The 57,671-nt window shown below is 34.8% G+C and carries 52 protein-coding genes (1 of these 52 running past the window's edge); 27 read left to right on the top strand and 25 right to left on the bottom strand.

The window, feature by feature from the left end:
* The 8 genes from GJV76_RS09090 to nhaC form a co-directional block, all read right to left on the bottom strand.
* Window positions 1–1,171, bottom strand: the 5' portion of a protein-coding gene (locus GJV76_RS09090; RefSeq protein WP_317162599.1) for an LptF/LptG family permease. Its footprint begins 383 nt before the window's first position; only the first 1,171 of its 1,554 coding nucleotides appear in the window; it begins with the start codon at window positions 1,169–1,171; its stop codon lies beyond the left edge, outside the window.
* An 11-nt stretch (window positions 1,172–1,182) separates the two neighbouring features.
* Entirely contained in the window at window positions 1,183–1,833 is a 651-nt protein-coding gene (locus tag GJV76_RS09085; RefSeq protein WP_155092311.1) for a LolA family protein, read from the bottom strand.
* A 22-nt stretch (window positions 1,834–1,855) separates the two neighbouring features.
* Window positions 1,856–4,387 (bottom strand): FtsK/SpoIIIE family DNA translocase, encoded by a 2,532-nt coding sequence (locus GJV76_RS09080; protein ID WP_155092310.1) that lies wholly within the window; start codon window positions 4,385–4,387, stop codon window positions 1,856–1,858.
* 138 nt (window positions 4,388–4,525) lie between these two features.
* Window positions 4,526–5,026 (bottom strand): thiol peroxidase, encoded by a 501-nt coding sequence (tpx, locus tag GJV76_RS09075; protein ID WP_155092309.1) that lies wholly within the window; start codon window positions 5,024–5,026, stop codon window positions 4,526–4,528.
* Window positions 5,027–5,192: 166 nt separating this feature from the next.
* Complete coding sequence (locus GJV76_RS09070; RefSeq protein ID WP_155092308.1) at window positions 5,193–5,450, bottom strand: DUF6952 family protein; 258 nt, start codon at window positions 5,448–5,450, stop codon at window positions 5,193–5,195.
* Between the two features lie 21 nt (window positions 5,451–5,471).
* Entirely contained in the window at window positions 5,472–5,780 is a 309-nt protein-coding gene (locus GJV76_RS09065; RefSeq protein WP_155092307.1) for a thioredoxin family protein, read from the bottom strand.
* 46 nt (window positions 5,781–5,826) lie between these two features.
* The gene (locus tag GJV76_RS09060; protein ID WP_155092306.1) at window positions 5,827–6,465 is read right to left on the bottom strand and encodes a peroxiredoxin; all 639 of its coding nucleotides are present in this window, start codon (window positions 6,463–6,465) and stop codon (window positions 5,827–5,829) included.
* A 579-nt stretch (window positions 6,466–7,044) separates the two neighbouring features.
* Entirely contained in the window at window positions 7,045–8,523 is a 1,479-nt protein-coding gene (gene nhaC, locus GJV76_RS09055) for a Na+/H+ antiporter NhaC (RefSeq protein WP_155092305.1), read from the bottom strand.
* A 508-nt stretch (window positions 8,524–9,031) separates the two neighbouring features.
* Here nhaC and GJV76_RS09050 point away from each other — a divergent pair.
* Window positions 9,032–9,958 carry a bestrophin family protein gene (locus tag GJV76_RS09050; RefSeq protein ID WP_155092304.1) on the top strand — a complete coding sequence of 309 codons (927 nt, stop codon included), beginning with the start codon at window positions 9,032–9,034 and terminating at the stop codon, window positions 9,956–9,958.
* Between the two features lie 131 nt (window positions 9,959–10,089).
* Here GJV76_RS09050 and GJV76_RS09045 read toward each other — a convergent pair whose 3' ends face one another.
* A complete protein-coding gene (locus GJV76_RS09045; protein WP_155092303.1) occupies window positions 10,090–10,980 on the bottom strand; it encodes a DMT family transporter in 891 nt (296 codons plus the stop codon).
* 94 nt (window positions 10,981–11,074) lie between these two features.
* Between GJV76_RS09045 and GJV76_RS09040 the strand changes: the two genes are divergently transcribed.
* The 6 genes from GJV76_RS09040 to GJV76_RS09015 all read left to right on the top strand — a co-directional run bounded on the left by GJV76_RS09040 (window position 11,075) and on the right by GJV76_RS09015 (window position 18,320).
* Window positions 11,075–12,502, top strand: a complete 1,428-nt coding sequence (locus GJV76_RS09040; RefSeq protein ID WP_155092302.1) for an aminotransferase-like domain-containing protein — start codon at window positions 11,075–11,077, stop codon at window positions 12,500–12,502.
* 310 nt (window positions 12,503–12,812) lie between these two features.
* Window positions 12,813–13,034 (top strand): DUF6140 family protein, encoded by a 222-nt coding sequence (locus GJV76_RS09035; RefSeq protein WP_155092301.1) that lies wholly within the window; start codon window positions 12,813–12,815, stop codon window positions 13,032–13,034.
* A gap of 100 nt (window positions 13,035–13,134) precedes the next feature.
* Complete coding sequence (locus GJV76_RS09030) at window positions 13,135–15,258, top strand: hypothetical protein (RefSeq protein ID WP_155092300.1); 2,124 nt, start codon at window positions 13,135–13,137, stop codon at window positions 15,256–15,258.
* An 8-nt stretch (window positions 15,259–15,266) separates the two neighbouring features.
* Window positions 15,267–15,842, top strand: a complete 576-nt coding sequence (locus GJV76_RS09025; RefSeq protein WP_155092299.1) for a DUF4112 domain-containing protein — start codon at window positions 15,267–15,269, stop codon at window positions 15,840–15,842.
* Between the two features lie 336 nt (window positions 15,843–16,178).
* Entirely contained in the window at window positions 16,179–17,114 is a 936-nt protein-coding gene (locus tag GJV76_RS09020) for an XAC2610-related protein (protein WP_155092298.1), read from the top strand.
* Window positions 17,115–17,756: 642 nt separating this feature from the next.
* A complete protein-coding gene (locus GJV76_RS09015; protein ID WP_155092297.1) occupies window positions 17,757–18,320 on the top strand; it encodes an NADAR family protein in 564 nt (187 codons plus the stop codon).
* 110 nt (window positions 18,321–18,430) lie between these two features.
* On the opposite strand, the gene GJV76_RS09010 is transcribed toward GJV76_RS09015, so the two are convergent.
* On the bottom strand, window positions 18,431–20,113 hold the full coding sequence (locus GJV76_RS09010; RefSeq protein ID WP_230381528.1) for a PepSY-associated TM helix domain-containing protein: 1,683 nt from the start codon (window positions 20,111–20,113) through the stop codon (window positions 18,431–18,433).
* Between the two features lie 230 nt (window positions 20,114–20,343).
* A complete protein-coding gene (locus tag GJV76_RS09005; RefSeq protein WP_230381527.1) occupies window positions 20,344–20,676 on the bottom strand; it encodes a hypothetical protein in 333 nt (110 codons plus the stop codon).
* Window positions 20,677–20,900: 224 nt separating this feature from the next.
* Between GJV76_RS09005 and GJV76_RS09000 the strand changes: the two genes are divergently transcribed.
* Window positions 20,901–21,527: a 2OG-Fe(II) oxygenase gene (locus GJV76_RS09000; protein WP_155092295.1), complete on the top strand. Its 627-nt coding sequence runs from the start codon at window positions 20,901–20,903 to the stop codon at window positions 21,525–21,527.
* 51 nt (window positions 21,528–21,578) lie between these two features.
* Here the strand turns inward: GJV76_RS09000 and GJV76_RS08995 are convergent, their stop codons facing one another.
* On the bottom strand, window positions 21,579–21,776 hold the full coding sequence (locus GJV76_RS08995; protein ID WP_155092294.1) for a heavy-metal-associated domain-containing protein: 198 nt from the start codon (window positions 21,774–21,776) through the stop codon (window positions 21,579–21,581).
* 128 nt (window positions 21,777–21,904) lie between these two features.
* On the opposite strand from GJV76_RS08995, the gene GJV76_RS08990 reads away from it, so the two are divergent.
* Together GJV76_RS08990 and GJV76_RS08985 are read left to right on the top strand one after the other, a co-directional pair.
* Window positions 21,905–22,801 (top strand): LysR family transcriptional regulator, encoded by an 897-nt coding sequence (locus tag GJV76_RS08990; protein WP_155092293.1) that lies wholly within the window; start codon window positions 21,905–21,907, stop codon window positions 22,799–22,801.
* A gap of 69 nt (window positions 22,802–22,870) precedes the next feature.
* Entirely contained in the window at window positions 22,871–23,815 is a 945-nt protein-coding gene (locus GJV76_RS08985) for a YeiH family protein (RefSeq protein ID WP_155092292.1), read from the top strand.
* Window positions 23,816–24,007: 192 nt separating this feature from the next.
* Here the strand turns inward: GJV76_RS08985 and GJV76_RS08980 are convergent, their stop codons facing one another.
* The gene (locus GJV76_RS08980) at window positions 24,008–25,636 is read right to left on the bottom strand and encodes an acyl-CoA carboxylase subunit beta (RefSeq protein ID WP_155092291.1); all 1,629 of its coding nucleotides are present in this window, start codon (window positions 25,634–25,636) and stop codon (window positions 24,008–24,010) included.
* A 177-nt stretch (window positions 25,637–25,813) separates the two neighbouring features.
* On the opposite strand from GJV76_RS08980, the gene GJV76_RS08975 reads away from it, so the two are divergent.
* Window positions 25,814–26,458, top strand: coding sequence for a DUF47 domain-containing protein (locus tag GJV76_RS08975; protein ID WP_155092290.1), 645 nt, complete (start codon window positions 25,814–25,816; stop codon window positions 26,456–26,458).
* 18 nt (window positions 26,459–26,476) lie between these two features.
* Window positions 26,477–27,574, top strand: coding sequence for an inorganic phosphate transporter (locus GJV76_RS08970; protein WP_155092289.1), 1,098 nt, complete (start codon window positions 26,477–26,479; stop codon window positions 27,572–27,574).
* A gap of 246 nt (window positions 27,575–27,820) precedes the next feature.
* On the opposite strand, the gene prfB is transcribed toward GJV76_RS08970, so the two are convergent.
* A protein-coding gene (gene prfB / locus GJV76_RS08965; RefSeq protein ID WP_155092288.1) for a peptide chain release factor 2 occupies window positions 27,821–28,919 on the bottom strand; the annotation gives its coding sequence in 2 pieces (ribosomal slippage) (window positions 27,821–28,855 and window positions 28,857–28,919; 1,098 coding nt in all).
* 46 nt (window positions 28,920–28,965) lie between these two features.
* On the opposite strand from prfB, the gene GJV76_RS08960 reads away from it, so the two are divergent.
* Window positions 28,966–29,991, top strand: coding sequence for a threonine aldolase family protein (locus tag GJV76_RS08960; RefSeq protein ID WP_155092287.1), 1,026 nt, complete (start codon window positions 28,966–28,968; stop codon window positions 29,989–29,991).
* Between the two features lie 372 nt (window positions 29,992–30,363).
* Window positions 30,364–30,690, top strand: a complete 327-nt coding sequence (locus GJV76_RS08955; protein ID WP_155092286.1) for a DUF6787 family protein — start codon at window positions 30,364–30,366, stop codon at window positions 30,688–30,690.
* Window positions 30,691–30,797: 107 nt separating this feature from the next.
* On the opposite strand, the gene GJV76_RS08950 is transcribed toward GJV76_RS08955, so the two are convergent.
* The 3 genes from GJV76_RS08950 to dnaA all read right to left on the bottom strand — a co-directional run bounded on the left by GJV76_RS08950 (window position 30,798) and on the right by dnaA (window position 33,507).
* Entirely contained in the window at window positions 30,798–31,523 is a 726-nt protein-coding gene (locus GJV76_RS08950; RefSeq protein ID WP_155092285.1) for an SAM-dependent methyltransferase, read from the bottom strand.
* Between the two features lie 83 nt (window positions 31,524–31,606).
* The gene (locus GJV76_RS08945) at window positions 31,607–32,065 is read right to left on the bottom strand and encodes a low molecular weight protein-tyrosine-phosphatase (RefSeq protein WP_155092284.1); all 459 of its coding nucleotides are present in this window, start codon (window positions 32,063–32,065) and stop codon (window positions 31,607–31,609) included.
* The gene (dnaA, locus tag GJV76_RS08940; RefSeq protein WP_155092283.1) at window positions 32,065–33,507 is read right to left on the bottom strand and encodes a chromosomal replication initiator protein DnaA; all 1,443 of its coding nucleotides are present in this window, start codon (window positions 33,505–33,507) and stop codon (window positions 32,065–32,067) included. Before dnaA ends, GJV76_RS08945 begins: the two co-directional genes overlap by 1 nt.
* A 185-nt stretch (window positions 33,508–33,692) precedes the next feature.
* Here dnaA and GJV76_RS08935 point away from each other — a divergent pair, with 185 nt between their 5' ends.
* Together GJV76_RS08935 and GJV76_RS08930 are read left to right on the top strand one after the other, a co-directional pair.
* On the top strand, window positions 33,693–34,094 hold the full coding sequence (locus GJV76_RS08935; RefSeq protein ID WP_155092282.1) for an acyl-CoA thioesterase: 402 nt from the start codon (window positions 33,693–33,695) through the stop codon (window positions 34,092–34,094).
* Window positions 34,095–34,169: 75 nt separating this feature from the next.
* Window positions 34,170–34,910 carry a hypothetical protein gene (locus GJV76_RS08930; protein ID WP_155092281.1) on the top strand — a complete coding sequence of 247 codons (741 nt, stop codon included), beginning with the start codon at window positions 34,170–34,172 and terminating at the stop codon, window positions 34,908–34,910.
* An 80-nt stretch (window positions 34,911–34,990) separates the two neighbouring features.
* Here GJV76_RS08930 and GJV76_RS08925 read toward each other — a convergent pair whose 3' ends face one another.
* The gene (locus GJV76_RS08925; RefSeq protein ID WP_155092280.1) at window positions 34,991–35,563 is read right to left on the bottom strand and encodes a GNAT family N-acetyltransferase; all 573 of its coding nucleotides are present in this window, start codon (window positions 35,561–35,563) and stop codon (window positions 34,991–34,993) included.
* A gap of 378 nt (window positions 35,564–35,941) precedes the next feature.
* Here GJV76_RS08925 and GJV76_RS08920 point away from each other — a divergent pair, with 378 nt between their 5' ends.
* Window positions 35,942–36,415 carry a DUF7832 domain-containing protein gene (locus GJV76_RS08920; protein WP_155092279.1) on the top strand — a complete coding sequence of 158 codons (474 nt, stop codon included), beginning with the start codon at window positions 35,942–35,944 and terminating at the stop codon, window positions 36,413–36,415.
* 75 nt (window positions 36,416–36,490) lie between these two features.
* On the opposite strand, the gene GJV76_RS08915 is transcribed toward GJV76_RS08920, so the two are convergent.
* Complete coding sequence (locus GJV76_RS08915) at window positions 36,491–37,117, bottom strand: IMPACT family protein (RefSeq protein WP_155092278.1); 627 nt, start codon at window positions 37,115–37,117, stop codon at window positions 36,491–36,493.
* A gap of 1 nt (window position 37,118) precedes the next feature.
* Window positions 37,119–38,186: a bifunctional diaminohydroxyphosphoribosylaminopyrimidine deaminase/5-amino-6-(5-phosphoribosylamino)uracil reductase RibD gene (gene ribD / locus GJV76_RS08910; RefSeq protein ID WP_155092277.1), complete on the bottom strand. Its 1,068-nt coding sequence runs from the start codon at window positions 38,184–38,186 to the stop codon at window positions 37,119–37,121.
* Between the two features lie 45 nt (window positions 38,187–38,231).
* Here ribD and prmC point away from each other — a divergent pair, with 45 nt between their 5' ends.
* Both prmC and GJV76_RS08900 read left to right on the top strand, forming a co-directional pair.
* On the top strand, window positions 38,232–39,074 hold the full coding sequence (prmC, locus tag GJV76_RS08905) for a peptide chain release factor N(5)-glutamine methyltransferase (protein WP_155092276.1): 843 nt from the start codon (window positions 38,232–38,234) through the stop codon (window positions 39,072–39,074).
* Window positions 39,075–39,216: 142 nt separating this feature from the next.
* Window positions 39,217–39,711 (top strand): hypothetical protein, encoded by a 495-nt coding sequence (locus GJV76_RS08900; protein WP_155092275.1) that lies wholly within the window; start codon window positions 39,217–39,219, stop codon window positions 39,709–39,711.
* A 52-nt stretch (window positions 39,712–39,763) separates the two neighbouring features.
* Here GJV76_RS08900 and GJV76_RS08895 read toward each other — a convergent pair whose 3' ends face one another.
* The 3 genes from GJV76_RS08895 to GJV76_RS08885 all read right to left on the bottom strand — a co-directional run bounded on the left by GJV76_RS08895 (window position 39,764) and on the right by GJV76_RS08885 (window position 45,747).
* Window positions 39,764–40,963 carry an efflux RND transporter periplasmic adaptor subunit gene (locus tag GJV76_RS08895; RefSeq protein ID WP_155092274.1) on the bottom strand — a complete coding sequence of 400 codons (1,200 nt, stop codon included), beginning with the start codon at window positions 40,961–40,963 and terminating at the stop codon, window positions 39,764–39,766.
* Window positions 40,964–40,979: 16 nt separating this feature from the next.
* A complete protein-coding gene (locus GJV76_RS08890; RefSeq protein ID WP_155092273.1) occupies window positions 40,980–45,323 on the bottom strand; it encodes a CusA/CzcA family heavy metal efflux RND transporter in 4,344 nt (1,447 codons plus the stop codon).
* Between the two features lie 82 nt (window positions 45,324–45,405).
* The gene (locus GJV76_RS08885) at window positions 45,406–45,747 is read right to left on the bottom strand and encodes a DUF6660 family protein (RefSeq protein WP_155092272.1); all 342 of its coding nucleotides are present in this window, start codon (window positions 45,745–45,747) and stop codon (window positions 45,406–45,408) included.
* 225 nt (window positions 45,748–45,972) lie between these two features.
* On the opposite strand from GJV76_RS08885, the gene GJV76_RS08880 reads away from it, so the two are divergent.
* The 7 genes from GJV76_RS08880 to GJV76_RS08850 all read left to right on the top strand — a co-directional run bounded on the left by GJV76_RS08880 (window position 45,973) and on the right by GJV76_RS08850 (window position 53,146).
* Complete coding sequence (locus GJV76_RS08880; protein ID WP_155092271.1) at window positions 45,973–47,373, top strand: NAD-dependent succinate-semialdehyde dehydrogenase; 1,401 nt, start codon at window positions 45,973–45,975, stop codon at window positions 47,371–47,373.
* Window positions 47,374–49,289: 1,916 nt separating this feature from the next.
* A complete protein-coding gene (locus tag GJV76_RS08875; protein ID WP_155092270.1) occupies window positions 49,290–50,087 on the top strand; it encodes a class I SAM-dependent methyltransferase in 798 nt (265 codons plus the stop codon).
* 290 nt (window positions 50,088–50,377) lie between these two features.
* Window positions 50,378–50,932, top strand: a complete 555-nt coding sequence (locus tag GJV76_RS08870; protein ID WP_155092269.1) for an AAA family ATPase — start codon at window positions 50,378–50,380, stop codon at window positions 50,930–50,932.
* A complete protein-coding gene (locus GJV76_RS08865; protein ID WP_155092268.1) occupies window positions 50,922–51,443 on the top strand; it encodes a GNAT family N-acetyltransferase in 522 nt (173 codons plus the stop codon). The genes GJV76_RS08870 and GJV76_RS08865 overlap by 11 nt, the downstream gene beginning before the upstream one ends.
* Window positions 51,444–51,465: 22 nt before the next feature.
* Entirely contained in the window at window positions 51,466–52,026 is a 561-nt protein-coding gene (locus GJV76_RS08860) for a Crp/Fnr family transcriptional regulator (protein WP_155092267.1), read from the top strand.
* A gap of 131 nt (window positions 52,027–52,157) precedes the next feature.
* Complete coding sequence (locus GJV76_RS08855) at window positions 52,158–52,490, top strand: DMT family transporter (RefSeq protein ID WP_155092266.1); 333 nt, start codon at window positions 52,158–52,160, stop codon at window positions 52,488–52,490.
* 128 nt (window positions 52,491–52,618) lie between these two features.
* A complete protein-coding gene (locus GJV76_RS08850) occupies window positions 52,619–53,146 on the top strand; it encodes a DUF4269 domain-containing protein (RefSeq protein ID WP_155092265.1) in 528 nt (175 codons plus the stop codon).
* A 257-nt stretch (window positions 53,147–53,403) separates the two neighbouring features.
* Here GJV76_RS08850 and GJV76_RS08845 read toward each other — a convergent pair whose 3' ends face one another.
* Together GJV76_RS08845 and GJV76_RS08840 are read right to left on the bottom strand one after the other, a co-directional pair.
* A complete protein-coding gene (locus GJV76_RS08845; RefSeq protein ID WP_155092264.1) occupies window positions 53,404–54,132 on the bottom strand; it encodes an FAD-binding oxidoreductase in 729 nt (242 codons plus the stop codon).
* A gap of 542 nt (window positions 54,133–54,674) precedes the next feature.
* Window positions 54,675–55,529 (bottom strand): helix-turn-helix domain-containing protein, encoded by an 855-nt coding sequence (locus GJV76_RS08840; RefSeq protein WP_155092263.1) that lies wholly within the window; start codon window positions 55,527–55,529, stop codon window positions 54,675–54,677.
* Window positions 55,530–55,847: 318 nt separating this feature from the next.
* Between GJV76_RS08840 and GJV76_RS08835 the strand changes: the two genes are divergently transcribed.
* Window positions 55,848–57,356 (top strand): WG repeat-containing protein, encoded by a 1,509-nt coding sequence (locus GJV76_RS08835; protein WP_155092262.1) that lies wholly within the window; start codon window positions 55,848–55,850, stop codon window positions 57,354–57,356.
* Window positions 57,357–57,671: the final 315 nt, after the last annotated feature.

Below are 57,671 nucleotides of genomic sequence, written 5' to 3'. Positions count from 1 at the left end.
CAAACTTTTCGTTTAGTGCCAAGTAATGGTCGTTAATCTTTTTCATTTGATTTAATACCGTCGCATCATTGGTTTCGGTATTAAACATAAGATTACTTACATATTCATTGGCAGTGGTCAATATTCTTGTTTTTTCCGTTTTATTGAACTGCTCAAGTATTTTTTCTGGTGCAACCTCTAAGTATGCGGTTTTAGACTTTGTTGAATCTATAGAAACCTCTTGCGAGTGATTGTCATCTTGATCTGTAGTATCAGCGGCTTTATTACTATCATACAGTGATTTTAATCTCAAGGTAAGGTTATCAGAATTAGATATTTTACTTGCGACTACTTCATTGTTTAACGAATCTAAGGTATAGCTTAATTGGCTAATATTAAGCATGTGATAAGTATTCGTTACTCTCTCAGGATCTTCCGTTTTGTTCAGTTCAGCCATATCCATATTGACAGTGTATTTGTCAAATTTTACCTTCATAAAAGGCATTTTATTGGCATCTTGATATGTCTTATGTGGAATATCTCTGTAGTAATTTCCGTCAAATAGTTGTAACTGTAATAAGTTGGTGGTCTCGGAAGTGGCCAATTCACCATTGACAGAGCGAATCACTACTTCGTTTTTATAACCGCCGTTTCCGCGAATATGCATGGTAACATTATCGAGATATTGTCCTTTGTCTCCTGTTTTTTTGTCTACTTTAATATTTGATGTTCCCAAGTCAGTAAACTGTCCAGGTGCAATTGCCATAGCTGGTTTTACCGCTACAATTTCTCGGCGCAAGTTAATAAACTCATATTCCGCTTTTGGAATCACGTTATTTGCAAACCAAAAAGATAATAAGGCTAACGCACTGATAAATATCGAGAGTGGTCTTAAAGCGCGACCAAGAGATATTCCTGAGGCTTTCATTGCAGCAAATTCGTAATTCTCAGCCAAGCTACCAAAGGTCATAATTGAGGATAATAATACCGATAAGGGCAATACCAGTGGCACCATCTTTGGCGAGTAGAGCAATAAGAATTTGATAATAACAAATACATCAAGGTCTTTACCTGCTAATTCAGTGATAAATAACCAAACTGCTTGTAGAATAAATATGAAGTACAGAATAGCAAACACTGTAGTTAGTGTTGTTACAAAGCTCTTTAAAATATATCGATCTATTATTTTCACAGAAAGAAAAACTAATCTATTTTATTAATATAATAATTTGGGTACTGAGACTCGGTAAAGGTAAAATGATTTTTTGATATACTCTGATTAGTTTTAAAAGAATTAACCGTTAAGATAGTTTTTGTACCATTTTTATTGGTTTGTACCTTAGTGTAGATGTCTTTGCTTTGGTCATCTACACCCAGTAAGACTTCTTTTATACTTGAGGACTCATCAATTGGAAATAGCTTAATGTATTGAATTTGACGCCCCTTTACACTAGCTAATATATCCCATTGGTAAGTAAATCCTTCTTGAAAGAAAGTAAGTAGGTGAGAAGGTAAGATACCATCGCTTTTTTCTTTGTTGAATTTCGAAATAGTTACCTCTTCATCCTCAGATGAAATCGTATAGATCTTCTTTCCGTCATATATTTTTTTAATTCCCATAAACTCCAGTAGATACAAATCTCCTTGTATATCTACATGTCCTTTAGTGTCTTGGTTTAACTGCTCATCTTTGTCATTGCGTGAACTATATGAAAAATCAATAGACACGTTTTTGTAATTTGAGAGTCGCTTGCTTACTTCATTTAGATAGTTTTTCGCACGTTGGCTTGATTGGCCGTAGGTGTTACTAAGTGAAATGGCAATTATAAATAATAAACTAATTAACTTTTTCATAAAAAATACCTTGTTTTAGGTTTTACATATTTTCTTCTTCAGCTCTAAAGAATTGCTCTAAGGCTAAAATATCTGGAATAAGTACGCTTCTGGCCTTACTTCCTTCAAACGGACCTACTATTCCTGCGGCTTCTAATTGGTCAATAAGTCTTCCTGCTCTATTGTAACCCAATTTGAGTTTTCGCTGTAATAAAGATGCAGACCCTTGTTGTGCAATGACAATTACTTCAGCAGCTTGCTTGAATAAGGCATCTCTTTCACTAATATCCACATCAAGATTACTTGCACCACCATCTTCTCCTACGTATTCTGGTAGTAGATATGCACTTGGATAAGCTTTTTGAGATCCAATATACTCAGTTAGCTTCTCAACCTCTGGTGTATCAACAAAGGCACACTGTACCCGTACAAGGTCATTACCTTGTGTATATAGCATATCTCCTCTACCAATTAGCTGGTCTGCTCCTTGACCATCTAAGATTGTACGCGAGTCAATTTTAGAAGTTACTCTAAAGGCCACACGCGCAGGGAAGTTAGCTTTAATAATCCCGGTAATAACGTTTACAGAAGGTCTTTGCGTTGCGATAATTAAGTGAATTCCAATTGCACGGGCAAGCTGAGCTAAACGAGCAATAGGAGTTTCTACTTCTTTACCTGCTGTCATAATTAAATCTGCAAACTCATCTATCACAAGGACAATATAAGGCAAAAAGCGATGTCCTTGTTCAGGATTTAACTTGCGTTGTTTAAACTTCTCGTTGTATTCTTTGATGTTTCTCACCATAGCGTCTTTTAACAAGCTATAGCGGTTATCCATCTCTATACACAAGGAGTTGAGTGTATTAATAACCTTTGTATTATCAGTGATGATTGCATCTTCTGAATCAGGCAATTTAGCTAAATAATGGCGTTCTATTTTATTAAATAACGTTAATTCTACTTTTTTAGGGTCAACTAACACAAATTTAACTTCTGCAGGGTGCTTTTTGTACAGTAGGGAAGTTAAAAGGGCGTTTAATCCCACAGATTTACCTTGTCCTGTGGCTCCTGCCATAAGTAAGTGAGGCATTTTCGCCAAGTCTACCACAAATGTTTCATTAGAAATGGTCTTACCTAAAGCAACAGGGAGTTCCATTTCTGCATTTTGAAACTTAGGTGAGGCAATAACGCTTTTCATTGATACAATTGAAGGCTTGGTGTTTGGTACCTCAATACCAATGGTACCTCTACCAGGAATAGGAGCAATGATACGAATACCTAAAGCAGCCAGTGATAAGGCAATATCATCTTCAAGATTCTTAATCTTCGATATTCTAACTCCTGCCTCTGGTATTATTTCATATAAAGTAACTGTTGGTCCAACAGTAGCTTTAATTTGCGCAATGTCAATTTTGTAGTTCTTTAAGGTCTCTACAATATTGTTTTTGTTTTCTTCCAGTTCTTCTTGGTCAATTGTAATTCCAGAGTTTCCATACTCTTTTAAGATATCAATAGAAGGAAATTGATATTTTGAAAGTTCAAGTGTTGGGTCAAATTCCCCAAAGTCTTGTACCAGTTTAGCGGCTAAGTTTTCCTCTAATACCTCTTCATCTTTAGCTGCTTCAATAACAAAATTGTCATTTGGAGTGTCTAAAATCATTCCTTCAAACGAATCTTCCTCTTGCTTTTTGTTTTTTAATGATAACTCTGAGCTGTGTTCTATAGTTGGTTTTACAGCTTTTGGATCCATTGTAAAAGAGTGCTTTGGCGCAGTTTCACCTTGGCTTTCTGGCTGTGATTGAGTCTCAGTTGCGTTTTCTATAATTAAATTATCAGTGATTAGTTTCTCTAAATTATCAGTGTGTTCTTCTTTTACTGGAGTGGAGTTTTCTGGACTCTTTGTTGGTACACTCTCTGGAGTATCAATATTAAAGTCAGTAATTTCCTTTTTGCTCTTTTCAATTGTCTTGTTTACGCTGTTTTTAATGCTCTCCAGATTTGCTTTAATTTTTTCAGGAGAAGGTTTAAATCTAAATACGATAAAGACAATAACTAAGAAGATAATAAGTAAAATAGTACCTACAGTACCAATGTAATCAACAAAGTACAGATTCATTTCATAGCCAACTATACCTCCTAAAATCAGGTTTTTGGATCCAAGGAAACCCAATGTAAGCGATAAAAGAACCATTGAGGTTAGATCCCAGAATATGACGTTTTTAATTCGAGTTCTATTAATTCCAAAAAGTCCATAGATTCCTGCGTGTATTAGAATCTTACATAAAAATAAAGCGGAAACTCCAAAACCACTGTAAATGAGTAGGTGGCCAAAGTAGGCGCCTATCTTACCCGTAGTATTTGCTACAGCAGCTGTTCGATCTCCCAGAGCATCTAAGTTACTTTGATCCTCTACACCTGTGAATAAATATGAAAACAATCCTATTGTTAAAGCAATACCTGCGATAACCACAAGTATTAGAAATAGGAATTTGATATTAAATAATGGGTTAGCGGATTTATTTGTTTTGTCGGATTGTGTAGTAGTAGTCTTTTTGGTTTTACTTTCTTTTTTCATCGCAAAATATATTGACAATATGGCTAATTGTAATCTTCGTGTTTTGTGTTAAAATACAAAAAACTGCTATTGGTTATAAAATAGCTCTTGAGAGTTATGGTACAACCAATAACAGAAATATGTTTTTTTAGTGATGTTTTATTTCAATGCAGCCAAAGCTTTTTCATAGTTTGGTTCATTTGTAGTCTCGGCTACTTGCTCTGTGTAAACTACTTTTCCTTGTGGGTCAATGATTACTACTGCGCGAGATAAAAGACCTTTTAAAGGACCGTCTGTAAATAAAACGCCATAGTCTTTTCCAAATTGTCCTTCTCTAAAATCAGATAACATCTCTACGTTTTTAATTCCTTCAGCCCCACAGAAACGATCTTGAGCGAAAGGTAAATCTCTTGATATACAAAGTACAACTGCATTGTCTAATTTAGCAGCAGATTCGTTGAAATGTCTTACTGACATTGCGCATGTACCTGTATCTACACTTGGAAAGATATTGAGTATTACTCTTTTTCCTTTGTAATCAGATAGTGATTTATCAGCTAATCCAGCACCTACTAAGTTAAATGCTGGAGCTATAGCGTTTATAGCGGGAAGTTCACCTATAGTGTGTACTTCGTTGTTCTTTAAAGTTACTTTTGCCATATTATTTTAATTTTTAGTACTACACAAAAATATATAAAATATATCAATGTAAACTTGTTTTTATTGTGAGAAATCATCGCAATAGTGAAAGTTTTACTTATTTGTGTTCCATAAAAAAAGGGTTCAACGTAAAATGTTGAACCCTTGTGTATTTGGTATTGATAAATTATTTGTCAATTGATCCTAATACTCTTTTCATAAACCCGTTAAGAGCTTCTTTTTGAGTAGCACCTTCTTTGATCAGTTTTTGAACCTCTAAGGCACCGTACATATTAGAAATTAATTCCCCGATAACATCTAATTCTTCGTCTTTCAATGAAGGAACTTCAGTTAGGTTTTCTAATACTTCGATAGTTTCAATGATATAATCTTGGTCATTGTCCTCAATGAATTGAGTCAAATGTTTGATAACAGGTAATTTCATTCTAATTGTGTTTTTCTGAAATTATGCAATTTCGTTTACTAAATCGTTTAAAACCTCTGCTTTGTTTGTTTGAGCTTGGTTTACTAATTTTCCGTTAACGAATGTAGCGAATGTAGGTAAATTACTTACGTCGGCTAATTGTCTTGACTCAGGGAAGTTCTCAGCATCTGCAATTACAAATGTCATGTTCTGTTTCTCACCAGCCAATTTTTTAAACTTCGGTTTCATAATTCTACAGTTACCACACCAAGATGCAGCGTATTGAACTACTACTTTATCGTTTGAATTTACAATTTCTTGTAAATTGTCTTTATCTAATTCTAAAAGCATTTTATTTTTATTTAATCGTTTATACTCTGTGATGTAATCTTACAGATTAGTTTTTGCTTAAGTACTCAGCAACACCTTTTCTGTCAGCGTTCATCGCTTGTTTACCTTCTTCCCAGTTTGCAGGACATACCTCTCCGTGAGTTTGAACGTGTGTATAAGCGTCGATTAATCTGATGTATTCGTTTACGTTTCTACCAAGTGGCATATCGTTTACTGATTCGTGGAAGATTTTTCCAGTCTCATCTACAAGGTAAGTAGCTCTGAAAGTTACGTTAGAACCTGCAATTTGAACTGCATCATACTCCTCGCTGTAAACTTCTTCTTCTACGTCTAAAATTCCTAATACTGAAGATAAGTTTCTTTGTGTATCAGCTAAGATTGGGTAAGTTACACCTTCGATACCACCGTTGTCTTTTGCTGTGTTTAACCATGCAAAGTGTACTTCGTTTGTATCACAAGAAGCTCCAATTACCATAGTGTTTCTTTTTTCGAACTCAGGTAATGCTGCTTGGAAAGCGTGTAATTCTGTAGGACATACAAAAGTAAAGTCTTTTGGGTACCAGAATAATAATACTTTTTTATTGTTTTTTGTTGCTTCCTCAAAAATGTTGATTCTTAAATCATCTCCCATTTCAGACATTGCATCAACTGTGATATTTGGAAATTTTTTACCTACTAAAGACATAATAATTATTTTTTAAAGTTAATATTGATTTCTCTTATTTTTCTATTGCAAATGTAGAACACATTTTAGGTTATATCTATTAAGTTTGATTATTGTTTTTTATCATACTATAATAAATATCTATTTTACCCTTGTCTAAATATTTTTTTACTGTATTCTGTTTTGACTTTTTAAATATATAAAGAAATTGCGATTTTACAAACTAACTAAGTGTTATATAAATGCTAATTATTAGTTATCGTTACTTTTATGGCCTCATTGTTAGCTTTTTAGTAAATTATCAAAAATCTGACTTTAAGCTAAGGTTGTCATTCTTGTTGAGCCTTTTTTAAAGTGATAAGGCCAGCTGGTTTGTCTATAGGTAAGGTGATTGCTCTGGCAGAAGGCAAAGAGCGTGTTTAGCGGTAGTAGATCCATAATACAAAAGCCCAAGCATTTGCTTGGGCTTTTGTATTATATAATTTAGTTGCTATAAGCAAGTATAGATTAACAGTGATCATGTAGCTTAGTTAGCGTAACCTCAACCTTGCATTTGGGTGTAGGTACGTGCTTATACAGATATATTACCTTTGTTCTTGTCTACTTATCTGCGCTAATTAGCTTGTTATCTGCGCTAATTAGCTTGCGAATTTTAAAGTTCAGTGCCGCGTATAAGAGTGTTACAAACGGGCTTAGGTAGTTAAAGAATGCATAGGGTAGGTAAGTCATAGTTGGAATACCTAATACTCCTGCGTGATAGGCTCCACAAGTGTTCCATGGGATCAGTACTGAAGTTACTGTTCCAGAATCTTCAAGTGTTCTACTTAAGTTCTCTGGCGCCAATCCTTTTGTCTTGTAAGCATCCGCAAACATCTTTCCAGGTACAACAATCGATAAATATTGGTCTGAAGTCATGACGTTAATTGCTAAACAACTTGCTACAGTGCTGGCGAATAACCCAAATATATTATTTGCAATATTAAGTAGTGCTTGTGATATTTTTTGCAGTGCGCCTATCGCTTCCATAGCTCCTCCAAATAACATAGCACAAAGAATAAGCCATACGGTATTTAGCATACTGGCCATTCCTCCAGCCTCGAATAAGGCATTGAGACTTTCTAATGGGGAAATAATCTTAATATCTGTGGTAAGGGCTAACATAACTCCCTTGTATGCATTGTAGAAGTTAAATGTTTCTGCTCCAGATACTGCTACGACGATATCTGGTTGGAATATCAAAGCAAATACTGCACCTAACAATACTCCGATTAAAAGGGCTGCGATTGATTGTACTTTTTTGATAATTAGTAGAATTACAACAACGGGTACGATAAATAACCACGGTGTAATGTGGAAGGTATCTGCAATGGCAGCTAAGGTCTCTGCAGTGTCTATATTACCTTCAGTTCCATAGACTAACCCCAATACAACAAACAAGCCTAAAGTGACTATGTAAGTAGGTACAGTGGTATATAACATGTATTTAATGTGGGTAAACAGATCTGTTCCAGCCATAACTGGCGCCAAGTTGGTCGTGTCTGATAAAGGAGAGAGTTTATCTCCAAAATAAGCTCCTGATACAATTGCCCCTCCAATAACTCCTAATGGCATGCCTAATGCATTTCCTATACCGACTAAGGCAATTCCCACTGTAGCAGAAGTTGTCCAAGAACTTCCAGTTGCAATGGAAATAATCGAGGTGATAATCACACAAGCTGGCAAGAAAATAGCAGGATGTAAGATGTTTAATCCATAGTAAATCATACTGGGAATGATCCCACTTAGTAGCCATGTACCCGATAGCGCTCCTACTAATAATAATATAAAAATGGCGTTACTGGTATCTCTGATATTGTGTGTGACTTGTTTTAGTATCTTGTCATAAGACACATTATTGTACACGCCAATAACAGTTGCAATAGCCCCCCCTATGATTAAAATAAACTGATTGGTTCCCGACAAGGCGTCATCCCGGAATACAAATACATTCACAGCTAACATAGCTACTAAGATAACTACGGGGATTAGCGATTGAAACAATGTAATTTGTCTTTCCTTTTTGTCTTGTGCGTTTTCCATTTATTTTAAAAATTGTTAGTATATATTGGTTGCGAAATTAAGCAATAATCATTAAAATATTGTTTTTAAAAGTAAAATGGAAAGATAAAAGGTTGTTATTTATTCTGATTTAAAGTAGGTGAAGTTAATGTGTAGCTTAGGTGATGTATTCACATAGCTTGAATTAAAGGCTGTGTCTTGTGACAAATGGCGACCTTGCTTTTTAGGGATATTTAAAATATTGATACTTATTTGTTTACTCTTTTTTTGTTGAAAAAAGCAAATGATTAAGCAACAAATAGTGTGAAAATCAAATTATTTTAATATATTTACTAAAATAAACTTTTTATAACAAGTAAAAGTGAACGCCGTATTTTATAATCCTGTATAAAATAGGGTTATGAAGTATATGATAAATTATTGTTGTTAGATGTTTTTAGAGGCATCAATTAGAGCTACTTATCCAACAAATAAGTAGCTTTTTTTATGTTTTCGCTTTACCTTTGTGGTACTTAAAACTCAAACCAATATGATTGTTAGAAACAAAAAGCATATCCTTCAAATGCTTTTTACCTGGAAAGGGTCAGTCCTAAAAAAAATATACCCCACTTTACTTTTTATCTTTGGATTTTCTTGGATTGTATATTTTGCGAGGTATTATTTTCCTGAGATCATCATTCCTTTAAATGTTGGAGCATTTGCTTTAGTGGGTATTTCATTAGCTATTTTCTTAGGTTTTTGTAACAATGCTGCTTACGATCGCTTTTGGGAAGGTAGAAAACAGTGGGGGAGTTTGGTAATCCATACCCGCTCATTAGCATTTCAAATACAGAATTACATTGCTGAATCAAACTCTTTTACCAAAGAGGACAAGAAAGAGGGCATTAAACTTATCATAGCATTTTGTTATGCCTTGAATAAACAATTAAGAGGCAAGACAGATTATGAAACACTCCAAAAGTACTTAACACCACAGGTGTATCAGACGATGCTAACAAAGCGCTTCAAACCTGCTTATTTATTACATGAGCTTACAAGTTGGATTGCGGCTCAACAAAGAGCAGGACGCTTAGATACGATTACTCAAGCTCGTATTGATCAGAATATAGATCAACTTTCAATCGTTCTTGGTGCATGTGAACGCATTGTTCATACTAAGATACCGTTTGTTTACTTTGTAATTTTGCATCGAACAGTTTATATCTATTGTTTTATTCTGCCTTTTGGTTTAATTGACTCTATTGTCTGGGTCATGCCTTTCTTCGTCACTTTTGTCGCTTATACTTTTATTGTACTTGATGCAGTAGTGGAAGAAATATCTGAGCCTTTCGGAATGGAGGAAAACGATTTAGCTTTGGATCAGATGTGTGCTAATATTGAGTATTCTCTAAGCGAGCTGTCTGAGATGCCACTGCCTATTATTTTATTGCCAAACCAGGATTACGTGGTTACTTAATAAAGGGCAAATAATTTTAGAATCCTTGTTTGTAGAACTTATATTCAGAAAAAGTAAAAAGGCACTGCTTAAAATAAGCAGTGCCTTTTTGGTTAGTAAAGTGTATATAATAATTGAAGAGAAAAATTAATCTATTTGGCAAATTTCTTACTCGCAGCCACACATAGAATGACTCCAAAGGTAATATAGAGCATTTCTGAACTTACTTTTTCGTGTAAAACACTAGCGGCTAATATCATTCCCAGTAGCGGCTGAAGCAGTTGGATTTGTCCAACTGTAGCTATTCCTCCTTGAGCCAAACCTTTGTACCAAAATATATAGGCTAAGAACATACTGATTACTGAAATGTAGAAAAGGCCAAACCAAGATTCTCCACCCACGCTTGCTAACTCAGTAGGCAAAGTGTAAATCATTATGGGAATAGTCAAGGGAAGGGAAATAATACAAGCCCATGATATGACTTGATACCCCCCTAAGGTTTTCGATAATTTCGCTCCTTCGGCATAGCTTTGCCCACATAGAATAATGGCTAAGATCATCAAAATATCCCCTACAGGATTTGCGCTTACTCCTTGCGAAAAGGCAAATCCAATTACTAAGGCACTTCCAAGTAAAGAAAATAACCAAAAGATTGGCTTAGGTTTTTCTTTGCCAATAAACACTGCAAATACTGCAGTTGATAAAGGTAGCATTCCCATAAATACCAATGAATGAGCAGAACTGATGTATTGCAGTGCCATAGCTGTTAGCAGAGGAAAACCAATCACTCCACCGATTGCTACTTTAATCAAAGGCCATAACTGTGCTTTTGTAGGTCTTTTCTCTCTGAAAAATAGTACACAGGCAAGGGCTAAGATTGCAGCAATCACTGCTCTTGCTGCCGTGGCAAATATAGGGTCCAAATCTTTTACAGCCATTTTGGTAGCAGGCATTGACCCAGCGAATAACAATACACCAATAAATCCATTTAACCACCCACTGGATGATTTCGTTTTTGCATCTAAAATGCCAGTTTGTTCCATTGTCTTTTTTTATTTGATACAAAATTAAGGTAAGAAATAGGATTCGCACAGTATCAGTTTTGTATATTTGTATGGACACAGTTAGTTGGTAATTATGAGTAAAAGCTTTTTGTATAGTGAGATTGCAGAGAATTTAGCTTCGCAGATTAGAAATGGAATTATAAGAGAGGGAGATAAGCTTCCTTCTGTTCGTATGCTTTGTGCTGAATACGAGATTAGTATGAATACTGCTAAACGAGTATTTTTGGAATTGGAATCTCAATCGCTGATTTATGCCAAGCCTCAAAGTGGGTATTTTGCAAGTAAACTCAGTTATAAAGATCTACCTCTTCCGGGGGAGAGTAATCCAATATTATTGGCAAACCACTGTGAGCCTAATGATATTTTACAAAAGGTATATGCCAATATAGGTCGTGAGGATATCTTGTTGTTATCCTATACTGTGGCCTATGGTGATATGCTGCCTATTTCACAGCTTAAAAAGGAGATTGTTCAAGCCACAAGGGCATTGCCTACTGGAGGAGTACAGTATGATCGAGTGGAGGGAAATGCTAATTTAAGGAGGATGGTTGCTATGCGATCACTTACGTGGGGAGCAAATTTAAAGGAAGAAGATTTGATTACCACTAATGGAGGTATGAATGCTGTGGCGCTTTGTTTGATGGCTTTGAGTAAACCAGGGGACACAGTTGCCATTGAAAGCCCGTGTTATCCGGGAATCTTACAGTTGGCATTAGGTCTTGGGCTCAAAGTGTTTGAACTACCTACACACCCCAGAACAGGGATTAAGATAGAGGCTTTAAAGGAAGTAATCGATAAAATAGATATCTGTATCCTAATTTCTAATTACAATACTCCTGTTGGTAGCTGTATGCCAGATGAGAATAAGAAAGAAGTAGTTGAACTGTTGGCATCTCAGGATATACCTCTTATTGAAGACGATGTTTATGGAGACTTGTGTTTTACAGGGCATCGACCAAATTGTTGTAAGAGTTTTGACACCACTGGAAATGTACTTTGGTGTAGTTCGATCTCCAAGACTTTAGCTCCGGGGTTTCGAGTAGGGTGGGTTGCTCCTGGTAAGTACAAGGATAAGGTACTAAACGTAAAATTGGTTCATTCCATTTCTTCGTCCTCTTTAGAACAAGAGGCCGTTGCCAACTTCTTGAAGTCTGGTAAATATGATAAGCATTTGAAAAATCTTCGTCAAAAGCTCTATTTGAATTATCAAAATTACGCAAGGGTGATACAGCAAAGTTTTCCAAAAGACGTGAAGATTAGTCAACCTCAAGGAGGACTTTCTCTTTGGATTGAATTTGGAGATAAAATCGATACCATTGAGCTTTATGATGCTGCAATCAAACGGGGAATTAGCATCGCTCCTGGACGTATGTTTACCTTGCAAGACCAATATAATAATTCTATGCGTTTGTGTTTTGGAGTACCTTGGAACGCACAATTAGAAAGTAAATTAAAGCAAATAGGAATTTTAGCCAAACAACTTCAGCGATTAAATAGTTAGGAATCTTTAAGTTTCAAAAAAGGTTCTGTTTCTAAACTAGTAGCATGCATTGTTGGGGTTATGGCGGTTTAATGTTAGAGTAGGCTTTGGGTAGTTATGTCTTTAAGTAAGTTCTTTGGCTTTTTTTTGTGGAATTTCTTTGAAAATGACGTAATTTTATAAGGTAACTCGTACTTTTTTAATTGTATTGTGTTAGAAATGGAGTGGTTATGTGTCCTTATGGAGAAGTGAATGTTTTTTTTCTAACTGACTGATGTGTTATGACAGTTAGTGCAGATAATTTTGTATTAATATTAATTCACAGCGTAGTATGTCAAGAGTTTTTAAAGTAACGCCAAAGCGAATTAGGAGAGTAAATAATACAGTCCTAACTCCCGAAATGACTGTTGTAGTCACGACAATTCAACATACCTCTTGTCCGTTCTACAATGGAGCAAAAGAGTTGCAAGAAGTATTAATGCGCTTATATGGCTATGATTACAAAAAGGGGAATTGTAGTAAAAACGATTTTCACGTTGAGCGATTAGATTGATTGACAACTTTGAGTTTGTTAGGCAATATAACAGAATACGCTTTGAAATCAAGCCTTAGTAGTATTGAAACACAGTTTATAAAAACACAAAGTAAATACAATGGAGAACGATGCTATCTATAAAAAGATATTAGCACTTGCTAAGAAATTAGTACAAAATGCTTCTGTTTATAATAGAGCTGATTTAGCTTTTGAACTTAGAGAATTTGGTATTAAGGGAGATTCGATACAGGTTTCAGCTCTTGTTTGGCAAGCCTATCGTCGATATAATAATAAAGAGGAGATAAAAAAAGCATTTGTTTGCAATGATGAATCGAAGTATTTGGTAGAGCAATACAACCTGTATATGCAGTTAACTCAAGGCAATGAAAGTGAAGTTATCACAGGGTTAGAGCAATTATTCAACAGAGCAATGGATCAGTTCAATGTCGTATCTGATTTACTTTGTGAAAAAACGCCTTCAAATAGTGCTACTTTAGATAAGCTTGATTTTATGACTTTTATTGGTAATAAAGGGGTAAAGAACTTGCAAGAGCAGGCGGCGGCAATCTTTCATCAATATACAAATGTAGTTAATGGATATGAAGAACTGAAAGATTTGATTCAAGAGTCAGTCGATCAATTTGTAATGCTAAGAGATGATATTGCTTCTATGTATAGACAATATAGTTTGGGGTTAATGGATGTCTTTGGGGATTCAATTAAACAAGTGGCTCCTGATTTATTTGATTTTGACAAGATACAGTATCTCAACACGACAGAGATGTTTAAAGCTGTTGAAATGGAATATTACAAACTCGCAACTTCTTGTGGAGTCTTGATGGAAGAAATAGGAGGTAGTTTTAAAGGTACTTTGCAAAAGGTAGGTAATTCATTGGGAAGGTCTAAGGGGAATAAAGCTTTAATTGTCTTAGCAGTGATTGACATGGTGGGACATTATGTCGATGCTGCAAATAAGACAACTATACTGGAGGGTGAATTAGAGAAGTTCAAGTCTAAAGTCATCTACGACGTTGCACTTGTCAATGGAGATATGAAGCGCTTAATGATTATCCACAGCGTATTAAACGAGTTGCTTGTGCCAAAAGCACATATATTCTATCGTTATGCAAGGCAGGTAATGCAAGATCAGTACAGAGAACTTATAAACTCTATTTACCATACTGCTGTGCTACAAAAACTCAAAAAAGAGAGGGATGGACTTTTAGAAGAGTATAATCAGTTGAGTAGACAGATCAGCGATACGCAAAAGCAGATTACTTACTATAATCAGACTATCACCACTAACAATGCTTTTATTGTGGATGGAAAAGATGAGTATGAACAGGCTAAGGCTTTAAAGCCAACAAAGCCTTTCTTGCTGTTTTTAGGTATAGGAAAAGATACTTATAACAGGGAAGTTTACCACTGGCAAGAGAGGTGTCTTCCCGTGATTGATGGGTATAATAAAGTACAAGTGAGTTTAAAGTTAGACAAACAAGAGTGTGATTATCTTTTGGGTGAATTAAAGTCTAATACTGAGCGTTACAGTGAATTACATGCTCTTTTGAAAAACAGCAATAGGAAGATAGCTCAAGAAATAAGTGTAAGCGATAAGGTAAAGTTGAGTATTGCACAGCATTTGGAGGATTATCTTAAATGTTTACAAGTTGGTAAAGATATTCTTCAGAGCAAGTTTGATCGAAAATACCTTGAAAGTTTTCAGTTGCAAAAACAGGAGAAATTCGCCTTGAATGATAAGGTCAAAGAGCGTTTGACAAAATTTACTTCTGATTTAAAAAGCGAGTTGCTCATAGACGAAGCGATTGCTGTAGCAGATATGAACGCTTTTAACCAAGCTTTTGTTAAGAAGCAAAAAGCAGAAGAAACTTATTTAAAAGAAGATATTACAGCCATGATGGATGCTCAAAATAAATTAGTTGTTGGAGCGGTTGACTTAATCCAAGTGTGGACGCAGTTGCAAGTGGATAAGAAAATCGGTGAAAGAGAAAGAGCTCTTTATGAAGAGCAAGTGCAGCGTATGCAAAGTGATTTTAAACAGCAAATGAATAATATAGGTGACAAAGCTTCTGTATTGAGAGAGATAATGCGTCAAATTAATACTGCAGAAGGACAAGATGAAGTTAAAATGGGTTTACTCATGTTAGCAGATGTTGGAAATATTCACATTTCTGCTCAAGATATTGAAGATCTACTAAATGGAAGTAAAACTTTAGAAATATAGCGCGTATAATGGAAAGTAGTAGAGTACGTCAAGCTAAGGTTGAATTAGGCATTGATGATAATAAACAGAAAGCAACAATTAATAAGTCTGTTGTGCACGAGTATAATAGACAACAAGACAAGTTGCAGCAGATGTTGAAGATACAGGAGTCTAAGTCTTATCGCTTGTTAAAAACCATATCGAGTGTGATGGACAAGTATTTTTTAGATCCTATTCTGGGTGTAGTTCCCACAGTAGGAGACGCTGTGAGTTCGGTTGTTTCTCTTCCTTTTATTTATGTAAGTTTATTTAAAGTTGGCTCACTGCCATTGACTCTGGCGGTGATTTATAATATCCTAAGAGATACCTTGATTGGTATGATCCCTTTTTGGATTGGCAATATTCTTGATGTTTTCAATCGAAGTTATTTGCGCAATATGCGTCTGATTGTTGGCTTTGTTGAAGATGACAAGGAGATTATCAAAGAAGTGAACCAAAAAGCAGTGCGTTCACTTATTGGTATTATTGTCTTTTGTTTACTGATTTATGCAATGATTAAATTAATTGCATTTATAATAACTTGGATCTCTAATTTATTTTCATAGTCAAAATAAAATTAAATGATTAAAATGTTTCTTTTTGTAAAAGTGGTTTGTGTAATAGCAAGCCACTTTTTGCTTTATCCAGCTTATCGTATTGCGAGCAATTAGCTTAGCGCATTACTATCTAAAGTACTTAAACAATAACCTGTGATTTGAGCGCTACTATTGTTTTTGATTTTAGGATATTTTCCTTCTGTATTACCGATTCTTTTGTGGTGTTTATTAGCGTTAGATCTCAAGGCTTAGGGCCTTTCTATGTTGGAGGTGAGCGTTATTTAATTGTAGAAAAGGGCGAATTGTATTACTTTTAATAAATATAAAATAAATGATTTTAAGTTTATGAATATAAAGGGAATACAAATATTCTTTGTACTATTTTCTTGTTTGGTTAGCTTTAGTATGCTTGGTCAAAAGGCGGTTGAGAGAAGGGTTATTACTTATGAAGGAAAGATAGGAAGCTATCCTATTAGACTCTATATGGAGTATATGGAAAGTAATAGTATTTATGGACATTATACGTATAAGAAATATCCTAATAATGAACCAATAGGTATTAGCGGAACCTATCATAAAGGGGATTTGAGAATGGGAGAGGAGGTTTATAGCTTTGAAAGCAAGAAGATGATCAATACCGGTTTATTTACGGCAAAGGACTTTCAAAATTTTGATGTTGTATCAGGAATATGGACAAATATGCTCACTTCTAAACAATTAGATTTTGAGTTAATCGCTGTTGAGAAACAACCTTCTGTACAATACTTTTATACCTTAAATACAAGAGAAAGTGATGATAGCGACATACAGAAACATTATTATGAGTTTGACGCTATAAAGCTATATGACAGCAATAGGAAATTTTTGCAAGAAGTAGAACTGCCATTCTCTTATTGTTATAAGCAAGAGGAGTTAAATACCATATTGGAGGATTACAATTTTGATGGGTATTTAGACCTTGTTGTCTATCACCGTTTTCCCTTTCAGGCAAGACGTGATTATGGTTTATACCTCTTAATTTATAATCCAGTAAGTAAAAAATTCGACTACCAACCCCAGTACAGGGAAGAATTTGGTCATTACGTGAGAGCTGATCACCTTAAAGAGGTTTTGGTTGTAGAGACAGCAGATGGTAGAGGTAATGAATCAAAATACGAATACAAAGTCATAGATGATAATTTTTATTTAGTTAGGTATTGGAGTCAAACAGAGTTCGGTGATTCAGAAGAAATTAGCTATGAAGTGCGCGATGGCAAGTCTGTGGAAATCAATAGGCGTTAAGCAAAGCAGCAGTGATTCGAAAGAGAACTTTTTAGTCCTTCAATCTGTATAAAGAGTTTATAAGAATGTAGATGTTTTTTGTATTTTTACCTTGTAAATTTTGTTGGACTATTGATTTAAAGAGTTGTTCTTTTGCTCTGTGTGTATGTAAATCAAATAATATTTAAGCTTTTCTAAGTTAAAGTAAAAAGTACTTTTAATCTCAAATTATGGTTTTTCATTTTTAATCATTTCCGTGGTATTTTTTCAATTTTTTCTGATTAATTCCCTGTGTTTATGCCGATTTGTTCGGTGTTTGTTCGGGAGTTGCTCGCAAAACCCTTCATTTTCCCATGTTTTTTTGAAGATTCACCGAAGGATCTCCGAGTGAAGTTGGATTAAGGCCTTTGTTTGTAAGCTTTTGAGGGTGGTTCGGTAGTTGACGAACTTGTTTTTTTGACTACTTTTTGTATAAAATTTCAATATTGTAAAAAACACCATTTCTCAGTAGGATAAAGCATTATGTTAATGCTTTATTTTATAACAATCAAATAATTTTAATTTCTACAGCGCAAGGTGTTTTTGATGCTGTGTATTAAAAGGGAGAGTTCATCTTGTTTTATTTATTTAATTTTGCGTTACTTAAAATAAGTAAAGTAAGCGATGAAATTTGAAAAGCAATATAGTTTAAAGCGACATATCGAGGATTATCGAAAAGGCAAACGGGGGAAATACGTATTTTTTTGGGGACATCAAAAGAGCAAGAGCGGTTTGATTACCTCTTCGTGTTTTAGTCAATGGTGGTCTTCTCCGTTTGCAGTTGATGGACAAGTGTATGTTTCTACAGAACATTGGATGATGGCACAGAAAGCTTTACTATTTAACGATGTTGAGATATACAACCGCATTATGCAGGCGAAAAGTCCTATGGAGATGAAGGCCTTAGGTAGAGAAGTAAAAGGCTTTAAGGAAGATGTCTGGGTAGAGAATCGCTACGCGATTGTTGTTGAAGGCAATTATCACAAATTCAATCAGAATGCAGATTTGAAGGAGTTCTTACTCAATACCAAAAATAGAATACTGGTAGAGGCAAGCCCTGTGGATACCATTTGGGGAGTCGGTTTAGCTGCTGATAATGAGAAAATCAATAACCCAATGCAGTGGAATGGACTGAATCTCTTGGGCTTTGCTTTAATGGAGGTAAGGTATTTATTAGCAGGAGAATAGTTTACCCCTCGGCTTCACATCAGTTTAAAACTCATAGGTAGTTTTGCGTTATAGCATTACTTGCTTTGCGATAAAAAGAAAACGCTTTGGCATTGCCAAAGCGTTTCTCTTTAATTTGTCATTTGTTTTTGCTCATGTTTATTTCTTATTAATTTCCATGCAATGAGCGTAATAATAGGTACAATAATCCAGAACAAATCTATCAATAGGATATCGTGATACCCGTTTTTCCAATTGTCCCAAAACCATGAACCTGTCACAATACCATTGACCAGAGGTATAATAAGTCCAATGATACTACCTAATAAAAGGCAATCTCGATTGGTTTTATAAATGCTCTTACGTGCAGATAGCAGTATTGAAGCTATGAGCCAGCTCCAAAAATAGAAAGAATATATATATTCTTGACCTCCATTTGGATTTATTTTTACTGCGATGAAACTTAAAGCTGTAATTGGATACATCGATAAGCAAATTGCCATATATATGTTTGCCAGCCAAAAATTAAATTTACGCTTGCGTTCTGGTACATTTTTTTTATCTCTTGCTACAAGCCAAATCAGTACTCCCGATAGGATGACAATACATCCAGCAATACCTACTAAGAAGTAAGCGATACGAGTGGCATATCCTCCAAATGCGCCAAAATGCAATTCGTATATAATATTGGCAAAGGTATAACCATATCCTGGTGCTTTGTTGGGATTGCTAATTTCTTGTTGCTCACCGGTGGCTACTTCGTATATGATTTCTCCTTGACTGTGAAAGCGCTTTTCTCTTGGAGCATTACCTGTAATTCGCACAGTCATTCCTTGGTCTCCATAATTGGTTACTTGAACCATTGATAGGATAGCGCCGTCCCATTTTTGGATTGTCTTATCTACATAGTAGTTTAAGTCAACTTCTTTGCCTAAAGGCTTATTTTGAAATACAATTTCCTTGCTTTGTGATCTTCTGTAGCTGGCCTCTTCTTGTAGTTTTTGATTATCCCCTTGGTAACCGATTAGCGCAACGCTATTCATGATGATATAGTAGTTCATCAGAAAGTAACAGCCAGTAACAGCAAAGATTAGCTGAAATGGGAAGGAAATAACTCCTAAGGCAGTGTGTAGGTCAGTCCACACCGTTTTTATTTTTTCCCAAGGTCTAAAGATGTAAAAGTTTGATACTATTTTTTGCCAATGTACTAATAGACCTGTAATAAGGGCAAATAAAAAGGCAAACGAAACAAACCCCGCAATCATATAGCCAATAGGCCATCCCATGAAATTACCTAAGGAGTTTACCTGCGCAAAAAAATGTAAACGGTATAAGAACTCTCCTAAGGCATATCCTTCACTGTAACTTTTTAGTTCAAGTGATTCTGGATCCAAACTGCCAAAACTTCTTTCTTTAGCTTTAGGGTTTAGCGAATCTTGAGTTGCTTGAATATTCAGGCCTACTGCTCTTGTTTTTTGCGAAAGTCTAAAAGATACACTTCTTCCGTATAACCCATACTGTGTATCAATGGAATCTAAGATTGTATCGTAGTCTATTGTTGTGGCTGAATATTGTTTTTTAGGAGCATTATTTTGCCAACTGTTTATTTCATTTTTAAAAAAGGCAAATGAGCCTGCAAAAAAGAATATATATAATATTACTGTAATGATAATTCCACTGATTGTATGTAGGTGGAAATATCGATTGTAGTTTTTTACGTTCATGGTTTTTTTGATAGTATTGTGTAATGTAGTCTGTCTTAAAGTAAATAGGGTAGGTAAAACAACAAGCTCAGACCTAAGTAGATCCCCCATACTTTTAAGCCATTGTCAAACAAGAAGGCTACGACAAATAGAGATGCCCATATAATATATGCTGTGACAAACATTGTGGTATAAACAACTTCTTTATTAAAAAAATACATGAAGAACAAGTGTAGGGTAACGGTGAGTAAAAGCCCTCCGATTAATCCCGCGGTAATCTTTAAAAACCTTTGTAAGATTGAGGTTTCTAAGTGTTTTTTATTTGCTGGCATGACAAGTGATTAGAATATAACTACTTCAAAAAAAAGACATAACCCTACTATAGATGCAATGTGTTTGGTTTTAATAGCGATAGTTGGGTAGAGTGATAAAATGGCTATACCTATAAACATCAGATAGACGAAATAGGTAAATGCCCCAATAGCAAAGCCATCTAAGCGTATTTCTAAAACAAAACTAATTGCTAATAAACTATAAGCTAATATAGTGGCTATCTTTTTGTTATTTCTTATCCAATTTGTTAGAGCACATTGCTTTTCGAACTTTACTTTTTTCGATGTATTGTAAAGCATAAAAAAACCAAATGCAATAATAGTAAATAGTACGGTATGCATCTTATTTAGATTAATTAAAAACAAAAGTACTCAATATTTCTATTCTACAATAAGAAATAATGATAAAATTTACTTGATAAAGTAATAATAATGTAAAGATGACAAAAAATGGCCTTGAATTTGTACTGTAAATTTTAACACGATAGGGTATAAAAAAGTGTAAAATAGTGTATTGTTTTTTTTGTTCTGTAAATTATATTTGCGTAAGTTTTATTCAGTAATATATGAGTGATTTTGAGGTTAATCTATTTTATGAGTTAATAATAGACGATTTGATGAATCGTAAATACTCTGTAGTAGACGCTTTTTTTACTGCACAGGAAATAGAACTGTTCCGAGCAAACTTGAAACTTAAACGAGAATTAAGCAGTTTCAAAAAAGCAGCTATTGGGAATAACGAAAATGAACAAATCGTTGAAGAAATACGAGGTGATTCTATTTTGTGGTTAGATGAAACAGAGCCTGATGAAGTAGAGAAAATGTATTTTGATAAAGTAAATGACTTTATCTTATATGTTAATCGCACTTGTTATTTAGGTTTACAAGGGGGAGAGTTTCACTATGCGTGTTATCCTCCTGGTACATTTTACAAGAGACACTTGGATATTTTTCACAGTGATACCAGACGCACCTTATCGATGGTGTTATACTTAAACGATGAACACTGGAATCCGAGTTGGGGTGGTGAGCTTGCTATTTATCTTCAAGATGAAGATGCAAATGAGAAACAGGAGATTATCCATGCATTGCCTGGGCGATTGGTTATCTTTGATAGCAAAGCGTTAGAACACGAGGTGAAGATGGTTAACCATACGCGATATAGCATTACGGGTTGGTTAAAGACAAGATAACAAAAAGAGCTGTCCAATGAACAGCTCTTTTTATTTCGACATTCCTTTTGTCTACTCTAATGAATAATGCCCCGTTTTGGAGATTATTTCATTTAAAGCAACCTTATCTATACTGTCTTTTTTAACTTCTATGGAATGGTCAGATAAAGTTACTTTTGCTTCCAATTCTGGGTGATCAGCTACTAATTTTTCTATTGAATCGATGCACCCTTGACATCCTATACCTTTTATTTTATATTTTGTTGTCATAACTTAAGTTGTTAGTTTATTTTTGTATTACAAAGTTAGAACTACCTTAGTAGATTATGTTATATAATTCGTGGGATTAATTGTCTAATTTGTTGGTTTAAACTATTTTCACTTATACTTAGAGTACTATGTTTGATTTTCGCTTAAAGGTTTTTTATACGGTAGCAAAGAAAAACAGCTTTACCAAGGCTGCTAAGGTATTGTTGATTTCGCAACCAGCTGTAACCAAGCATATACAAGAGATAGAGTCGTATTATAAGACAAAGTTATTTGTGAGAAATGGCATGAAGATAGCGCTTACTGAATCAGGTGAATTGCTGTGTGGCTATGCCGAAGATATTTTCTCTACTTATCGAAATTTAGAGTTTGATATGCACGCTTTAAATGCCAAGATGGATGGAAGTCTTCGCCTGGGAGCCAGTACTACTATCTCTCAGTACGTTTTGCCGCCAATGTTAGCTGCCTTTAGAGAGAAAGTGGGTGATATACACATAGACGTTGTATCGGACAATACTTTTGCTATCGAAAACGCTTTGTTGAATAAGCAAATCGATGTGGGAATGGTTGAAGGCAACAGTAAGAATCCGCAGATTAAGTATATTGACTTTATCAAAGATGAGATCGTACTGGTGTGTAAAGCAAATAATCCCTTTGTTAAAAGTGGTGTTGTATCGCCAAGTGATTTGAAGAATTTTACTTTTTTACTTCGCGAGAGTGGTTCTGGAACTCTTGATGTGATTGAGAGTAACCTTAATAAGGTTGGAATTTCTGTCCATGATTTAAAAAGCGATATGAGTTTTTCAAGCACAGAGAGTATTAAGATGTATTTAATGCACTCTAATAGCTTTGCTTTTTTGTCTATTCACGCCATTTTAAAAGAGCTTAAATACAACGAGTTGATCGTGGTAGATATTAATGGATTGGATATTCACCGCTATTTTAGTGTTATTCAACGTCAAGGGCAGGAGAGTGCTTTGGTTGAATTGTTTATTCGTTTTGCACAATCGTATAACTTAAAGTTATAGAGTATAACAATTATGTATTTACTTATTTGAGTTTACTGTAGGAAATTTGCAAAGTAAAATCAGATAATAATGTCAACAAACAACAATAGTGGAACTAATCTTGCAAAGATTGTTTTAATCGGTTTAGCTCTTTTGAGTTTTTTCCCTTTTATATCCTCAGCAACTGCTTTGGTATTGGGAATTATCTACGCGCAGATATTCGAAAATCCGTATAATAGCCAAACAAAGAAAGCAACTGGACTTTTATTAAAAGTAGCGGTTGTTGGTCTGGGATTTGGTATGAATGTTTACAGTGCTATTTCTGCGGGTAAAGATGGGTTTATCTTGACGATCTTCTCTATATTTCTAACCCTTGTTTTAGGTTTTATCCTTGGTAAAGCCCTTAAAATAGATAAGAAGATTTCTTACCTTATTTCATCGGGTACGGCTATCTGTGGAGGTAGTGCGATCGCTGCAGTCTCTCCTGTGATAAAGGCTGATGAGAAACAAATATCTGTGGCTTTGGGGATTGTCTTTATTTTAAATTCTTTGGCCTTGATTATATTTCCTCCGATAGGTCATGCATTAGGACTTAGTCAAGTTGACTTTGGACTTTGGTCAGCTATTGCCATTCACGATACTAGTTCGGTAGTAGGCGCGGCTGCAAAGTATGGTGACCAGGCTTTAGAAGTGGCTACGACTGTAAAATTAGCGCGTGCTTTATGGGTTATTCCCGTAGCGTTCTTGTCAACAGTTTTGTTTAACAATAAGGGGGGTAAGGTTAAGTTGCCTTATTTTATCGGTTTATTCGTTTTAGCCATGCTTGCTAATTCATATATCCCCTTTGTACAGACTATAGGTCCTTATATTGTTGAAATTTCCAAAAAAGCTTTAACCTTAACTTTATTTTTAATAGGTACTTCTTTATCTTACCGCACGGTTAAATCTGTCGGAGTTAAACCCCTGTTAGAAGGAGTAGGGCTTTGGATATTTATCTCTGTTACTTCTTTGTTGTATATCCTTTATGTGAATTAAGGTGTTTTATAGAGAAATAATTTAATTGTGTTTAAATCACGATACAACACAGTTGTGGATACTAGTCAAGTAAAATATCACCAAGAGTAAAGATTGATACTCCCAGTAGTAAACTAATTGAAACAAGCAAACTAAAATACAAAACAAAAAAGCCTTTAAGACATCTTAAAGGCTTTTTTGTTTGTTTTGTAATTATACTTGAATCACGCCAAGGTTAAAGGGTTTTTCAATAGGCGAGTGATTAGCTGCTTCAATTCCCATAGATATCCATGTTCTGGTATCTAAAGGATCGATAATAGCATCTGTCCACAATCTTGCAGCTGCATAATAGGGAGATACTTGATTGTCGTATTTAGCTTTTATTTTATTGAACAATTCTTCTTCTTGTGCAGCAGTAAGTTCTTCTCCTTTGGCTTTTAGGGAAGAAGCTTCGATTTGTAGTAAAACTTTAGCTGCTTGTGCACCTCCCATTACGGCAAGTTCTGCACTTGGCCATGCAAAGATAAGTCTTGGATCATAAGCTTTTCCACACATGGCATAGTTTCCAGCTCCATAAGAGTTTCCTACTACAACGGTGAATTTTGGAACTACTGAATTGGCAACGGCATTAACCATTTTTGCTCCATCTTTGATAATTCCTCCGTGCTCTGATTTAGATCCTACCATAAATCCAGTAACGTCTTGTAAGAAGACTAATGGTATTTTCTTTTGATTACAGTTGGCTATAAAACGCGTTGCTTTGTCTGCTGAATCAGAGTATATCACTCCACCGAATTGCATTTCGCCTTTTTTAGTTTTTACTACTTTGCGCTGATTAGCTACAATTCCTACAGCCCAACCATCAATACGTGCATACCCAGTAATGATTGTCTGTCCGTATCCTTCTTTATACTGTTCAAATTCAGAGTTGTCTACAAGGCGTTTGATGATCTCCAGCATATCATACTGTTCCGAACGTGCCTTTGGTAGTATACCATAAATGTCTTCTTGCGGTAAACTTGGTTTTGCTGGTTTAACTCTATTGTAACCAGCTTTGTCAAAATCACCTATTTTATCTACGATGTTCTTAATAGTATCAAGAGCATCTTTGTCGTCTTTGGCCTTGTAGTCAGTTACACCAGATATTTCACAGTGTGTTGTTGCACCACCAAGTGTTTCGTTATCTATACTCTCACCAATTGCAGCTTTTACTAAATAGCTACCTGCAAGGAAAATACTGCCTGTTTTGTCTACAATTAACGCCTCATCACTCATAATCGGTAAATAAGCGCCACCTGCAACACAGCTTCCCATGACTGCTGCAATTTGGGTAATACCCATACTGCTCATCACAGCATTGTTTCTAAATATACGTCCGAAGTGTTCTTTGTCAGGGAAAATTTCATCTTGCAAAGGCAAGTAAACACCTGCGCTATCTACCAAATAAATGATAGGCAGCTTGTTTTCAATGGCAATTTCTTGGGCTCTTAAGTTCTTTTTACCTGTAATAGGGAACCAAGCTCCTGCTTTAACCGTAGCGTCATTAGCCACTACGATACATTGTTTTCCTTTTATATATCCTATTTTAACAACAACACCTCCCGATGGACAACCACCGTGTTCTTCATACATTTGATCCCCTACAAATGCACCGATCTCTATACTCTTCGCACCTTTGTCTAATAAGTAATCAATTCTTTCTCTTGCTGTTAATTTACCTTGCTCGTGTAATTTGGCAATTCTCTTTTCTCCACCACCAAGTTTAACTTTGACAAGTTTTCTCTTTAAGTCAGAAAGTAAAAGCTTGTTGTGGTCTTCGTTTTTATTGAAGTTTATATCCATAGTAGTTTGGTTATTTCTGTTGTTCTGTGTAATCGTTTTCGCTAAAATACAAAAATTAGAATGATATAAAACAAGAGCTGTGAGAATTGATTATTTTAAAAAAAACGCAATTAGCGTATCATTGTATGGTTTTATTAGTGTAATTTTGTCTCGTTTTATTTACACATTTTATTTACAATGTCATTAAATAGTATTTTTCAGTTTTTAGTGCCTAAGGATAAAACTTTTTATCCATTATTTGAAAAGGCAGCAAGTAAGATTAAGACACTTTCAAAAACCTTGCATGAAGCAGTAAATGCTCCAGCAAAAGAAAGAGATAAATTACTTAAAGATGTAGAAGTCCTAAAACAAGATATTGAGGCTATTGCCCAAACTACTCGTGTTGAATTGGGAAAAAACTTCATTACTCCTTTTGACAGAGAAGATATCCACAACCTTATAACTGCTGTTGACGCTATTGCAGATAATCTATCTGATGCTGCTTCTCGTATGCGATTGTACCAAATAGACAAGGTAACTAAACCGCTTCGAAAGTTGACAGAAGCTAATTTAGAGGCTTGTAGTGAAGTCTCACGTGGGTTATTAGAACTGAAAGACATGAAGAATTTAACTGCATTGGCTGAGGTTTGTAAGAATATTTCTCGATTAGAGCGAAAAGCAGATAAGGTATTTGACAAAGCTGTAGCTGATATTTTTGAGAATGAAAGTAATGCAATAGAAATAATTAAGTATAAAGAGGTCATGATGGCTCTTGAATCTGCTACTGATAGTTGTAGAGACGTAGCTAACGTATTGGAGACTATTACAGTAAAATATGCTTAATAACTAAGGTTTATACTTATGGAGTTTATAACAGAAATGTTAAGTAATCAAGCTGGTATAATGCTGATTGTTATTATCATATTAGCTCTTGGTTTTGATTATATTAACGGATTTCACGATGCTGCCAATTCTATTGCCACTATTGTAACTACGAGAGTACTAACTCCGTTTCAAGCAGTTTTGTGGGCAGCTGCATTTAACTTTGTCGCCTATTTTATCTCTTTGTATATTATTGGAGAATTTAAAATTGGTAATACAATCGCCAAATCAGTCAATATTGACTTTATTACTTTGGAGGTAATTTTATCGGGATTGGTTGCGGCAATTATTTGGAATTTAATTACTTGGAAGTTGGGTATTCCATCTTCGTCTTCACATACATTAATTGGTGGATTTATTGGGGCAGCTGTAGCTCACGCTGGTGGATTTGCGCCAGGAGGAGTGGATGTTATTGTATATGAAAAAGTTGTTCCTATTTTCCTTTTTATCTTTGGAGCCCCTTTCTTAGGGATGTTTTTAGCATACTTTATCACAGTGGCTATTTTGTGGATTTGCCGCAAGATGAATCACCACAAGTGCGAAGTGTGGTTTAAGCGTTTGCAGTTGGTGTCTTCTGCGTTGTTCTCTTTAGGACATGGTGGAAATGACGCTCAAAAGGTAATGGGTATTATCGGGGCGGCGGTAATTTACTATCACATTAATATCGATATGGACCCGGCATATACTGTAGAAGGTGTAAATACTTTCTCTGTGTTTGTAGAGCATTGGTGGTGGGTGCCTTTGGCATCATTCATTTTCATCGGTTTAGGTACTTTATCGGGAGGATGGAAGATTGTTAAAACAATGGGGTCAAAGATTACCAAAGTAACTCCATTGGAAGGAGTTGCTGCTGAGACAGCTGGAGCTGTGGCTTTGTATGTAACAGAGCACTTGGGAATTCCTGTATCTACTACTCATACTATTACAGGTTCTATCATCGGGGTAGGTATCACTAAGCGTGTATCCGCTGTAAGATGGGGGGTGACTATTAATCTTTTATGGGCATGGATTTTAACTATTCCTGTATCTGCGATAATCGCTATGGTGGTTTACTATCTTGTATCCCTGTTTATCTAAAAAGACAATTTATTTATAATCATACAAAGGAAAGTACATAGTGCTTTCCTTTTTTTATTGCTATTAAAGAGTTTTAAGAGGCTTTCTTGTAGTTGAGCGATTAGCTTGTCTTTCTATGGAAATAATCGCTAAGAAGGTTTTGTTTGGGTTTATTTGAGGTAGATCTTTTCAGGGGAGATTTAAAAAAAGCAATGTTGGTAAATAAAGAAAGACTGCTTTAAAGCAGTCTTTCTTTATTTGTGTGTCTTAATCCTCATCTTTTTGTCCCATCATCATTAGATAGGCTTTTAAAAACTGGTCAATTCCACCATCCATTACATCATCTACATCTGTAGACTCTTTGCCTGTACGCACATCTTTTACAAGTTTGTATGGGTGCATTACATAGTTTCTAATTTGAGATCCCCACTCAATTTTTTTCTTGTTAGCCTCGATTTCATCTCGCATGGCTTGTTTTTTCTTGAGCTCGATTTCATACAATTGCGACTTTAATAATTGCATCGCTTTTGTTTTGTTGTCCAATTGAGAACGAGTTTCCGAGTTTTCAATGATAATTCCAGTAGGGTGGTGACGCAGTCGAACTGCTGTTTCTACCTTGTTTACATTTTGCCCTCCAGCACCACTCGAACGCATTGTTTCCCATGAAATATCCGCTGGACTGATCTCAATTTCAATCGTATCATCCGCTAAGGGGTAAACGTAGACAGAGACAAACGAGGTGTGTCTTTTGGCATTACTGTCAAAAGGTGAGATACGAACAAGTCGATGCACACCGTTTTCTCCTTTTAAATAACCAAAGGCAAATTCACCATCAAATTCTAAAGTAACTGTTTTTACTCCAGCAACCTCACCTTCTTGGTAGTTGAGTTCTTTGATTTTTAGGCCGTTTTTCTCTCCCCACATGATGTACATACGCATGAGCATAGAGGCCCAATCGCAACTCTCTGTTCCACCAGCACCTGCAGTAATCTGCAATACAGCGCTCATGTTATCTCCTTCGTCAGAAAGCATGTTTTTGAATTCTAACTCTTCGATAATAGTTAGAGCACTTTGGTATTGACTCTCTACATCCTCTTGTGTAGCCTCGCCTTCAGAGTAGAACTCCAAAAGTATCTGCAATTCTTCAATTGCGCTTTTTGCACTCTCGTAACCTTCCACCCATTTCTTTTTAGATTTTAGGTTTTTTACGATTACTTCTGCCTGTTTTGGATTGTTCCAAAAGTCTGGTGCAAAGGTTTTTTCTTCTTCATTAGTGATCTCGATTAACTTCTTATCGATGTCAAAGATACCTCCTTAACGCACCAAGGCGATCAATAATGTCCTTCTGTTGTTCTGTAGTTACCATAATTTTTAATACTTTTATGCACAAAAATACTTATTCCAAACTATATATGGAAATTAATTTAACTAGTGACACAATAACAAAGCCTACTCCTGAGATGTTGAATTATATGCTTAAGGCAAGGGTAGGGGATGATGTATATAAACAAGATGGAAGTACAAATGAATTAGAACTTGCTGTAGCAGAGCTCTTTGGTATGGAGGCGGCTCTTTTTTTTCCTTCGGGAACCATGGCTAATCAAGTAGCCATAAAATTGCATACTCAGCCTGGAGATCAGCTTATTTGTGAGCGTACTTCACATATTAATCAATTTGAAGCGGGAGGACCTGCTTTTCACAGTGGGGTTACCTGCGGGGTTATTGACGGAGATAGAGGTCGTATTACGGCAGATCAAGTTTTAGAAATGTATACAGATGCGTCTAATTTTCATTATCCAATCTCTACACTTGTTTGCCTTGAGAATACCACTAATAAAGGTGGTGGGGCATGTTATGAGCTACCAGAGATTGAAAAAATACGCCAAGTATGTGATGAGAAGGGAATGAAATTGCATTTGGATGGTGCCCGATTGTGGAATGCCTTGGTAGCTAAAGCCCAACACCCAACACATTTTGGTAAATTGTTTGATACTATATCGGTTTGTTTTTCTAAGGGATTGGGCGCTCCTGTGGGATCTGCTTTAATTGGTAGTAAAGAGTCTATTCAAAAGGCTATTAGATTGCGTAAACTCATGGGGGGTGGTATGCGCCAAACTGGGTATTTAGCTGCTGCTGCATTATATGCTTTAAAGAATAATGTCAGTAGATTGCAAAGTGATCACCTTAGAGCAAGACAAATAGAGGTACTTTTGAATAAAAAAGCTTGGGTAGCTGAGGTATTGCCAGTGCAAACAAATATTGTTGTGTTTCGCTTGCATAGAAAAGAGGATGTGAAGAAGTTTTTTGATAAACTAAAACAAAAGAACATTGCCATTAGTGAAATGGGAGGTGGTTGGCTTCGCATTGTAACGCATTTGGATTACAGGGAGGTAATGCACGAGTATGTAACAGAAGCACTACAACAGTTAGAAATATAAACAAAGGCCATCACATTGATGGCTTTTTTTGTGCGTGTATTTAAGAGTTTTGATTTCGCTTATATGGGTAATTTGCTGTTTGCAAACATTTAGTGGAATCTCAAAAACGGGGCAAGGGACATTCCTTGCTTTAAGAAGTGAAGATGTGCGTTTATAATTCCGCGTTTACCTTCACTACTTTTTAGGGAGTGATTGTTGTTTTACGCGAAGATAATACTGGGGTGATATTGGCAAGCAAGGTCTTTGTTTTGATGTCTTTTGTCAAAAAATAGAATTGGGTATAAGGCTAATTTATAATAAAAGTATAAAAGTGGTGTTTAAGTTTTTTACTCAGTTTAAAAAGTTTAATTTTGTTTAGATTTAAATTAAATAATGGAAAAGTTAAAAAAGCGTTGGGGACTAACTTCTAATTTTCAGTTAGTCATTGTTTTTATTGTTTTTGCTATTACTGGGTCTACAGCTGCAATTGTATCCAAGCCAATCTTAGCTTTTTTAGGTATAGAACGTGGGGTAATGCATCCAATACCATATTGGATTTTGTATATCATCATCATTATGCCTGTATATAAAGTTCTTCTTGTTACTATAGGTACTATTTTTGGTCAGCACACTTTCTTTTGGAACTTTGTCAAGAAAATGCTAAGGGGAATGCGCCTTGGATTTTTGCTTCCGAAAGAGAAACAAGAAAAAGAAAAATAAGAAACAATATTTATTAATCATATAGTAAAAGAGCTCGATTTATCGAGCTCTTTTACTATGGTGTAATTATGTGATATCTTCTAATTGATTGGGTTAGTTGGGTATAATTAATTCTTGTGGATGATAAAAATACATGGTCGTTTGTGTAAATCCACTTTTGTTTTTTTCCAAAGTGAAACTGGTTTGGTTTGTATAAATTCAGTTTCAAGTGTGATGTCACAAGCAACACATATCAGCGTGTTTGGGTTTAGGATTTGACACATGTCCTGTAATAGCTGATTGTTTCTATATGGAGTTTCAATAAACAATTGAGATTGATTTCTCTCTAAAGAGATTTTCTCTAAGTTTTTCAATGCGCTTTTCTTTTCTGATTTGTCAATTGGGAGATAGCCATTAAATGCAAAGCTTTGTCCATTCATTCCCGAAGCCATAACCGATAATAGAATAGATGAAGGTCCTACCAGAGGAGTGACTTTAATATTCTTCTTATGTGCTAAATCAACAATGACTGCTCCTGGATCAGCAACTCCAGGACAACCCGCCTCGCTCATAACTCCAATGCTTTTGCCTTCTAACAAAGGTTTAATATAGTCTTTGTACTGGCTAATCTCCGTGTGTTTGTTCAGTGGGAATAAGATTAATTCAGATTGCTTTTTTTCAGGGCAAATACTCTTGATAAAACGCCTTGCAGTTTTTTCGTTTTCTACAATAAAGATATCGAGCATCTCGATTGCTCTTTTTACACTTTGCGGTAAAACATCTAAGGGGTTAGTAGTTTCTCCTAATGTAATCGGTATTAAATATAGTGTACCCAAGTTTGTATTATTATCCATTGGTGATTTGAAGTCTTTTGAATTGCCAAAGGTATGAATAAAAAAAAAGGAAGAAAATTACTTTCTTCCTTTTCTCTATATATCTAAGATCTTAAATCTTTGGCAATTACTTCACAAGTTTCATTTAGCATTCTAAATACGTTGTAAAAACCTCCTGGGCCTCCAAAATAAGGATCTGGAACTTCTTGGTTTTTACCTGGATTAAGCTCGTTTAAAATCAATTTGACCTTTGCTTTAGCCTGGTCATTTGGAGCAAGTTCAATTACATTGTCAAAGTTAGATTGATCCATTACATATATGCGGTCAAAAGTATCAAAATCTTCGACTGTAAACTGACGTGCTCTTTGATTTGTTAAATCAATATTGTAATTCTGTGCGACTTCAATTGATCTTGGGTCTGGTAATTGTCCTACATGCCAAGCGCCTGTACCGGCAGAGTCTACTAAGAAATCTTGCTTAGGAAGTTTTGATTGTAGTATTCCTTCTGCTAAAGGTGAGCGGCATATATTACCCAAACAAACCATCAAGATCTTTGCCTTCATTACATATTGAATTTCAAGTTGATATCGTCGTGGTATTTTTTGAATTCTTTATCTGTTTCAATTAGGTTGTCTATTGTCTTACAAGCGTGTAATACTGTAGCGTGATCACGACCACCAATTTGAGAACCTATACTCGCTAAAGAAGCTTTTGTATATTTTTTTGCAAAATACATCGCTAATTGTCTAGCTTGAGCAATATTTCTTTTTCGTGTTTTAGATCTAAGTGTATCAGTATCGATTTCAAAATAAGAAGATACAACTGTTTGAATAAAGTCAATTGATATCTCTCGTTTGACATTTTTAACGAATTTCTCAACCACTGAACGAGCAAGATCAAGAGTTACTTCGCGTTTGATGAAAGACGATTGAGCAATTAAAGAAATAATAGCTCCCTCTAATTCACGAATATTTGTTGATACGTTTTGTGCAACGTATTCAATGATTTCTTGAGGCATTTCTACACCATCTCTGAATAGGATACCTTCAACAATTTTTACTCTTGTCTCAAAATCAGGGTGTGATATCTCTGCAGATAATCCCCATTTAAAACGAGATAATAAACGTTGTTCTATATCTTGCATCTCAACAGGAGCTTTATCAGAAGTGATAATAACCTGTTTTCCATTTTGGTGTAAATAGTTAAAGATGTGGAAGAATACTTCTTGAGTACCAGTTTTTCCAGATAAGAATTGGATATCATCGACAATTAAAACATCAATTAATTGATAAAAGTAGATGAAGTCATTTCTTGTGTTTTTCTTGATAGAGTCAACAAATTGTTGAGTGAATATTTCTGCTGAAATATACAAAACAGTTTTGTCAGGATAAAGTTCCTTGATTTCAACACCAATAGCTTGTGCTAAGTGTGTTTTACCAAGACCAACACCTCCGAATATCAACAATGGGTTAAATGAAGTTCCTCCCGGTTTGTTAGCAACAGCTAAACCAGCTGAGCGCGCCAAACGGTTAGAGTCCCCCTCTAAGAAATTATCAAAAGAATAGTTTGAATTTAACTGAGATTCAATTTTAACATTGCGAATACCAGGTATAACAAAAGGATTCTTTAGTTCAGGGTTTTTGTTTTGAATTGGTACGTCTAATTCTTGTGGCTTAAGTGGACTTCTTTGAGCACTTGGTAATTGTTCTGTAAAAGGCTTCTTATTACTTTTTGTAGATTCCATTTGAATCTTGTATAGTAATTTCGCATCTGGTCCTAATTGCTTAGTCAGTGCTACTTTAAGAATTTTTACATAGTGCTCTTCTAACCACTCATAAAAGAATTTACTTGGTACTTGAATACACAAAGAATTTTCTTTGGTCAATTCAATTGCCTTAATAGGCATAAACCAAGTTGTAAAAGCTTGGTCTTGAATATTATCCTTTATGAATTCCAGACAATTGTTCCATACAGATTCAGCTGTCATGTTTGTATATTCACGCATTTTTGGTTAGAATTAAAAAACAGTTACTATTTTTGAGTGATTTATGGGGGTAGAAATCGCATTTGATTTCGATGACAAATATGTGAACAATTTTTGGGATAAAAAAACTTTTTAGGCATTGTAAAAACCAAAAAAAATTGGTAAGTACTTAAAATAAATAAATAAACAAGCAATCTAATTGATATATGAAAATATTTGATACAAACGTACGTGTACGCTACGCTGAGACTGATAAAATGGGTGTTGTATACCATGGAAATTACGCGCAATATTTTGAAATTGGGCGAGTTGAGTGGCTTCGGAACTTGGGAGTTTCTTACAGGAAAATGGAGGAGCTTGGAGTGATGCTTCCTGTGGTTAGTTTGTCAATGAATTACAAAAAAGGAGCTAAGTATGATGATAATCTTACAATTAGAACAATCTTTAAAAAAGCTACAGCGGTGAAGATCGAATTTGACTACGAATTGTACAATCAAGATGGCGAGTTATTAACAACGGCTAATTCGGTTTTAGTGTTTGTCAATATGCAAACTGGTCGTCCTTGTGCTGCACCTGATTATGTAAGTGAGCGAATAAAATTATTATAAAAACTACTATTTTTTTAATTTGTTTTTCATTCGCAATAAACGAAGTATTTAGTTATATTTACAAAAACAAACGATATGAGATCAGGAAAATGGCTACTTGTTGTAGCTACACTAATGGTTAGTTCTACTTATGCTCAGAAGAAAGCAATGATTGATGGGCGCGCTCGTCTTTTAGATGGTAGAAGTGTACCAGTTACAATTGAAAATAGAAGTAGTAAAGAAATAGCTGTTGTTGACCAAACAGGATATTATATGATTACGGCTCAAAAGGGCGATACGCTTCGTTTTACCAGTAAGTTTAGTGTAACGTCTGATTATGTAGTAGAGAAACAAGATATTAAAAAAGGCAGGGTGAATGTTGTTTTGGCTAAACCAGGACAAAATTTAGAGGAGATTATCATTATTAAAAAAGATTTTGGTCCTGACTTTTTTGGCAAGTCTGACGAACAAATTCTCTCACCAGCAGAGGCTAATTATTCACGTAGAAATACCCTTACAAGTGCTACCCCAACTGGAGGACTTGGTATTAGCGTGGATGCGTTGGTGAATCTTTTTTCAGGACAACGCAAAAAAGATAAAGAGGCTATTGTATATGAACGCTTAGAAATCATTGTTAAGGATTTTGTTGAGAAGTATCCAAAAGAAGATTTGACAAAAGATTTGAGTATCCCTTCAGAACAAGTTGATGCATTTTTATACTACTTGGCTGCTCAAGCTGATATACAAAAAATACCAGTTGATCGCTCAGAAGGATATCAATTGCTTTTAGCGCAATACTATGATGAGTTTTTAATCTTTACAGGTTTAAAACCATAAAAAATATAAAATACCACAAAAAAGAGAGCCTTTACAAAAGGCTCTTTTTTTTGTCTACAATGCGCGCTTGATTATTTTTATTAAAGTGTTTCTGATTCACTTAGTGGTTTATATTCAGTTTTTAGTTTAGAATATACTATTGAATCTTCCCATTTTCCATTTTTAAAGAAATGATTTCTTAATTGGCCTTCTTGTACAAAACCAAATTTCTCAATCAGTCTTAGTGAGGCTTCATTGTTTGGACCAATAAAAGCTTCAACTCTCTGTAAGTTCATTTTTTCAAAACCATAATCTAATACTCTAGTCAAGACTTCTGACATAACACCTTTTGCTTTATATGAATTATTATATAATGCGTAGCCAATTTCTGCTCTATCGTGCTCTAAATACCAGGTATGATAACCACAGTGACCTATTGCTCTATTGTTTTGCGTATCTGTGATAATAAACATAAGGTAGGATTTGTTGTAAGTTCTAAAACCATGTTCTGCTTTTCTGCGCTCCACTAGTATTTCCTCGGGGTCTATTCCTAAGCATTCTACTAATTGCTTGTCAGTAGCATTTTTAAGAAATTCTTGGTAATTATCTGGGGTTAATTTGTATAAGGTAAATCTTGGTGTGTGTAGTGATTCAAATATTGTTTTGTCAAACATGCGTGTTTATTTAAATAAATGTAATGCAAAAGTATCTATTTTAGAAGAAGTTTGTTATTATTCAAGTGTAATTACCTATTGAATTCTTACCAATAGCGTTTGTATAAATTATTCAAGGGATGTATACTTACGATATATATTTGTAATGGTTTTACATTCTATATCTCTTTTATAGAGATAATTAAAGGGAAAAGTTAATTAATGTTTACCAAATTATATAACTAGAACAAGCGATTAAGTAGCTACTTAATCGCTTGTTTACTTTTATACCTTGTCTGGTTATGTTGTTTTTTACAAGTGAGTTTTTGTGTAAAAAGACATTTTATAAATATCGCAATTATTGCTAAATTTGATTAAATCTAAGAAAATAGATAGCCTATGTCTAAGTATGACGATGCCTCTTGGCATTATGGAGGGGATTACCCTCAAGGATTAGCGGACGAGTGTGCTGCAACGCATATCGGGATGTTTTTAAAATGGTGTATTGAAAAGAAACTATATTCTCAGGAGTTGTTTGAGGATTCCGAGCAGGAGATTGAAGAATTGTTAGAAGGTGAATTAACAGGAGCAGAGTTTCTCTTGGAAGTTTGCGATGAAAAGTTTGTATCTTATGATTTAAATGAACAAGGAAATGCTTTTGCAAAAGCCTATTACGATGAGGATACAGCTTTTACTGCCAAGTATAATTCTTATTTGGAAGACTATACAAGCGTGTTTAATCAAAAAGCTCATCAAGCAAATCAACATTTTGATAGTATATATCATGTAGCTGACACACAGGAGAATTATTTATTAATTAAAACTGTTATTGACAAGCGATATATAGAATGGTTGGCTTATATGAGTGAGTAATCAATGTAAGATTATAGCTGGCTAAAACAAAAAGCAGAATTAACTCAGGTAGTTAGTTCTGCTTTTTGTTTTGCATTAGTAATCCTCATCTTCTGGTTCTATAACCTTTACTTCGTAAAATGGAACGAAAGCTTCTAAGGCTTGTTGGTATTCACTCTTTCGTATCGATAGCTCAATTTCGCAACTCATCTGCATGTTTTGAGCGATAATAGTAAGGTTTTTTTCTTTGATAACGCGCATTACATTATTCATGTCCTTGTATTGGAATCTAACCTTGAAGTTTTTATCAATTGTCTTTTCGATAATATCTGCTACTTCCATAGCCATTTGCGCCGTAGCTCTATAGGCAGTAATTAGTCCACCAACTCCGAGCTTGACTCCTCCAAAGTAGCGCACAACCACAATAAGGATATCCGTTACCTCAAAGGATTGTATTTGTCCATGTATAGGTGCTCCTGCTGTATTGCTGGGTTCTCCGTCATCGTTGGCGCGATAGTAAACTTGTTCTGCACCTAATTGAAAGGCATAACACCAATGTCGTGCATTGTAGTGCTCTTTTTTTATGCGCTCGAGAATTTCCTTTACCTGCTCTTCATTTTGAATAGGGAAGGCATACCCAAAGAACTTACTGTTTTTTTCCTTGTATAATACTTCTTGTGTCGGTTGACTTATTGTTTTATATGAATCAATTGTTTCACTCATTTTATCGGGTAACGATCTTTAGTGTATCACTTAGTATGTGATGTTGGTTTAATGTTTTAAAGGTGTTGAGCACAGGTGCTTTTATCCCTTGTTTTAAAGTAGCTTGTCCTACAAATATACGAGCTTCATCCCACAAATCACTGTCTATAAAAGATTGTAGGGTTTGTCTTCCTCCCTCTATTACTACTGAGAGTATATGGTGTTTGTACAAAATATGGCAAATTTGCTCAGGGAGATTCTCCTGAAAGTTTGCATATTCAAATATTGTGTTCCCTTGAGAGATCATTTCTTTATTTGCAGTTATGCAAATTGTCTTTACTTGATTATTTCTAATGGCAAACTGCTGGTCTATTTTTGCGGCTTTGTCGATGTATACGCGAATGGGGTTTTGCCCATACCAGTGCCTTGTTGTTAGCTCGGTATTGTCTGTTAAAACAGTATTAGTTCCAACAAGGAAAGCCATTTCTTCGCTTCTCCACTTGTGCACTAATTGTTTAGAATAAGTGTTTGAAATCCAAAAAGGACGTTGTTTCTCTTTGTATAAAGGTGCAATATACCCATCACTTGTTTGGGCCCATTTTAGAATAATATAAGGGCGTTTGTTTTGATGAAATGTAAAAAAGCGTTTATTGCTTTTTTGACAAGAATCTTCTAATACACCTACAGTGACTTCAACTCCTGCCTCTTTCATTTTTGCAATACCCTTTCCACAGACTTTAGCAAACGGGTCTACTGTGCCAATGACTACTCTGGGTATTTGTTTTTCGATAATTAAATCGCAACATGGAGGGGTTTTTCCAAAGTGACTGCAAGGTTCAAGACTAACATAGAGCGTACTTTCTTTAAGTAGCTGTTGGTTTTTAACCGAAGCAATTGCATTGGGTTCTGCGTGTGGTCCTCCGTACAAAGATGTAAACCCTTCGCCTATAATCTTGTCATTGTGGACAATAACTGCTCCGACACTCGGATTAGGCATTGCCGCATAGGTTCCTTGCTTGGCAAGTTGAATACATCTATAAATATATAATTCGTGTTTCTCCAAAATTGATAAAACTGTATCTTTGAGCAAATTTAAACTTTTTAGCTAAAACATATTTGTTTTTAGCCTTTTACTATGCAGATTAAGTTATTTAAACAGCAGTTTATAGAATCTCTCTCTACTTTGTATGATTTAAGTGAGGCAGAGCAGATGTTCTTCATTGCCTTAGATGAGATAGAGGGAAAATCGAGAATAGATTTGATTATGAATCCCGAGTTACAAACTCAGCAACAGGAGCGTTGGCAAAGTGTCTTACGAGATTTAATACAGGAAAAACCCATTCAATATATCTTTTCAAGGGCGTATTTTTACGGAATGACCTTTGAAGTGAATCAGTATACCTTGATTCCGCGAAGTGAAACTGAGGAGTTGGTAGAGTGGATTATCAATAGTGTAGCACAGGATAGGCAAGTCAGTATATTAGATATAGGAACGGGAAGTGGTTGTATTGGCATTACATTAGCAAGTGAATTGCCAAAGGCTAAGGTTACTTTGATGGATGTGTCAAAGCAGGCTTTAGATACCGCTAAAGCAAACGCAATTAGAAATGGCGTTAGTGTGCAAACCATTTTGCAAGATGTCTTGGCACTAGATAGACTTGAAGGTCAGTATGATATTATTGTATCAAATCCTCCTTATGTTCGAAACCTTGAAAAAGTTGAAATACGCAAGAATGTACTCGACTATGAACCTCACTTAGCGCTTTTTGTTAAAGATGAAGATCCTTTGATTTTTTACCGTAAAATCGCTCAGTTAGCCAATGATAATTTGGTTAAATCAGGTATGTTATTTTATGAGATAAACCAATACTTAGGACCAGAAACAGTAGACCTATTTAACAGTTTGCAGTTTGAGCAAATTGAGCTTCGAAAGGATATGGTTGGTAATGACCGCATGATTAAAGCAGTGAAGTATTAGTATTTTTTGTTAATAGTAGTAGAAATACATCTGATAAGTTAACAAGAGAGTCAAAAGCGAAGAAAAAAGTATAGCGTTATTTGTTGTGTATATTGACTTGTACATAAATATATCTACCTTTACTTTGTTAAACCAATAAACTATGAGTACACAGTATCAAATAAACGAAAGACAGTTATTGCTGAGAGTTAAAAAAGCACCTTTAGCAATACGAATTATCCTTTATGTCATTGCTATAGCAGGAATACTATTGCCAATAATCGCGACGGTAAGTGCTATATTGCTACCTACAACAACAATGTCCATAGTCAATATTATTGTCATGACTGCTTTATTGTTTATCAGTTTGTTTATTTTTAGATTGGCGATTTGGAATACAAAAGGGGAAGAAGAATTCTATTTTGCAGACGATCACGTATACTATCAAGCGAATTACGGTTGGTTTAAAGACAAGAGAAAACGCTATAATTTAACTGATAAGGCTATTTCCTTCGAGATCCGTTCAATTGGAAGTTCCGATGATCACAAGGGGGTTTTGCTGATGCAGTCTGGCACTAAATTATTTGGAAGTGCTGTTAAGGTACCTGTTGAAGATTTAAAGATTATAATTGCGCATATTAAGCAGTACTATAAATAGATAAAAATAAAGGTCGGATAATTCCGACCTTTATTTTTATAGTTGTTTTTAATTAGTGAGCATGACCTCCGCCACCTTCGTTTTTAATCAAGTGGCTTTGGATATAGTAAGCACCTTGGATAGCTATTTGCGCGTCACCTGGCAATTTTTCCATTAATGTTACTTGGGTATATCCCAATTCAGAAACTCCTGTTTTGACTTCTATACGCTGAAAGTGGAAGTGATCCGCCTTAAGTCCAGCTTCTTCTTGTTCAAGGACAAAGACAAATTCTCTACCATCCGCTTTTACAATAGCATCATTCGGTAAAGCATCAACCGTGCTTTCTCCGATGTGAATAAGTGCATTGACATATAATCCTGGGATTAGATTTTCGTTAATCTCATTGATGTTTGCGTGTACAATAACAGTTTTTGTACCAGCTTCAAAAGACTTTCCTATGCTGAAAATTGTAGCTGTAATCTCACTCTTGTTAATGTTAGTAAGATTAAATGATACTTTTTGGCCTACTTGAATATTAGGTAAATCCTTTTCATAAACCATAAGATCTAAGTGAATCTGGGAGTTATCCACAAGTGTAAATAGGGATTGCCCTTGGGAGATATTGCTTCCAATCTTAACAGGTATAGTAGCGATATTTCCTGAAATAGGCGCTAAGATACGCAGTGAAGTAGCTGAGGCTCCAGGTTGAAGGTTTACCAGCTTTAGTCTATTGCTCAAAGATTGGAACTTAGCACGTTCGATATTCAAATCTGATTTTGTTTTTTGATATACCTTTTCAGAGTTCACGTTTTCTGCTCTGAGTGTCTGTTGACGTTTATATTCGAGTTCTAAGTACTCTAAAGTATTTTTAGAGATTTGATATTCCTCTTGTAGCTGTATAAATTCAGGGCTATCAATTAAGGCAATGACTTGACCTTTTTTTACTTTATCTCCCAGGTTTACCATAATTTGAGTAACTGTACCACTTAAAAAAGAAGACACTTCAGCTTGACTTTGTGCAGGTAGTTCTGTTTGCCCATTCACGCGGATAATATCACTGAGGTTTTTCTTTTGCAGTGCTCCCAATTTTATATTAGCTGCTTTAAATTGTATCTGGTTTAGTTCTACCTCTTTATTTTGGGATTCTTCTTTCTTTGCAGAGGTTGATTCTTGATTGCTCTCGTGGTCTGTGTGGTCATCCTGAGTATTTCCCTTGCAGTTCCAAAGTGTAAAAGACAAGGCAAAAACTAAATATATAATTGATTTGTTCATATCGATTCGTTGTTGATTATTGATTGATTAAATAATGCAGGGTATTGTGGCTTAGGTTGTACTGGAGTAAAGCATCTAAGTAATTCATTTGAATCGTTAGTGCTGTTTCCACAGATTGTATGTATTCAACATAAGAGATATCTCCATTATTATAAGATTTCTTTGCGTGATCTTTGATAATCAAAGCATTCTTTAAAGCGTTTTCTTGGTAGTAATCAATCACGTTTTCCTGTGCTAAGATTATATCTAACTGTTGCTGTACTGTTTCGAGTAGTTGTTTGTGAATATAATCTTTTTGCATTGTAGCCATTTCTACTTGGTATTTCATCGCTTTGATTTTCGATTTTTGACTGCCAAAGAACAGTGGAATAGATACACCTACACTATAACTTGGCACGCGTAGTTCTTTTCCATAAGTGACTAATTCTCCTGCGCTGTTTGTGATAGTACCAGAGTCGGATTTTATATTGTATCCCAGCGTAATATCTGGAAGTAATGTCGATTTCTCTAATTTTCTATTAGCTTCAATACTTTCAATCTCTTTCTGGGCTAAAAGCAAAGTATTGTTCTGACTTAAGTCAAAAGAATCGTCTGGATTGTGTTTGTCGTACAATAGAGTAGATTCGGCAGGGACAAAGTCTTCATCTAGTTGCAATAGCGCTTTTAGTTTCGAGATTTGATTGTCAATCACTGTTTTATTTTGTGAGATTACAACGTTTAATTCTTGTTCTTTAGCAATAGCAACATTGCTTTCCATAAGTGTTGTCTCTCCAGTTTGATATCGAAGCTTTGCTGATTTAGAAAAATCTTTTAGCAGTTCACTTTGCTCTTGTAGGAGTTTGTTCTTTGTCATGGCGTAGAGCAAGTTCTCCCAAGCTTGTTTGACGGCATATTGTGTTGTAATCACAGTACCTTGTTGTTCGAGAACAGCTGTTTCGTAGGCTTTGTTTAAGACTTTCTTCTTTTTGCCATAGCTAAAAGGAGAAAAAGATTGAGAAATAGACAAAGTGATATCTTTTTTTTCTTTTGTATCTAAATAGCCAAAGCCTGTTTCAATGGATGTTTTTTCCAAGTCAAAGCTGGTACGAGTCATTTGTTTTTGAGCTTTTGTATTTAGCTCAGCAGCTAAAATAGACTTGTTGTTTTCAATGCTCAATGCAAGGGCTTGTTCCAAAGTCAGTTTTTGAATTGGTTGAGCTTGTATTGTCGTTCCAATTAAAAATAGAATGACAGTAGCAATTGTTTTTTTTCTGGAGAACTTGAATCCTTTTTCTTCGTAATAGTACAAGATAGGTAGCACAACTAAAGTAAGTATTGTAGCAGTGATTAATCCTCCTATAACCACTGTGGCTAACGGTTTTTGCACTTCAGCACCTGCACTTGTACTTAGTGCCATTGGTAAAAAGCCTAAGGATGCCACCAAAGCAGTAAGCAGTACTGGTCTAAGGCGCAGTTTAGTCCCTTCAATTATTCTTTCATATAATCCCATTCCATCTTCTTTTAAGTGATTAAATTGTCCAATTAACACAATACCATTGAGCACAGCTACACCAAAAAGTGCAATGAAACCTACACCAGCTGAAATACTAAAAGGCATATCTCTTAGGTATAAAGCAGCTACTCCGCCAATTGCAGATAGGGGGATAGCAGTGAAAATCATCAAGGATTGCTTTACTGATTTAAAGGTGAAGTACAATAAAATAAAGATTAAAGCTAATGCGATTGGTACTGCAATCATTAATCGATTGGTAGCTTCAACTAAGTTTTCAAATTGCCCTCCATAAGTAATATAATAGCCTTCAGGCAGTTTTAATTTTTGATCAAGGATAACTTGAATATCACTAACCACGCTTTTTACGTCGCGTTCGCGAACATTGAATCCAAGTACAATTCTCCTTCTACCTTCTTCTCGGCTGATTTGCTGTGGTCCATCTTCATAGTCTACTGTGGCAATTTGGCCCAATGGAATTTGTTGACCATCAGTAAGAGGAATAAAGATATTGCGCAAGTTTTCTATATCTGAACGATAGTCTTGATCAAGGCGTACTACAAGGTCGAATCTCTTTTCTCCTTCATAAACAACTCCAGCAGTCTCACCGGCAAATCCAGAGCGAACAATTTGACTGATATCCGAGATTTTTAATCCATATAAAGCTAATTTGTCCTTGTCATATTTTATAGATATTTGAGGTAGACCTGTTACTCGTTCTAACTTTGTACTGGCTACACCGGGCACATCGTTAATTAAAGTATTGATTTCATCTCCTATACTTGAGAGTCTGTCTAAGTCTTCTCCAAACACCTTAATGGCAACATCACTTCTTACTCCGGTCATCAGCTCATTGAAGCGCATTTGTATGGGTTGTGAAAACTCTGTGCTTACTCCAGGAATTTCCTCAAGAGCTTGTTCCATTAAGTCGATGAGTTCTTCTTTGGTTTTTGCGCTTGTCCATTGTTTCTTATCCTTTAGAATAATGATTACATCGGCAGCTTCCATTGGCATAGGGTCTGTTGGTATCTCAGCACTACCGATTTTTGAAACAACCATTTTTACTTCAGGGAATCGATCTAATAAAATCTTTTCTGCTTTGGTAGTGGTCTCAATTTCTTGAGATAGAGAACTACCTGATGATATAATCACGTGAGTAGCTAAGTCACCTTCATCTAAGGTTGGGATAAATTCTCCACCCATACGAGTGAAAAAGTATAAGGCAATGGCAAACAGACCAAATGCCAGTATTAGAACGAAGCGCTTTACTTTAAAGGCACTCTCCAGTACAGGTTTGTACCAACTGTATAATTTATCTATTAACTTATCGCTAAAGTTAGGTTTTTCTTTTCCTGCATGCTTAGATAAGAATACGGAAGATATCATAGGTACATAAGTAAGAGAAAGGATAAAGGCTCCAAGGATAGCAAATGAAACAGTCATTGCCATCGGGCCAAACATCTTTCCTTCGATTCCAGTTAGAGCTAAAATTGGCAAGTAAACTATTAAAATGATAATTTCTCCAAAAGAGGCACTGGTTCTAATTTTGGATGCAGCTGAATACACTTCGGTATTCATTTGATCTTGTGATAACCTTCGGTTTTTACCTGCGTGTAATCTATGGACAATGGCCTCGACGATAATTACTGCTCCGTCGACAATTAAACCAAAGTCAATTGCTCCTAAACTCATTAAGTTTCCGCTAACGCCAAATAGTTTCATCATGGAAATAGCAAATAGCAAAGCCAGGGGAATAACTGAAGCTACGATTAGACCAGCTCTCCAATTTCCAAGTAATAAGACAAGTACAAAGATTACGATTAGGGCACCCTCAATTAAATTTGTCTGAATGGTGCTTACTGTTTTTTCGATTAATCTGGTACGATCCAAGAAAGGCTCAATTCCCACACCTTCTGGAAGTGATTTTTCAATTTGCGTCATGCGCTCTTTGACAAGTTTTACAACCTCTTGCGTATTTGAATCTTTTAACATCATGACCATACCGCTCACATCTTCTCCTTTTCCATCTTTGGTCACTGCTCCATATCGAATGCTACTGCCGATACGCACATCTGCAACGTCTCTAATTAAAACGGGAGTACCGCTTATATTCTTGACGACAATTTTTTCGATATCCTCTAGGCTATTCACCATTCCTACACTTCGAATAAAGTAAGCATAAGGTTTTTTGTCAATGTATGCTCCACCTGTATTTTCGTTATTAGCCTCTAAGGCTTGGAATATTTCGATAATAGAAGTATCCATACTTCTTAGTCTATCAGGCTTTACAGCAATTTCATATTGCTTTAAATGACCGCCAAGTGTATTGACTTCAGCTACGCCTTTTACACCAATTAACTGAGGTTTAATAATCCAATCTTGAATGGTTCGAAGGTCCATACTATTGTATTTGTCTTCATATCCTTCTTTGGGAAATACAACATATTGATAGATTTCGCCTAGTCCTGTACTAACAGGAGCAAGTTCGGGTGCACCTACCCCTTTAGGAATTATTTCTTCTGCAGCTTTGAGTTTTTCAGAGATTTGAGCTCTTGCCCAATAAATGTCTGTTTTCTCTGTAAAAACAACAGTAACTACACTTAATCCAAAACGGCTAATGGAGCGTAATTCGGTAATGTTTGGTATTGGCTTAACGGCTTGTTCAATAGGGTAAGTAATGAACTGTTCTACTTCTTGGGTAGCTAGTGTAGGAGAAGTAGTGATTATTTGAACTTGATTATTGGTAATATCAGGTTGTGTATCCATAGGCAAATTCATCACTGAATAGATTCCCATCACGATGAGGCCTAAAGTGAGTATTCCTATAATGAATTTGTTTCGGATACTAAAATGTATGATTTTATCTAACATAGTAGCATAGTTTAATATATGTATGTAAATGCTGCTCCCAGAAGTCTTTGACCTTAGGAGGAGTAATTAATTCGAATAAAAACTAAGCTATTTTAGGGGGTTGCCAAATGCTGCTATCCAATCTGGAAAACAGATTGTCATAGTGGTTAAAGTGTTGAGGGCTGTGAATTACTGTTTTGACTTGTGTAATGTTTAGCGCCAAGGCAAGAGTAATAGAGCTAGCACAACAACTACAAGCACATAAAGGGGAACAGGCGTCTAAAGAATGATAATCCCTATCTTGATTATAGGTAGGTAAATCTACCTTGTCAAAAGAGGATAATTGTTCTGTTTTATCAACAAATTTATCTGCACAAGGATACATACTAGTTGTAAAAATAACCAGTACTAAAAGTATAGATAATATTTGTTGTAACATTTTCATAAGACAAACTTAGTGAAAAAAGCCCAAATAAAGTTAGCTAAAAGTCCGTTTTAGTAACAATTGCAATGCTGTTGCATTCAAAAACTTTCGATTGTTTAAATAATGGTGTTTTTTAATTGATTTGTTTTAAAAGTAACTTATAAGTGTTTTGTTTAGAATACTTTAAGATTGTTTTTAAAATAATAGTGGTAAATTAGTAAGTATTAATTTTTTAAAAAATAAAATATGGCTACAACAATAAAATCTTCAATTAAAACCATCAATCCCACAACAGGAAAAGAAGAAAAAGTTTTTGAAGTAATGACTTCAGAACAAATAAATACAATATTAGACAAAGCAACTACAGCATTTAAAAGTTGGAAGAATGTCTCGATTGCTGATCGTGCAAAAATTGTACACAAAATAGCTGATACTATGCGTGAGCGCAAAGATGAACTAGCCAGATTAGCTACCGTTGAAATGGGTAAACTATTTACTGAGAGTAAAGCTGAAGTAGAGCTTTCTGCAGCAATCTTTGATTATTATGCAACAAATGCCGCAGAGTTATTGAAAGACGAAAAATTGGATACGCCATTTGGTGAAGCATTCATTAGTAAAGAGCCAATAGGATTGCTGTTGAGTATCCAACCTTGGAACTTTCCTTATTACCAAATTGTGCGTTCAGCTGCACCTAACTTAATGGCTGGAAATACTATGGTTTTAAAACACGCCTCTAATGTTCCTCAATGTGCTAAGCTCATGGAAGAATTGTTTTTAGCGTGTGGTTTGCCAAAAGATGTTTACACAAACTTATTTGTACCAGGAAGTGAATTGGCAAATATTGTAGGGGATGATCGCATCAAGGGAGTAGCACTAACAGGAAGTGAGCCAGCTGGTGCAAGTGTGGCCTCTATTGCAGGTAAAAATATTAAGAAATCTACTCTTGAGCTTGGAGGTAGTGATGCTTTTGTGGTATTAGATGATGCAGATATTGATAAAGCTATTAAAGGGGCAGTAGAAGGGCGTTTGTGGAATGCAGGACAGGTGTGCGTGTCTCCTAAACGATTAATTGTCTTAAAACAAGTAGCAGACAAATTTACCCAAGGTGTTATTGAGAAAGTAAAACAAGTGAAAGTAGGGGATCCGATGGATGCTGCTACTCAATTAGCACCACTTAGTAGTGAAAAGGCGAGAGAAGATGTACTAAAACAAGTTGCTAAAGCAGTAGAACAAGGAGCAAAACTTGTTTGTGGTGGTAAAAAATTAGATCGTGATGGATGGTTTATGGAACCTACTATACTTACTGGAATTAAAAAAGGAATGAATGCTTATTCAGAGGAGATCTTTGGTCCGGTATTTATGATCTACGAGGTAGCTGATGAGGCTGAAGCTATTGCACTTGCCAACGATACACCTTATGGGTTAGGTGGTAGTGTGTTTAGTGAGAACAAAGAGCGCGCAGTTAAAGTAGCTCGTCAAATAGAAACAGGTATGGTTTATATTAATCACGTTACTGGTATTGCTCCAGAATTGCCATTTGGAGGTGCTAAGAAATCAGGTTATGGACGTGAACAAGCAAAATATGGTATACATGAGTTTGTAAATGAAAAACTAATTCGTGTAACAGATATTGACAAGGCATATTAACGAGGTAAGGAACGTGAATATGAATTGATTTTTTATTATTCTTTTTATGTAAAAGGTTTTCACTAATAGTGGAAACCTTTTTTTATGGACTCAATCTACAAAGAACAGTTGCCGATTTTTTTACAGAAAAAGCTCAAGAGTACAGCCATGAGGTAGAATATAATCTAAGCGTATTATTTTGTGTGTAATTACTTGCTTTTTAGAATATTATGGTATTTTATTTAATTGTGTAATGATTATAGACTTGGTAAATTTGACCAAGAAATAAAAGAAAAAAATTGTTGTGAAAAAGATTATCCTCTTTAGTGTATTTCTAACAACTTTAGCCGCAGCTGCAGGCTATTACTACGAGTCTACATTTGCCACTTGTACAGGTTCATCAAGTTGTAAGGCGTGTAAAAATTGCAAGTATTGTAAACATTGCAAGTATTGTAAACATTGTGCTGTCAATGGCAATAGTTGTGGGGTGTGTAGATAGGAATATTCTTTAGAGGATTAAATCTTTTGCTTGGCTGAATTGATTTAAACTAAATGGTATATATTCCTAAGCGTAGGAGTATTTATCTGGTAGAAAACAAAAAGTGCGAAATTTGATACCTTTACACGAAATAAGTTCTGTTAGTTATTAGTATTGTCACTAACATTATTAATCAAATTTAATTTTCCCAATTAGTTATTAAAGTAGAAAGCCAACAGGTCTTGTATCTGTTGGCTTTTTTTATTGTATAAAAATTGAATAAGAATGTGATCTTTTTTAATCATGAATTTTGTTGGCTTTTAGTTCATTTGCACTAATGCGCTTTGGCAGCACAAAGAGGGTATCTGTCTAGTAAATAAATAAGAAACACAATAAAAACAAAAGCAGTTAATTTGCGTATTAACTGCTTTTGAGTGTTAACCAGAAAGAACCAAATATGTGTTAATTTGTTTGAGAACTCTTAGAGTTCGAGTAAATTAAGTATAGTCCATAGACTAAACCTACAGGCAATAATGCAACTGTGAATAGTATAACTAAGTATTTATCATCAGTTGTAATGCGTTTACTCTTTAAAATAAAGAGAGTGTATAATATAATTAATGCTATGTATATAATAAAGTATCCTGCTAGGCTTTGAGTTAGTAGGTTTTCCATTGTTATAATTATTATTATTTTGTCACATTTTATATGTGTATTTATAGCATATACTATACCAAATATTTAGAATTAGTTTATTGTAAGTTAATTAGTGCAACGAAACAGATAATAAATGTCAGAATACTAGGTTGATGAGGTTTTTAATGCTTTAGTAAGTATATGTAATTTAAGATTTTAGCCTCTAAAGGCTTTGACAAATCCCTTTATTGAGTAGGTTACTTTAAAATTATCAAATAAAAAAGCCCCTTCAAGTGCAAATGAAGGGGCCTTAAAAATAAAAAAATTAACTTACTATGAACTAATTAATCAATTTTACTATTGACTACTAGATTTAGCAGATAAAAAAAAATTATGAAAAAAAAATACTTACTTGTTTATTCTACAACTGATACTTGAAAACCTTTATTCTGCTTATTATCAGGTTTGTATTTTGCATATTTTCAATATTCGTGCCAAAAACTATTTATTTTAAAAATATTTATCTTTTATTTTTTTAAGCTTTTTACTTATAATCGTTCAAAACCTTATGATTGCAGGGGTTTTGTGAAGTAATTTTTTTTAAACTAAAAGTTAGTGGTAAAAAGTAATTATGCATAGATCTTTACAACAGTGAATTAAGGTTCAAATAAATGCTTTGGAATCTACTAAAGCGTATGTTGTATTTTTGGTTATAAAAACAAGGGAGATTTAAGAGAGAAGAAGTCTTTTTTTTCGTTAGTTTTAAATTCTCAATTTCTATATTAGATTAATAATAAGTAGATATCTTAAACTTGATATAAGTATGAATACACACGGTGATTATATACAAGTAAATAAAAAGACTTGGAATGAAAAAGTTGATTTACATATTGAATCTGAGTTTTATAACATGAAAGATTTTTTAAAAGGTAAATCTTCTTTAAATGATATAGAACTTGATTTGCTGGGTGATGTAAAAGGTAAAAAGATTTTACACTTGCAGTGTCATTTTGGCCAAGATACTCTGTCTTTAGCTAGAATGGGAGCAGAGGTTACTGGTGTTGATCTATCTGAGGTGGCAATAGAGAAAGCAAACGCACTTACACAACAATTAGGTTTAAATGCACGTTTTATTTGCAGTGATATTTATGCATTACCTACAATGTTGAGTGAGCAGTTTGATATAGTATATACAAGTTACGGTGTGTTAGGTTGGTTACCTGATATGTTTCAGTGGGCAAAAGTGGTATCAAGATACCTAAAGGTGGATGGCAAATTTGTGTTGGTAGAGTTTCATCCCTTTGTATGGATGTATGATTATAATTTTAGTGAAATTGCGTATTCTTATTTCAACGTTGAAGATATTGTGGAAGTAGAAAGTGGAACCTATGCCGATAAAGATGCTCACAAGACATTTAAAACAGTTAATTGGAATCACAGTTTATCTGATGTAATGCAAGGATTAATATCGAATGGGTTGACAATTAGTGTTTTTCAAGAATTTAACTATTCTCCATATCCATGTTTTAATCAGATTATAGAGATAGCTCCTGGGAAATATCAGATTAAACCTTTGGGTGATAAAGTACCTTTGGTTTATGCTATTGAAGCTCACTTGTAATAAAATATTCTTTAGCTACTTTTGATAGTTTTTTTAGTGGGAGCTTAACTTAGATAAGTTTGAGTTGTTTAAAGTGTTTTTTAATTACAATGCTTTTTTTGTACTTTTGTAATCACCTTATTCTAAGAGGTATTTCTTATTTAGACGACTTGCTTTAGAGGAGTATGTAGGCTCTACTACAGTTTTTCTACTTCTCGTTTTTCCCAAGTATTTAGAGTATATAAATTATTTTGTAATGTTTTTTGCTATGGATACACTGATCCTTGCAAAACAAATTAAACTATAAAGAAATGATCAAATCAAACTTTTATATATTTACTGGTGGACCAGGTAGTGGAAAGACTACTTTATTAAATGCATTAGAGAAAAAGGGATACCAGATTATGCCTGAGGTAGGTAGGGCTATTATTCAAGTGGAGCAATTGGCAAATAGTGAAGTTTTGCCATGGAAAGACAAACAGCTTTTTTATCAAGCCATGTTGAGTCGATCGGTGTCTGATTATCAAGACTGTGATTCTTCTGAGCTTGTGTTATGGGATAGGGGAATTATTGATAGTATTGGCTATGCTACTTTAGAACAATTACAAGTGACGGAACTGCAAAGGCAAATTGCCAGGGAACTTTCGTTTAATCCAACAGTGTTTATATTACCGCCATGGCAAGAGATTTACACTCAAGACAAACAGCGCAAACAAGATATGTCATTGGCCATTAAAACTTATGAGGTGATCAGGCAAACTTATCTGCGATATGGATATTCTTTGGTAGAGGTGCCTAAATCTTCAGTCGAACAACGCACAGAGTTTATAGTATCTTTTTTAAAAAACAAGGAAAATGAAGCATAATATTGAAACGCAGCGATTGCTGATTCGTCCAATCCAGGACAATGACCTAGAGGGTATTTATAAGTTAGATAGCGACATACGCGTTCAAGAATTTTTAGGTAAAAAGCCATTAGAGAATAAAACTCAAGCTGCACAGATGATTAGTTTTATTACCAAACAATATAAGGATTTTGGTATAGGTAGATGGGCAGTAATTGAGAAACAGACTAATACATTTATCGGATGGACTGGGTTTAAATACATTAACAATGGTGTTAACGGCGTTGAAGAATATCTTGATTTTGGATATCGCTTTGTGTATGATGCCTGGGGTAAAGGTTATGCTACAGAGGCAGCTCTTGCTTGTTTAATTTACGCTGATAAGTATTTAACTCTATTACCTATTCACGCTATTTCAGAAGTTGGGAACAAAGGATCGAAGAACGTCTTGGAGAAGGCTGGGTTTAAGGCAGTAAATACATTTTTGTATGAGAATGTGCCACATTTTTGGTATATTAGACTGAATAAATAAATAGTTACAAGATTGAACCACTATGAATGTTTTAATTAGACTTTTCGAGCAATATGGCTATATATCTTCTCAGTGTCGAGATGCTTTGGAGAAGAATGTACAGACATTTCATATGAAAAAAGGAGAGTTACTTTTAAAGAAAGGACAACTCTCAGGAAGTCTATATGTATTGGAAAAAGGATTTGTACGTGGTTATTATCTAGTTTCAGAAAAAGAAATAGATGTGTGGTTTGCCTTTGAGCATACTATTATGGGATCTACTTATCAAATGTACAAAAGTCGTGCATCACTTGAGTACATACAATGTATGGAAGACTGCATCGTTCACGCAATTTCCAATCAAGTATTGCTAAGGCTTTATAGAGAACATCCTGAATTAAATCTTATCAGTCGTAGATCAACCGAGGATTATTGCTTGCAATTAGAACAAAGGGCTTTTGGCTTACAAACCATGAGTGCTAGTGAACGCTATTATAATTTAATTAAAGAATTAGGGGATGACTTTCACCGTATTCCCTTGGGTAATATAGCTTCCTATTTGGGTATTTCACAAGAGACATTGAGCCGTATTCGCAGAGTTTAATATTCTCTTTTACTATAGTTAAAAGGTTATCTACGCCACTGTGCATAGATAACCTTTTTTGATTTATGTCAAAAACAAAACGGATAATCTACTTGTATTTTTGCCCAATTAAATGATATAATATCCATAAGATGAAAGACTATCTTTTCTTGTTTGTTGCCATTGTCTTTGAAGTGATTGCAACCAGCGCTTTAAAGGCGACGCATGAGTTTACTAAGTTTTGGCCAAGTGTGCTGACTCTACTAGGTTATGTTATAGCATTTTACTTTTTAAGCCTTACTTTAAAAACCGTCCCTATAGGTATTGCTTATGCCTTATGGTCTGGTATTGGTATTGTACTTGTTAGTCTATTGAGTGTGTTTTTGTACAATCAAAAATTAGACACTGCTGCTATTTTGGGGATTTCGTGCATTGTTTTAGGTGTAGTGATCATTAATTTGTTTTCAAAATCGGGTACTCATTGATTACCGTAAGTATAGCATACTACATGGTAAAGATCCTCTTAAGAGGGAGTATAACCATTTACAGGCTAGCTAATTTTGGTTTAAATTGTTTACTTTGCTGCGTCATCATATTGTTATTAACATCGTCTATGAATTTTAAGAACCTTGCCTATCTAAAAAGTGGTACTGTGCAACAACAAGAGATTTATCGATTACTCACAGAATATAGAATAATGGATAAACTACAGGGGTATAACCCTGTGTTAATAGGTACCTTTCCAATAGATATTGCTGTAGAAGGCAGTGATTTAGATATTTGTTGTCAAGCAAAAGATTTAGATGCCTTTTTGGATGATATAGATCAGCGCTTTAAAGAATATGATTTCTACCAGTCTTGTAGCTGCTTAATAGGGGGTGTAGAAACGGTAGTGGCTAATTTGCAAATCCAAGGATATCCCATTGAGTTATTCGCTCAAAATAGGCCTGTAGAGCAGCAAAATGGCTATCAGCATATGATAGTTGAGTACAAAATTTTACTTGAAAAAGGGGCTTTATTTAAGCAAAAAGTAATTGCACTAAAAAAAGCTGGGATGAAAACAGAACCTGCCTTTGCTAAATTGCTGAATCTTTCAGGTGACCCTTATCTGGCTTTGTTAAAGTATAGGGATACAAAATAATAAAAAGTGGTACAGTAAGGTAGTCACTGTACCACTTACACAACACATATCTGGATTTTATATGGTAAGACTCTGTCTTGTCGTTTTTGTATTGGGTTGTTATAAGGTTGAATTTTATGCAGGTTGTTGTTTTATAGCTTGTTTTAAAGTTTTAGGGCAACGCCACTTATCTTCAATTAATCGATTATTCTTGTAGTTTATCTTCTCTGCTTTACCGGGTAAAGGATTAACCGCTTTTTTTGTGCAAGGAGCTATTGTTATAGTCCTACTTTACCCTCTACCCAGAAAGGTTGGGTAACAATATTGTTATTTGAAACACCTCTCTCGCGTAATGCTTTTTTGAATTTGGATATACTCTTTGCATTTCCCATAATGTAGAACTGCCCATGTTGTATTCTATTCCACTGAAACTCGTTGAGTGAATCGATATATTCAATAGCCGTTTGCGCTTTATTGCTTAAAGATTTTTCAACAAATTCAATATGACTGAGTTCACTTCCAATATATGTTTTGTTCTTATCGTTAACCTCCAGTATGCCTTTTAGAGTTTTGTTATCTTTGTTTAAGAGTTGTTGCAGGTATAGACAGAATCCAATACACGATTCATCTCCATAGAAAAAATGGTAATCTATATTTTTATCATAGACATTTTGCCCTCTTGGAATGCTTGAGGTCAGTTTGTCATTTACTTGGATATCTTTAAAAAAGCGAGTGCCTGGCCCGTCAGCTTGTTGATGAAATAGAACGTCAAAATAACCTTGTTCGCGATTGTATTCACTTGGGGTATAGTTTCTGTATTCTGTCTCGGAAATCTGCATGAGTATAGCTTGTCCGATTTCGTATTTAGCTTGTTGTATATCTGCTTTAAATCTTATTCTAAGTAGGTTGTCGCTTATTTGCTCTTTTTCACTAACTGTGACTTCAATAAACATTTTACTCCAAGCAGTCTTGACTAATGTTCCTATAAGTTTTGGTATTTTTGGCATAATTCTCGACTTTTAATTTTACTGTAGCAAAGGTCTATTAAAAGTCATTCTAAATAAATGGGAGTATAAAGGAGTTCATTGGACAAAAAAAGGTATTTGGAAATTTATTTATAAAAAAACCTCATACCGATTTTGACAGGTGTGAGGTGTAAAAAAAAGTAATAAAGTATAATCTTTTAAACTTGTTTGTATTTATGTCTATCAACGTGTTGATAGTAAAAATGATTCATTTCAAGTAAAGAGTAGTCAATTTATTATTAAAATTAACTACTCTATTTACCATCCCCATAAGATAGTAACTACTCTTGTCTAATGTGTTTTTTAATTATCAATTGTATGATGTTAGTAAAATTAAGTTGAAAAGACCTTTTGATAGAATAACAAATCAAAGAATATTATTTAAATAGTATCTTAAAACGCATAATTATAGGTGTTGCTCTGTGTAATGGTCAGTAGAGGACACAAGAGGTAGTTATAGATCATTTTGTAAAAGTAAAATGAAAGGCAAAAGAGCAACCATAGAGGGATATAGATAATTGAGGTTATCTATACTCTATGCGAAACTCTAAAGGTGTTTGGTAGGTGTTTTTTTTAAACATACGCGAGAAATAGGTATGATCTTCAAAGCCCAAATTAAAGGCAATCTCTTTGACTGTTTTATCTGTATAATACAGTAATCTTTTGGCCTCGTCAATAATGGATTTCTTTAACCAATAGCTAGCAGTTTGCCCTGTTGTTTTTTTGACACAATCGTTTAAGTGCGCTGTAGTTATATTGAGCTGGCTTGCAAAGAAAGAAGGCAAATTTAAGTGTGTTTGATGGGTAATTAAACGCTTGAATTTAGAAGTAATTAAAGCGGGTTGACTCAACAAAGCTAAATCTGTAATTGGATGTTCAGATTCCACCAAAGAACATATTTTGTGTAGGGCAGTGGAAAACAACCCATTGATAATCTGCGTTTGATATGTATTGTCCTTTTTCATATAGCAACGCATTAAATCAAAAGTTTGAGTCAGTAGACTTAGATCCTCCTCAGAAATGCTAATCAATTGTTTATTGCCAGGAATAGTAAAGAGTAAATCACTTAGGTGATTTGGAATTCGAAAATCCTGTACACCTAAAAAGTATCCGTTATAGTCTTCGGTAATCTCGCGTAAGCTATGTATTTGGTAAGGTTTTACTATTAAAATGCTATTGCGTTTTACTTGGAATTTGTTTAATTCGCAATCCATTACCATAGCACCATTTGTCGCAATACTAATTACGTAGTAATCATCTCTATGGGTGTGATTTATCATTTGCGACTTCTTGCCTAAACAATTGTGGTCTTTTACATATATACCTCCAACGGCATTTGGACCTTGACTATAGGTTACTATTTCATTATTATAAGGCATAAGTTTTTAAATTGATTGTAGACAAAAATAACAATTATTTAGAATTGGTATAAATAATTTAGTGTTAAAGTTCTACAATAGTGATTGTTTTTGATATAGGTCAATAAACTGATGCTTGTACTTTGGGATACTATTAAGTTTTTTCTCTTTATCATTAACATTGGCTAGTGTAGTTAATTCTTAGGTGTTTTTTTCTCAGAGTTGCTCTAAAGTCTATTTTATTGTCCCTTTCTTATTTTTTATAAAATGTAGAGTAGTAATTTAAAAGAAAAATAAGTAACTTTTACCATCTCTTAAAGCTTTAAAATCTCAACTGCTATGAACTACAAAAATGGATTAAAAAGTCAAAAACTCGTTCCTTTTTTGGCAAAGAATAAATTGTACGGCTATTGGGATCAGGCCAAGAACGTAGTTATTGCTCCGCAATATTTATCTGCAAAAGTTTTCACCTCTACTGGTTTTGCAGTTGTCACTGATAACAAAGGTAAGGTAGGTGTGATTAATACAAAGAATAAAGTTGTGGTAGGGTTTCGCTTTAGATCTATAGAGTTGTATGTGGTTAGGAAATTTACGGTAGTTTCAGCTTTGCGATACTATACAGTTAAAACGCGTTTTTGGGAGTGGAAGTTTTTGCCAAACTTCAATATTCTTAGTAGGAATTCTTCTTTTAGCCCTTTATTTGATAAAGATGTAAACAGAGCTAGACACAGTGTGTTTGTTTTAGAAACCAATCAAACTATAGCCAGGGTTAGCTCAAGTTTGAAATCAACACAGGGATTGCAAAAAATACCAATAGAAGCTTTATCATCTAAGTTCATTCAAATAGGACATCACTTGTATAAAGCAAAAGTCAATAGCTTTGTCAAATTGCTTTCAAATTTTAAAGGCACTTATGATCACAAGCTCAAGTTGGTACGTCAATTAAGAGCAGATAAAGTAAAGACTTATAATCTTCTTGGTAAGAAGATAAAATCTTATGAGTTAATTCAAAGTCGCGTGTTTCCGATAACTTATAAAGGCAAGGAGCATTTGGTGTATTTTAAAATTAATGAGAGTCATTGGAAAAATCCTCCAACTATTTATAGAGATACTAAGACAAGTGGGCGTTATTTTGTTAATGAGCAGTTTGATATGCCTTTGCCTGTACATTTAAAAAGTCTGGATTTAAAACAAGATAGACCTCTTTTAGAGATATGGCAAAATGTTGTCAATATTGATGCAGTAGTTTCGAATAATTTCTTTTTAATAGAGGTTTTGCCAAGTGATAAAACTAGAACAACAAATGACTTTTATATTTTAACCACAACGGGAGTATTGAAAGATTATCTTCCAGATCCTTTAAGTTACAGTGTGACAAGCTATGAGGATTTGATCTGGCCAAACAAGTATGAGATTATTGCCAAAGAAGATTTTCCTGTGGATAGTCAATTTCACAAAGTTCGAAACATTGGATTTATCAATGAACCCTATTATTATGTGAGTTATCAGTTGCAGGATGAATTGCGCACCGGATTATGGGATGCTTTAAATAAACGTTGGATTATACAGCCTGAGTATCACTCTTTGACTGTTTTAAAAGATCTTAAGTTTGTTCGCTTTCGCAGAGCGTATGATTCACAGTTTGGTCTAATGGATTTATCAAGTAATGTAGTTATACCTGATCGTTATAATATGATTCATTACATTGTAGATGATTTGTATCAAGTTGTACAAGGATTAGAAGATGAGAATCAGATTATGCGTTACTATGCTTATTATTTTAAGATGTCAAATCACCTTAGTTATACGGAGCTTGAGAAAACGGGTATTTCGTTCAGTTTTAAGTAAATGTGTAAAGAGAGGGTAAAAGGTAATTGATTTTCTTCTCTATTAGTTTCAAATTCTTTGTTGTGTTAATTTAAAATATTAATTCTCCGAGTATTTTGCACTAAGATAAAAACAACGGATTTTAGTGCTTAAAATATTTAAAAAAAGCTTAACCCAACTTTCTCACAAGAAGTTGGGTTTTTCTGTTTTGTAGCTTTGTCTTTGCACTTATAAAGAGATACTATAAGATTGGTTTAGTTATCCCATAGTCTATTTAAATTTTTTTATCTATGAGATATTTATTGGTCGCAGACTGTAGTTAAAACTATGCACTTT

This window comes from Myroides albus (assembly GCF_009711045.1).
GTDB classification, from domain to species: domain Bacteria; phylum Bacteroidota; class Bacteroidia; order Flavobacteriales; family Flavobacteriaceae; genus Flavobacterium; species Flavobacterium album_A.
Note: the sequence above shows the minus strand (reverse complement) of the source record. Positions and strands in the feature narration are given on the sequence as shown.

What these genes read in the sequence shown, in the direction of transcription:
- GJV76_RS09085 (WP_155092311.1), bottom strand. Translation starts at nt 1,833, where the DNA reads ATGAAAAAGTTAATTAGTTTATTATTTATAATTGCCATTTCACTTAGT.
- GJV76_RS09080 (WP_155092310.1), bottom strand. Translation starts at nt 4,387, where the DNA reads ATGAAAAAAGAAAGTAAAACCAAAAAGACTACTACTACACAATCCGAC.
- tpx (WP_155092309.1), bottom strand. Translation starts at nt 5,026, where the DNA reads ATGGCAAAAGTAACTTTAAAGAACAACGAAGTACACACTATAGGTGAA.
- GJV76_RS09070 (WP_155092308.1), bottom strand. Translation starts at nt 5,450, where the DNA reads ATGAAATTACCTGTTATCAAACATTTGACTCAATTCATTGAGGACAAT.
- GJV76_RS09065 (WP_155092307.1), bottom strand. Translation starts at nt 5,780, where the DNA reads ATGCTTTTAGAATTAGATAAAGACAATTTACAAGAAATTGTAAATTCA.
- GJV76_RS09060 (WP_155092306.1), bottom strand. Translation starts at nt 6,465, where the DNA reads ATGTCTTTAGTAGGTAAAAAATTTCCAAATATCACAGTTGATGCAATG.
- nhaC (WP_155092305.1), bottom strand. Translation starts at nt 8,523, where the DNA reads ATGGAAAACGCACAAGACAAAAAGGAAAGACAAATTACATTGTTTCAA.
- GJV76_RS09050 (WP_155092304.1), top strand. Translation starts at nt 9,032, where the DNA reads ATGATTGTTAGAAACAAAAAGCATATCCTTCAAATGCTTTTTACCTGG.
- GJV76_RS09045 (WP_155092303.1), bottom strand. Translation starts at nt 10,980, where the DNA reads ATGGAACAAACTGGCATTTTAGATGCAAAAACGAAATCATCCAGTGGG.
- GJV76_RS09040 (WP_155092302.1), top strand. Translation starts at nt 11,075, where the DNA reads ATGAGTAAAAGCTTTTTGTATAGTGAGATTGCAGAGAATTTAGCTTCG.
- GJV76_RS09035 (WP_155092301.1), top strand. Translation starts at nt 12,813, where the DNA reads ATGTCAAGAGTTTTTAAAGTAACGCCAAAGCGAATTAGGAGAGTAAAT.
- GJV76_RS09030 (WP_155092300.1), top strand. Translation starts at nt 13,135, where the DNA reads ATGGAGAACGATGCTATCTATAAAAAGATATTAGCACTTGCTAAGAAA.
- GJV76_RS09025 (WP_155092299.1), top strand. Translation starts at nt 15,267, where the DNA reads ATGGAAAGTAGTAGAGTACGTCAAGCTAAGGTTGAATTAGGCATTGAT.
- GJV76_RS09020 (WP_155092298.1), top strand. Translation starts at nt 16,179, where the DNA reads ATGAATATAAAGGGAATACAAATATTCTTTGTACTATTTTCTTGTTTG.
- GJV76_RS09015 (WP_155092297.1), top strand. Translation starts at nt 17,757, where the DNA reads ATGAAATTTGAAAAGCAATATAGTTTAAAGCGACATATCGAGGATTAT.
- GJV76_RS09010 (WP_230381528.1), bottom strand. Translation starts at nt 20,113, where the DNA reads ATGGGGGATCTACTTAGGTCTGAGCTTGTTGTTTTACCTACCCTATTT.
- GJV76_RS09005 (WP_230381527.1), bottom strand. Translation starts at nt 20,676, where the DNA reads ATGCATACCGTACTATTTACTATTATTGCATTTGGTTTTTTTATGCTT.
- GJV76_RS09000 (WP_155092295.1), top strand. Translation starts at nt 20,901, where the DNA reads ATGAGTGATTTTGAGGTTAATCTATTTTATGAGTTAATAATAGACGAT.
- GJV76_RS08995 (WP_155092294.1), bottom strand. Translation starts at nt 21,776, where the DNA reads ATGACAACAAAATATAAAATAAAAGGTATAGGATGTCAAGGGTGCATC.
- GJV76_RS08990 (WP_155092293.1), top strand. Translation starts at nt 21,905, where the DNA reads ATGTTTGATTTTCGCTTAAAGGTTTTTTATACGGTAGCAAAGAAAAAC.
- GJV76_RS08985 (WP_155092292.1), top strand. Translation starts at nt 22,871, where the DNA reads ATGTCAACAAACAACAATAGTGGAACTAATCTTGCAAAGATTGTTTTA.
- GJV76_RS08980 (WP_155092291.1), bottom strand. Translation starts at nt 25,636, where the DNA reads ATGGATATAAACTTCAATAAAAACGAAGACCACAACAAGCTTTTACTT.
- GJV76_RS08975 (WP_155092290.1), top strand. Translation starts at nt 25,814, where the DNA reads ATGTCATTAAATAGTATTTTTCAGTTTTTAGTGCCTAAGGATAAAACT.
- GJV76_RS08970 (WP_155092289.1), top strand. Translation starts at nt 26,477, where the DNA reads ATGGAGTTTATAACAGAAATGTTAAGTAATCAAGCTGGTATAATGCTG.
- GJV76_RS08960 (WP_155092287.1), top strand. Translation starts at nt 28,966, where the DNA reads ATGGAAATTAATTTAACTAGTGACACAATAACAAAGCCTACTCCTGAG.
- GJV76_RS08955 (WP_155092286.1), top strand. Translation starts at nt 30,364, where the DNA reads ATGGAAAAGTTAAAAAAGCGTTGGGGACTAACTTCTAATTTTCAGTTA.
- GJV76_RS08950 (WP_155092285.1), bottom strand. Translation starts at nt 31,523, where the DNA reads ATGGATAATAATACAAACTTGGGTACACTATATTTAATACCGATTACA.
- GJV76_RS08945 (WP_155092284.1), bottom strand. Translation starts at nt 32,065, where the DNA reads ATGAAGGCAAAGATCTTGATGGTTTGTTTGGGTAATATATGCCGCTCA.
- dnaA (WP_155092283.1), bottom strand. Translation starts at nt 33,507, where the DNA reads ATGCGTGAATATACAAACATGACAGCTGAATCTGTATGGAACAATTGT.
- GJV76_RS08935 (WP_155092282.1), top strand. Translation starts at nt 33,693, where the DNA reads ATGAAAATATTTGATACAAACGTACGTGTACGCTACGCTGAGACTGAT.
- GJV76_RS08930 (WP_155092281.1), top strand. Translation starts at nt 34,170, where the DNA reads ATGAGATCAGGAAAATGGCTACTTGTTGTAGCTACACTAATGGTTAGT.
- GJV76_RS08925 (WP_155092280.1), bottom strand. Translation starts at nt 35,563, where the DNA reads ATGTTTGACAAAACAATATTTGAATCACTACACACACCAAGATTTACC.
- GJV76_RS08920 (WP_155092279.1), top strand. Translation starts at nt 35,942, where the DNA reads ATGTCTAAGTATGACGATGCCTCTTGGCATTATGGAGGGGATTACCCT.
- GJV76_RS08915 (WP_155092278.1), bottom strand. Translation starts at nt 37,117, where the DNA reads ATGAGTGAAACAATTGATTCATATAAAACAATAAGTCAACCGACACAA.
- prmC (WP_155092276.1), top strand. Translation starts at nt 38,232, where the DNA reads ATGCAGATTAAGTTATTTAAACAGCAGTTTATAGAATCTCTCTCTACT.
- GJV76_RS08900 (WP_155092275.1), top strand. Translation starts at nt 39,217, where the DNA reads ATGAGTACACAGTATCAAATAAACGAAAGACAGTTATTGCTGAGAGTT.
- GJV76_RS08895 (WP_155092274.1), bottom strand. Translation starts at nt 40,963, where the DNA reads ATGAACAAATCAATTATATATTTAGTTTTTGCCTTGTCTTTTACACTT.
- GJV76_RS08890 (WP_155092273.1), bottom strand. Translation starts at nt 45,323, where the DNA reads ATGTTAGATAAAATCATACATTTTAGTATCCGAAACAAATTCATTATA.
- GJV76_RS08885 (WP_155092272.1), bottom strand. Translation starts at nt 45,747, where the DNA reads ATGAAAATGTTACAACAAATATTATCTATACTTTTAGTACTGGTTATT.
- GJV76_RS08880 (WP_155092271.1), top strand. Translation starts at nt 45,973, where the DNA reads ATGGCTACAACAATAAAATCTTCAATTAAAACCATCAATCCCACAACA.
- GJV76_RS08875 (WP_155092270.1), top strand. Translation starts at nt 49,290, where the DNA reads ATGAATACACACGGTGATTATATACAAGTAAATAAAAAGACTTGGAAT.
- GJV76_RS08870 (WP_155092269.1), top strand. Translation starts at nt 50,378, where the DNA reads ATGATCAAATCAAACTTTTATATATTTACTGGTGGACCAGGTAGTGGA.
- GJV76_RS08865 (WP_155092268.1), top strand. Translation starts at nt 50,922, where the DNA reads ATGAAGCATAATATTGAAACGCAGCGATTGCTGATTCGTCCAATCCAG.
- GJV76_RS08860 (WP_155092267.1), top strand. Translation starts at nt 51,466, where the DNA reads ATGAATGTTTTAATTAGACTTTTCGAGCAATATGGCTATATATCTTCT.
- GJV76_RS08855 (WP_155092266.1), top strand. Translation starts at nt 52,158, where the DNA reads ATGAAAGACTATCTTTTCTTGTTTGTTGCCATTGTCTTTGAAGTGATT.
- GJV76_RS08850 (WP_155092265.1), top strand. Translation starts at nt 52,619, where the DNA reads ATGAATTTTAAGAACCTTGCCTATCTAAAAAGTGGTACTGTGCAACAA.
- GJV76_RS08845 (WP_155092264.1), bottom strand. Translation starts at nt 54,132, where the DNA reads ATGCCAAAAATACCAAAACTTATAGGAACATTAGTCAAGACTGCTTGG.
- GJV76_RS08840 (WP_155092263.1), bottom strand. Translation starts at nt 55,529, where the DNA reads ATGCCTTATAATAATGAAATAGTAACCTATAGTCAAGGTCCAAATGCC.
- GJV76_RS08835 (WP_155092262.1), top strand. Translation starts at nt 55,848, where the DNA reads ATGAACTACAAAAATGGATTAAAAAGTCAAAAACTCGTTCCTTTTTTG.